Genomic DNA, 57,435 nt, shown 5'->3' on the forward strand with positions numbered 1-57,435 from the left:
GTCGTCAGCGTTGAAGGTACGCGTTGGCTTGAAGTCTTTGGTGGTTTGCCACTTCACGCCTTTACGCAGATGGAAGGTATAAGTTTTACCATCTTCGCTAACGTCCCATTTTTCAGCCAGGCCAGGCTGCAGCTCGGTGGTACCGGTTTTGAACTCAACCAGACGGTTGTAGATCGGCACGGAGCTGGCATCGTAAGTGGTACCCGATGTGAAGAGCTGCGGGTTAAAGCCTTCCGGCGAACCTTCTGAACAATATACAAGGGTTTTCGCCTGGACACCCGCGGCAACAGTCATAGCAATCAGGCTAAGACCGACCTTCAGCATCCTGGATTTAGCCAGGGAGTTGATCATGTTTTGCTCCATTGTGATGTGATGTTGTGTGCGTCGCCCGACCTCTGAATTTTTTTATGCGGTTCGGGCAGCATGCGAGTGGTTTTTTTGTCATCCGATAGCCAATGGCTCCTCAGAATCGCCCTACTCTGCATGTTATTGACGCATCAATTTGTCAACAGTTGCAAAGAACGTCAATACAAGGTGGGGTTATTTACACAGAGTGTGAGTAAGTGCAAGCAACGATAAAAAACAGGGTTATTGCGCTGAGCCAAAATTTAAAAAGGTGATAAAGCGCGCAATGCCGCGTGATTATCTGGCTATGTAGTCAAATGACAGTGATTATCACCGCTAAAAAACACACAAAAGTTATTGGTAAATGTCGAATATCTGAACGATTCTCCGTGCGTTATGACGTTCAGGCAGCGAAATATGCTGGTGTATTGGCATAAGAAATCAGCAAAAAGCAAGAATCGGTCATAAGAAGAATGTGTCGCGAATTAAGCGTGCAGGGTTGATTGCGTGAGGGGTCAAGTTGGTAAAGTGGGAATAATGGCGGGTAGTGACGGTTATTTGAATGGGAAGGGCAATAGTAGGTTTTATTGCTTTTGGTTATCTGCGCTGCTCAGAGAAGGCGGCTCGATCGCAAAGACGGCGTAAATACATCCCTGTAGCCTCGACCGCCGCATCCCTGCGGCGAACGCTTTGCTCCCCGAGCCGCCTTCCCATCGCTCATCAGCAATGATTCCGCTGTTTTGAAAAGCTGCACGCACCTAATCTGCATCATGTTTTCTTTTTGCAGCACGCACAGAACCGAATTTTCGCTTCCAAAGGCCCGCACAGAATCAGATGAAGGAGGGAATGCGGGGCCGCGGAGTAAAGCGTTACACGCCAGGGATGGCGTGTGTCGAGCGATCAGGGACGAGACAGCGACTTTACGCAGCGGCCCCGTATTCACTCCTGGCTGCACCGGTTTCGCTTTTGAAACCCCGCACAGAAGCAACAGTTTAACCTCTGGACACACGCACAGAGCCGAATGCCAGCTTCTTAAAGCCTGCTCATAATCAAACGAAGGAGGGAATGCGGGGCCGCGGAGTAAAGCGTTACACGCCAGGGATGGCGTCTGTCGAGCGATCAGGGACGAGACAGCGACTTTACGCAGCGGCCCCGCATTTACTCCTGACTGCACCGGCTCCGCTTTTGAAACCCCGCACAAGAGCGTATTCCACCGTGACTGCACCGGCTCCGCTTTTAAAACCCCGCACAAGAGCGTATTCCACCGTGACTGCACCGACTCCACGATCAACAGACGAAAAAAAACCTGCTTTTTCAAGCAGGTTTCTTCAAATATGGTCGGCGAGAGAGGATTCGAACCTCCGACCCACTGGTCCCAAACCAGTTGCGCTACCAAGCTGCGCTACTCGCCGATGGGGGCGAATATTACTGCTCCCCCATGGGAGCGTCAATCCCTTTTCCGTAAAATCCGCCCGATCGCCTGGAAAGCAAGCAGTGCTGCAAAAAGCCCTGCCGCTCAGTACCTTCCAGAAAACACTTACAGCGTTTTGGCTGGCGTCGCCGCGGGTGCCTGACACCAGTTATTCGCCGCTTTAATCCCGCCATCCGGTGAACTGTAGCCGAGGCAGCCTAAAATGGTATCAAACAACTCAACGTGACGATGGGTTTTGCCTACACGCTGCTGCGCCTGGAGACGCTCAAAGTTACTGCGGTTGGTCGAATCCTCCAGATACTTATCAGAGGCCCACACCATCATCGGCACGCGGAACTGCTCCGGCGGCGCCATCTCACGCGGCGTACCGTGCAAATGCATGTTCTCACTGATCGACTCACCATGATCAGAGGCATAAAACACAATCGCCTTCTTATCACGTAGCTGATCGAGCACGCTATCCAGCATCGTATCGACGTAAAGAATCGAATTGTCATAAGCGTTAATCAACTGCGCTTTACTACAGGTCTCATCCACGCCCATACATTCCGGCTGATATCGTGCAAAGCTGCGCGGATAACGCTGTGAATACAGGTAATGCGAACCTTTAGTGTGCAACACCACCAGATGCTTACCTTTCGGGAAACGTTGCAGTGAAGCCTGTAGTTCCGGCACCAACAGCATGTCATCCACCGCTTTACCCTGATTACGCTTCTCAGAACCGATCTGCTCACGGAACGAGAAGTTGTTCATATCGGCATTATCGTAGAACCACACTTCACTCTGCATGGCGAACAGCTCAGAGGTAAAGCCCAGCTCTTTCATCACTGCAAAAACGTTCTGCTCTTTCAGCGTGCGGCCAGGGTTATCCATGGTGCCGCCTTCGCGCACAAACATACAGCGCAGCGACAGCTTGGTGGCGGTATCACAGGATTCACCACGGAATGCCACCAGATTCTTCTCTTTAGAAAGCTTCGGCGTGGTATCGCGGTCATAGCCCAGCAGACCCATATGATCCCAGCGCGTGGTCTCGCCAATCACAAACACCACATAGGTGTCATCGATGCCCGCTGGCGCAACGTAGGTAAACTTCTTCGCCGGATCCAACAACTCAGCGCCATCCACCTCTTCATCGACTTTCGTCCAGGCAAACAGCCCTAATGCCGCGATCCAGTTGGAAGGGAGATACGAGTGCGCCACCACCCCGCCGTAGCTCGGCAGGTCGATATTGGTGATCTCTTCATTCACTTTTTGCAGTTTGTCGAAATAGCGAATCGGCAACCACACCAGCGCCACACTCAGCAGCATGATCAGCGCAGGCTTGAGACGCTGGCCTGGCGTTTTCAATTGCTCGATTAAAGTCTGGCTGAGGTTATTGCGCCAAATCAGCAGCAGCGGCAAGGCGCTAACCAGCACCATCCACATCACAAAGCGCATGCCGACCACTTCTTTCGAGAGATCCACATCGGTTGTCATCACCGACGCCACGATGCCGTAGCCGATCACCACATTAAAGAAGGCCATGTAATAGGCAGAAGCGACCGAAATCACCACCGTCAGGCTGGCAAGGATACGATAAACCCACTTGCCGCCCAGCGATAACAGACGCATCAGGAAGAACGTCAGCAGGACTGCAGCGGTCACTTCCGCTACCGCTGAGAGCCAGTTAGAGAGCGTGGATTTCGTTAAGAAGCCGTCAAATCGGCGATAAAAAATCGGCAAATTCAATAAGATGCCGAGATAGAGCGCAAGCAATAGCGACAGCTTTTGCTGCGTTAACGTTTTGATATAATTCATTTACTTATTCATTCCTGACCCGGTGTCAATAAACTAACCTTAAATGTGACTATTTAAAGTCAATAGAGTTCGTCCGTGAGAGAGAAAAGCGCAAGCAGCGAGCAGGAACGGGACGAATCTGAACCGGAACGGCAATGAGGGCGCATGCAGCGCAGCAGTAGAACATTTAACCAATGGTAAGACCAGACAATTATTGATCTGACCCCATCAAATGATAAAAGGCTCCAGACGGAGCCTCTTTGTAAGACTGGCAGCAACCTTAGCGGATGATGTTCAGGGTCACATCAATGTTGCCGCGCGTAGCGTTAGAGTATGGGCAAACAATGTGTGCCGCATCTACCAGCTTCTGCGCTTCGGCTGCATCCATCTCTGGCAGGTGAATATTCAGTTTGGCTTCGATACCAAAACCGGTTGGGATCGGGCCGATACCCACTTCACCTTCAATCCACGCATCTTTTGGCATGGTGATTTTGTCGCGACCGGCGACAAATTTCATTGCACCCAGGAAACACGCTGAGTAACCCGCAGCAAACAGCTGCTCTGGGTTAGTCACTTCGCCGCCTGCGCCGCCCATCTCTTTTGGCACGCCCAGTTTCACATCCAGCACGTTGTCAGAAGAAGTAGCACGACCATCACGGCCGCCGGTGGCTTTGGCTTTTGCGGTATAAACAACTTTTTCTAAAGACATGATAACCTCATTATTCGCTATATAATCGCGCACTATGTAAATGCGCGCAGTTTTGACGTTGATATCAGGGATGCCATCAGGATGACATCCGTAATGCTTTATTTGGCGCGGTTAAGATGGCTACGCAAATCATCCAGCTGGTTTTTCAATGCCAACAGCGCATCATCGTCGCAGGCCGTGGCACAGCGCACCGCTTCAGGAATACTTTGCGCACGTTCACGTAGCGCACGACCCTCATCGGTTAGGGTCACTACCACCTGACGTTCATCGCGGCGCGAACGCTGACGACGCAATAAACCCGCGGCTTCCAGGCGCTTCAACAGCGGCGTCAACGTGGCTGAATCAAGGAACAGCTGCTCACCAATCTCTGATACCGTCACATCATCCTGATTCCACAACACCAGCATCACCAGATATTGCGGATAGGTAATTTCCAGCTCAGCCAGCAGCTGGCGATAGACTTTGTGCATCGCGAGATTCGCGGAATACAGTGCGAAGCAGAGATGTTGATCAACCTGGAGTGGCATCTGCTGCACTTTTTTGTCATCTTGATTACTGTTCATGCGATTCAATATAGATAGCGCGCTAGATAATTGCAAGCGACTTTATTCCGGAGAGTGAAAGATGCGTGATTCACTGGAAGAGCAAGCGCGCCGTTATGCCACGCAAGCACATGCTGCTGCGGGTCAGCGTCGCAAATACACCGATGAGCCTTATATCGTGCACCCGGCTGCGGTGGCCGAACTGGTGCGCAGCGTCACCGATGATGAACAGATGATTGCCGCCGCCTGGCTGCATGACACCGTTGAAGATACCCCCAGCACGTTACAGGATATTGAAAGCCACTTCGGTTCGCGTGTTGCGCAGCTGGTCGATATGCTGACTGATAGCACTCAACCCGAGGCGAAAAACCGCGCCGCTCGCAAACTGGCGCACTTCCGCCATACCGCCGAAGCCTGCCCCGATGCGCAAACTATTAAACTAGCAGACATCATCGATAACACTCGCGCTATCGTCCAGTTCGATCCCAATTTTGCCCGCATCTATCTGGTCGAGAAGCAGATTCAGATTCAGCTGCTGAATCAAGGGGATCAACAACTGTGGAAGCAGGCTGAGCGGATTATTGAGCACGGTCTTGAGCAGCTGGCGCAGCCACCACACAGCGTGCCAGAGAGTTGGTTTGTGAAACAGGCGGCGAAATACGGCGGATTGAGCTAAAAAAAACCCGCCGTGCAGGCGGGTCAGAGAACCGATAGTCTTTTTACTCGAGCAACTGCCGCCCCAGATAGGGATTGGCTTGCAGCAGTTTCATCAATTTACGCGCCGTAGCGGATGGGCGCGTGCGTTGCGCCTCCCAACTTTTTACAGATGAAACGCTCACCCCCATCACGCGGGCGAATTCATCCACCTGCATGCCGGTCATTTCGCGTAAACGCTGTGGCTCGGGAACGGATACTGCGTTGAGTGTAATTTCTGATACGGAAGGCTGTGCATCACGTGTCAAAACAATCTGCTCAAGGCTACTCAATAACTCGACCATTGGATCTTTTATTTCCATAGAGAACTCCTTTAAAACTCACTATGAAGCACGTGAAAGTAGAGAGGTAAGCGCCACCAGGCGCTGAAACTCGGCCATATCAGGCTGTATCCCGCAGCGGTCTTTTTAATTTTTTATTAAACCGTTACGGGACACAGCCTGCTGCACACTGCGAAAAGATGTCATAGCAATGCAACAATCAGCCGGGTTACTAATTATGGGTCAGATCCCCGGCTTTGCTGCCTGATTACTGATTATTTTTTATTCTTACTTATGTCACAGAGGAATCAATCACCATAAGCAATTGACCCGCCTGAACTTGCTGCCCGGCCTGCCGATAGAAACTATGGATTTTTCCACTGACTGGCGCCACGATCGGGATTTCCATTTTCATTGATTCGAGAATGCCTACCGTGGCGCCCGCTTCAATCTCACTGCCTTCATCAACCAACCACTGCCACACGCTGCCCGCCACCTGGCTCTCTACCGGACTACACCCTGCAGGCACCGTAATCTCTTCCGAACTCTGTTCTTGCAGCTGGCTGTCGAAGGTGAATTGCCCTTCAGCGCGCCAGCGTGTCAGTTCACTGTCAAAGGCCTGCTGCCGTTGCTGCTGGAAGGCGTCGATCTCCACCGCTTGCTCCACCAGCAACGCCTGATAATCTGCGAGGCGGAATTCGTCCTCTTCGCTACGCAGCGGATAGTCACCCCACGGGAAACGCTCGCGAATGGTGAGTAACTCTTCGGCGCTGACCGGATAAAAGCGTATTTGATCGAAGAAGCGCAGCAGCCACGGTTGGGTGAACGCCGAGGTTTGTCGATCGCGGTTCCACATCTGCATGGTACGTCCGACAAACTGGTAACCGCCCGGCCCTTCCATGCCGTATACGCACATGTAAGCGCCGCCAATCCCCACCGAGTTCTCTGCCGTCCAGGTGCGCGCCGGATTGTATTTGGTGGTAACAAGACGATGACGCGGATCGAGCGGCGTCGCCACGGGCGCACCGAGATAGACATCGCCCAGCCCCATCACCAGATAGGCGGCACTGAACACGATCTCCTTCACCTCATCAATGCTGGCCAGGCCATTGATGCGGCGGATAAACTCAATATTGCTGGGGCACCAGGGCGCATTAGGGCGTACAGACTGGCTGTAGCGGGTAATGGCTTCGCGACAGGCCGCGTCATCCCAACTGAGCGGTAGCCACACGGTGCGTGAAGGCACGGCAGCTTCGCTTAAGTCACCCAGTGCATAATCAATGTGCAAAATTTGCGCCAACAGCTCACTTCTTACACAGCGTTGCGCATCGTAGTGCACCTGTAGCGAACGGATGCCGGGCGTTAACTCCAGCTGTCCCGGCAGCGGATGGGCTTCCAGCTGTTGCATCAACGCGTGTACGCGGAAACGCAGCGCGATATCCAGCATTAAATCGCCATACTCCACCAGCAGGAATCGGTCACCTGCCGCACGCACGCTGAGCGATGGACGCCCGTTTTCTGCCGCATGATGGTGCAACAGCGGATCAATAAGGGGCAGTGCCGCATTCACTGTAAGCGGTGCTGATTGCAGTTTAATGATCGTTTCGCGTTGCGCCTGTGCCAGTCGATCGGCATCACTCAGATCGATCGGCATGAAGCGTACCCGATCCCCGGCTTTGAGCTGTCCGAGTTTCCACAGATCGGCCTCGATCACCGTGGCCGGGCAGACAAAGCCCCCGAGCGAAGGACCGTCCGGGCCGAGGATCACCGGCATATCACCGGTAAAATCCACCGTGCCAAAGGCATAAGCGTTGTCGTGAATGTTGGAGGGATGCATGCCCGCTTCGCCGCCGTCGCTACGGGCCCAGGTCGGTTTGGGGCCAATCAGACGGATGCCGGTACGACTGGAGTTGTAGTGCACCTGCCACTCGGCGGCAAAGAACTCAGTAATGTCCTGATCGGTAAAGAAGGTTGGCGCACCGTGCGGGCCGTAAATCACCCGCAGTTGCCATTCACCGTTGAGTTCCGGCACCAGCTCGGCAGGTAATTCTGCTGTCGCCAGCACCTGCGGATCGGCGAGGTGCAGCACGTCGCCCGCCCGCAGGGCGCGCCCGGCATGACCACCAAATTTTCCGAGGGTGAAAGTGCTGCGGCTGCCGAGATAATGTGGGGTATTCAAGCCACCCGCCAGCAGCAAATAACTGCGGCATCCTTCACTGACATCGCCCAGCGTCAGGGTTTGCCCGGCCTGCGCCGTGACGATCTGATGCATCGCCAGCGTCTGCTCATCCAACTGCGCGTTAATCGGTGCCCCGGTCAAAACAAAACTGCACGCCTGATTAAAACGCAGCGTCGGGCCGCGCAGGGTGATCTCCAGTCCCGCCGCCTGCGCGTCATTATTCAATAAGCGATTACCCAACTGGAATGCGCGGCTGTCAAATGGGCCAGAGGGCGGCACACCAACGTGCCAGTAACCGACGCGGCCAGGCGCATCCTGAACCGTGGTTAAGGTGCCGCCGCTAAGGATATCCAGCGTCGGCGGTTGCCATTGCACGCCGCCCAAAGTGGCGGTAATGATGCGGCCCTGCTGCACTTCCGGCAGCGAGCAGAGATGGCGCAACCACAGCAGATTGGTTTCGATGCCGTACAGCTCGGTGGCATCCAGCACTTGCGCCATGCTGCGCAATGCCTCTTCACGATTGGCTGCATGCACGATTACCTTCGCTAGCATCGGATCGTAAAACGGTGAGACCTCCATGCCGGTTTCCACGCTGCTGTCGATGCGCAGCGTGGCATCATCAATCTTTGCAGGAAACTGAACGTGACTGAGCAAACCGGCACTGGGCTGGAACTGTTTGGCCGGATCTTCTGCGTACAGACGTACCTGAATCGCATGGCCTTGCGCTTCGGTCGATAAGGTGTGGAGCGGCGGCAACGTTTGCTGCGCCAGCTCCACCATCCAGCGCACCAAATCCACGCCGTACACCATTTCGGTGACGCCGTGCTCCACCTGCAAACGAGTGTTAACTTCAAGGAACCAGAACTGCTGGCTGGCATCATCGTAGACATACTCCACGGTGCCTGCGCTACGGTAGTTGACCGCACGCGCCAGTCGCACCGCAGTCGCTTGTAGCTCGGCGCGCACTGTCGCACTCAATCCCGGTGCGGGCGTCTCTTCCAACACTTTTTGGTTGCGACGCTGAGCAGAGCAGTCACGCTCGCCAAGGGCAATCACATTGCCGGCCCCATCGCCAAAAATTTGCACCTCAATGTGGCGCGCGCGGGCGATAAACTTCTCTAAAAATACGCCATCATCGGCGAAGTTGTTGCCTGCCAAACGCTTCACGCGGGTAAATGCGGCATTGAGCTGCCCGGCATCATCACAGCGCTGCATACCGATGCCACCACCGCCCGCGGTGCTTTTTAGCATCACCGGGTAGCCAATCTGTTCCGCCATCACTCGTGCTTCGTCCAGCGAAGTCAGTAAACCGCTGCCCGGCAGCAGTGGTACCTGATTCTCCTGCGCCAATGCACGCGCACGATGTTTCAAACCAAACGCCGCCATCTGCTCAGCACTCGGGCCGAGGAACTGCACGCCTGCCGTTCCACAGCGCGTGACGAAATCGGGATTTTCACTGAGGAAGCCGTAGCCCGGATGCACAGCCTGCGCCCCGCTCTGCGCGGCAATCGCCAGTAATTTTTGCTGATTGAGGTAGGTGTCTCGCACCTGCCCGTCTCCCAGCGACCAGGCTTCATCGGCCAGACGCACATGCCGCGCGTGGCGATCGGCCTCGGCGTACACCGCAATCGCGCGGATATTCATGGCTTGCAGGGTACGGATAATGCGCACGGCAATCGCGCCACGGTTGGCAATCAATACGCGATCAATCATGAGTGAAATCTCTTATTACGGCAGGTCGTCCTGCGTGGACAGTGACGGCAAAAAACGGGTCGTCCCGTTGCGTCAAAGCATCACCACACGCTGACTAAGATCGGCGTAGGGTTGTAACCGTTACAAGGGTTGTTGAGCTGCGGGCAGTTGGAGATCAGCACCAGGATATTCATCTGCGCCACCATCTCGACATATTTACCGGGGGCAGAAATGCCATCGGCGAAGGTCAAACCCCCGTCGTGCGTCACCGGCACGTTCATAAAGAAGTTGATGTTGTGGGTGATATCGCGACGCGTCAGGCCGAATTCCGGCTTTTCGGCCACCGCCAGCATCCAGCTGTCACGGCAGGAGTGCATATGGCGCTTCTCCAGATCGTAACGCACCGTGTTGCTCTCACAGGAACAGGCGCCGCCCAGCGTATCGTGGCGACCGCAGGTATCAGCGGTTATCGTCAGCATCGGGCGATCGGCGTTGGAGCGCAGCACGCTGCCTGCACTGAGGAACACATTCTTTTGCCCGCGAAGTGTATCGCTCATGCTGTAGCGCTCGGCGGTGTCGTCGGCGTTGAAGAACAGGGTATCGGCAGCCTGATTCCCCTCCAGATCGGTGATTCTCAAGGTCTGGCCCGCTTCGATGCGCTTCAACCAGTAATCACCAGCATTCACCTGCTGCTGGAGTTGCGCTTCGGCGGGATTAAGTAAGCTTTCAGTGATCATCAGATTTCTCCTTGCAGCTGATAGAGCGCGTTGTTGCGCAGGCCGCGCTGGTTTTCGGCACGCGCCAGGCAAATTTCCGGCAGTGGCGCGCGTTGGGCGTCCAGTGTGATCTGCACCGGCTGGCGCGGATACTCGCTGCTGGCGCTAAGCGGATGCGGGCAGGTGTGCAGAATCACCAACGTGTCCATGGCAAAGCGCAGTCGCACCTGAGCGCCTGCTGCGCCCTGTTTTTCCAGTTGCAGCGTGCCGTTATCATCGGCGCGCACCTGCGCAAACAGGTTGAGGCATGAGGCCATATCACGCTGGCCAAGGCCGTATTTCGCCAGCTCAACGAGGAAGCTGTCGTAGCCGTTTTGATGGCGCAGATTGCGTGCCTGCTGATAATCGCTGGCACCGAAACGGGCAGAGGTTTGTTCAGCATTCAGCGTGCCGCAGACGCTCTCATGCCAGCCGAAGCTGTCCTCTTCGATGCCGCAAAAAATGCGTCCCATATCGGAGTAAAGGCAGTGCCCGGCCGTCAGGCGGAAAGTGTGCTGACACTTCAACGTATCGGGCGCGTTGTAGCGTTCCAGTAGATTTTCCGGGTTGTAGAACAGCATGCCGACGTTGGCGCCGCCTGCGATATCGGTCAGCGTCAGCGCCGTACCGCTGCGCATCACCAGCGACCAGTGCGATCCCGCCGGTAACAAGGTTTGATAAGCGTTCATGTGGTGCTCCTTTAAGCCACCTGCGGCTCAGACGACAGCGCAGCGTCAGGCTGTGTGCGATCCAGCGGCAGGTCGTAAGTGATGGTCGCGCCCCAGGCTTCCGGCGCGTGCGGGTCATGACGCAGTTTGTCGAACACCAGCAGGCGCGAGGCCAGGCTGAAGCCCTCTTTCAAATCGTGCGTAATCATAAAAATGGTCAGGTTGTGCTGCTGCCACAGGCGAGTAATCAGCTGGTGCATCTCGTGGCGGATGCCGGGATCGAGCGCCCCAAAGGGTTCGTCGAGCAGCAGGATGCGCGGCTGCTTCATTAACGCCTGCGCCAGCGCCAAACGCTGTTGCATGCCGCCAGAGAGCTGATGCGGGTATTTACTCTGCGCCTGCTCCAGGCCGACCTGCGCCAGCATCGCCTGCGCACGCTGACGGATCGCCTGGCGCTTTTTACCCCACACACGTCCCAGCCAGCGAGCGCTGCTGAACTCTTCCGCCAGCATCACGTTGCCCAGCACTGTCAGATGGGGAAACACCGAGTAGCGCTGAAACACCACGCCGCGATGGGCATCGGGCTCATCGGGTATCGGTTCGCCATCCAGCAGCAGTTGGCCTTTGGTCGGTGATTCGGTGCCGAGTAGCATGTTGAGGAAAGTGGTTTTGCCACAGCCGGATGCCCCAACAATCGCCACAAACTCGCCCTGCTCCACGTTGATGTTGAGGCGCTCCAGCACAACCTGATCGCCGTAATGTTTTTCGAGGTTTTTCAGTTGCAGTAAAGGCATCGCTCGCTCCTGTGTCATTTCGCGTGATACCACGGCCAGCAGCGACGGCTGATCAGCCGCAGCAGCAGGTCGAGGATAAAGGCCAGCAGCGCAATCCATGCCACGTAAGGCAAAATCACATCCATCGCCAGGTAACGGCGCATCAGGAAGATGCGATAACCCAGCCCTTCGGTGGCGGCGATGGCTTCGGCGGCAATCAGGAACAGCCACGCCGACGCCAGCGACAGGCGCACCGCATCCAGCAGGCGCGGCATCATCTGCGGCAGGATCACACGCCACAAAATCTGCGCGCTGTGTCCACCCAAGGTCTGCGCTTTCACCAGCTGCTCACGCGGGATTTTCTCCACCTGCAGCTGCAAATCACGCGCAATCAACGGGGTAATGCCGATCACGATCAGCACCACTTTTGACACTTCACCAAGGCCAAAACAGATAAACAGAATCGGCAGAATCGCCAGCGGTGGCACCAGCGCCACCACTGTCACCAGCGGTGCTAATACCGCCCGCACCACCGGTAACGCGCCAGTGAACAGGCCAATCGCCAGCGCCAGCAGTGCGCTAATCGCCACGCCGCTCAGCAGACGCATCAGGCTGGCGGCGGTGTCGGTCCACAGCAGATACTCACCGGTGCGCGGGCTGGGCTGAAACGCCATGCGACTGATGGCGTCGCCCATCGCGTTAAACCCCGGCAACAGTTTGTCTGCGGCATTCAGGCTGAGACGCGCATCCGACGCGAACAGATAGACCAGCAGCAGCGCCAGCAGCGGCAGGATGCCAAGCAGCAGGCGACCGAGCGGCAGCGGTTGGTAGTTGATCAATTTACGCATCGGCATCGTCTCGCTTAGAGCTGACCAGCGGCGGCCAGCTTGGTGTACTCATCGGTGAAGCGCAGTTTCAGGTTATTGGTATCACCCCAATGACCTGCTGGCGTTTCCACGCCCACCACATCGGCGCTCGGTGCCCCTTCGCCCAGTAAACCGTGCTTGAAGGAGAACTCCGCGACCAGCTGCATGGTGGCTTTCAGCTGTGGGCTATCGACAAAATCGAGGGTGGTTTTGGCATCGCTAAACAGGTGGGTGGCGGCCAGCTGCTGATCGAAGCCCGTCAGATCGGTGCCAGAAGCCTGCGCCATTTGGGTGCGGGCGGCTTTGGCGCTGTCACTCGGACCAGACATGGTTTTCAGGGTTTCGTACCAGGCACCGGTCAGGGCTTTGCCGAGCTGCGGATACTTTTTCAGCGTGGCGGTGTTCACTACCAGCAGATCGAGGATTTCCCCCGGAATCTGCGCGGAGGAGAAGATCAAATGGCTGTCCGGTTGCTTTTCTGCTTCGGCCAGCAGCGGGTTCCAGGTGACGATAGAGTGGACGTCAGCCGTGCCGAACGCCGCCACCAAATCAGCATCGGCGGTGTTCACCACTTTGACATCCTTCTCGCTCATGCCGGATTTCTCCAGCGCACGCGCCAGCAGATAGTGTGAGACCGAGAGTTCGACCAGATTGATGGGCTTGCCTTTCAGCGAGGCAATGTTGCCTTTGCCTTTCAACAGAATGCCGTCATTGCCGTTGGAGTAGTCGCCGACAATCAGCGCGGTGCTGTCCACGCCGCCGGTGGCAGGAATGGTCAGCGCATCCATGTTGGTCATGGTGCAGCCGTCAAAACCACCGGCGGTGTACTGATTCACCGATTCGATGTAGTCATTGACCTGCACAAACTGGATGTCGATGCCGTATTTATCGGCCCATTTTTTGACGATGCCGCTCTGCTGGGCGAAATCCCATGGCATCCAGCCCGCGTAAATGGACCAGCAAATTTTGAAGGAGGGTTTGTCGGCGGCCAGCGTATTGACGCTGAACAGCGCGACGGTGCAAAGCAGCAGCAAGCGAAGGCAGGCTTTGATCATGATGGTTCCTCTGGCGTTAACGGGCGAAAAAAAGCAGGAGGCGGCGAGCAACGATCTCGCTTTCCTCCCGGGCTTTTGTCCCGCCGTGTAACCGTCAGAGGACGGTCGGTCACTCTCGGACCAGCATCTTTCGACCGGAACCCTAGTGACCCATTGCAAATTGTCTGGCGACGTCGGTTGCCCGCTATCGCTCCTGCATCTGCATAAACACATTCAAAAAAAGTGCCAATGTTTCAATCCATTGAAAAATATCATTATTCACGTAATTTCCGGCTCGAACGGCTCGCCTGGTGCACAGTCATGCAGCGTGGGCGCACCAACATGAAGCGTACGTCCCCGCGAGAATATTGATGCACCTCGCAGTTTTAAACGAAGCCCGAAAAAACTTTTACTTACTGTTCAAAGGGTTATTCCTGTCACGCGCCTGTCATCTTTGAACCAATCCAATATTGGTTCACTTCTTGCCTAAGCTGAGAAAGCCGATTGTTCAGCCTTTCATCAGTAAAAGTGCTGGTTAATCCGGGATTACCGATCTTTTTCTGATGCTTAAACAGGCGAACCAATCATGAGTCACACGTCAGATAGCGCCCGCAACTCCAGTTCCGCTCTGGAGCAACTGCGTCAACTGATCCAGCAACAGGAGCAGCAGCCCGATCGCGCGCTGCCCACGGAACGTGAACTGGCGGAGCGCTTTGGCGTGGGACGCCGGGAGATCCGTCGTGCCCTCGATGTGCTGGAAGAGGAGGGACGCATCTGGCGCAAACAGGGCAAAGGCACTTTTGTTGGCCCCGCCGCACCGGTACAGCCGCTAGCGCTGCACGATCTGCCGCAGCAGTCGAACCTGCTGGAAGTGATGGAAGCGCGTTTGCAACTGGAGCCAGGGCTGGCACGCCTGGCTGCCCTACGCGCCAGTAAAGAGCAGATTGCGCTGATGAAGCGCCTGCTGGAGCGCATGAATGGCATTACGGCACCGGAGGATGGCGACCAGCACGAACTGTGGGACAGCGCCTTTCATCGCGCTATCGCGGAAGCCGCCGGTAATCGCTTGATGCTGGGCCTGTTCGACGCCGTGGATGCAGTGCGCCGCGATCCAGGTTGGCAGCATCTGCGCGTACAGGCACGCACCCCCGCTCGCCTCAACAATTACGACGACCATCATCAGCGCCTGGTGAATCACATTGCGCAACGCCAGCCGCATGAAGCCGCTGCCGCGATGCGCGAACACTTACTGGCGCTGCAACAGGCGCTGCTCGAAGCGCTGTACCGCCATCAAGAGGAGACGCCATGAACGATCACCCGGTGCTTGCCGTTCGCAATCTGCGTGTGCAGTTTCGCGGTTCACCCGTCACGGTATTGGACGATATCTCTCTGACGCTGCATGCAGGTGAAACGCTGGCGCTGGTCGGCGAATCGGGCTGCGGCAAAAGTATCACTTCACTCACCCTGATGGGCCTGCAACCCGCCAGTGCGGAGATTTTACAGGGCGAAATGCAGTTCGATGGGCGTAGCCTGCGCGATCTCAGTACCAACGACTACGCCAGCCTGCGCGGTAATCAGCTGGCGATGATTTTCCAGGAGCCGATGACCTCACTCAATCCGGCCTTCACCCTCGGCGACCAGCTCAGTGAAGCGGTGATGCGCCATCGCCACGTCAATCGCCGCACAGCGATGGAAGCCGCGCTAACCATCCTGCAAAAAGTGCAAATCCCCGCGCCGGAGATGCGGCTCAAAGCCTATCCGCATCAGCTCTCTGGCGGCATGCGCCAGCGCGTGATGATCGCCATGGCATTGATTAATAATCCAAAGCTGCTGATTGCCGATGAGCCAACCACTGCGCTCGACGTCACCATTCAGGCACAGATTCTGGCACTGTTGAATACCCTGAAGCAGGAAACCGGCACTGCGGTATTGATGATCACCCATGACCTGGGCGTAGTCGCGGAAGTCGCGCAGCGTGTGGCAGTGATGTACGCCGGTCAGGTAGTAGAAACCGGCAGTGTGGAAGCGATTTTTAACGATCCCCAGCATCCGTACACCATTGGCTTGATGGGTTCGATTCCCAGCCTGAGCGCGCGCAGCGGCGCGCTGGCCACCATTCCTGGCCAGGTTCCGCTACCGGAAAACATGCCCGCAGGTTGTCGTTTTGCCAACCGTTGCCCCTTTGCCGAACTCCGCTGTCAGCACAACCGCCCAACGCTGCGTGCGCTGGCTACCGATCATCAGGTCGCCTGTTTCCGCGCGCCGCTGGAACAGCATGTCACGCTGGGAGAGATCGCATGAAACCGATTTTAGAGTGCCGCGATTTAAGCAAAACCTTTGCCGGGCCCAACCGCCTGTTTAAGCACAATCGCGGCGTCACCGCAGTCGATCGCGTGTCGTTGCAGGTGATGCCGGGCGAAACGCTGGCGATTGTTGGCGAATCTGGATCGGGTAAATCAACCCTCGGCCGTTTGCTGCTACGCCTGCTGGCGGCCAGTGCCGGAGACGTGTTTTATCAGGGCGAAAGCATTACCGATGCCAGCGGCGCACGCCTGAATCAACTGCGCCGCGAACTGCAAATCATCTTTCAGGACCCCTTTGCCTCATTGAATCCGCGCATGACGGTGCAACAGATTGTCGGCGAGCCGCTGTGGCTGCACGAAAAACTGAGCCGGGAAGCACGCCACGATCGCGTGGCGGAGCTGCTGCGCACCGTGGGTTTACCGGCAGCCTGGGCCGAGCGTTATCCGCATGAGTTTTCCGGCGGTCAACGTCAGCGTATTGGTATTGCTCGTGCCCTCGCCTCTCAACCCAAACTGCTGCTGGGCGATGAACCGGTTTCCGCCCTGGACGTTTCCGTGCAGGCGCAGGTGGTGAACTTACTGGAGAGCCTGAAACAGCAATTTGGCCTGACGATGATCATCGTGGCGCACGGTCTGGCGGTGATTCGCCATATGAGCGACCGCGTGGCGGTGATGTACCTCGGTCAGATCGTGGAAGTCGCCACGGTCGATGAGATTTTTGACGCACCGCTGCACCCCTACACCCAGGCGTTGATCGCTTCTGCGCCGCAGATGCAGCCAGGGGCCAACCGCCAGATTCCGATGCTGCAGGGCGATCTGCCCAATCCTGCCAATCCGCCCACCGGCTGTCGTTTTCACACCCGCTGCCCTTGGGCGACAGCGGATTGTCGCCAGTTTGAACCGATCAACCAGGTGCTGAGCGGTGGCCGCCAGATTGCCTGTCATCGCTGGCAGGAGATTAACCGCGATCGCAGCGTCATCGTGATAGCACCGCCTTCTGCCGCCTTTTTACGTCGCCGCGCGCTGTTTGAGCAGGCGGTCAAGCAACAAGCCTAACCCTCTGGAGATTCGCCTGTGAAGAAAGCTCGTATACCCTTACTCACGGCCTTAAGCGGCCTGCTCTTGCTCGGTGCCAGTGCACACAGTCAGGCGGAAAGCGTGATTCGTATCGGGCTGGGTGCCGATCCGGACATGCTCGATCCGCATCTGGCGCGCACCTATTACGGTCGCTTTGTGTTTGCCGCCATGTGCGACCGCTTGGTGGATGTGGATGAGAACCTGAAAGTGGTGCCCGGCCTGGCAACGGATTGGGCATGGAGTGATGACGGCAAAACCCTGACCATGAACCTGCGCGATGGCGTGACCTTCCAGGATGGTGAGAAGTTTGATGCCAACGCGGTGAAATTTAATATCGAGCGTGCGCTGACGCTGCCGGGCTCGCTGCGTAAAAGCGAAATCTCCTCTGTCGAAAGCGTGGAAGTGAGCGGTCCGATGCAGGTGAAGTTGCATCTGAAAACGCCGGATGCCGCGCTGCTCAGCCAGCTCACCGACCGCGCCGGCGCGATGCTGGCCCCGGAAGCGGCCAAAAAACCGGATTTCGCCACCCACCCGGTCTGCTCCGGTCCGTATCAGTTTGCCAGCCGCGTGCAGCAGGACCGTATCGTGCTGACGCGCTTTGAAAACTACTGGAATAAAAGCGCTTACCACTTCGATAAAGTGATTTTCCTGCCGATCCCGGATGCCTCAGTACGTCTTGCCAACCTGCGCGCAGGCGATCTCGACCTGACAGAGGGCGTGGCGGCCAGCGATGTGAAAACCGTGGAGGGCGACAGCAAGCTGGCACTGGCCAAAGTCACCGGCCTCGGCTATCAGGGCATCACCTTCAACATCAATAACGGCAAGGTTGACGCTAACAGTCCGCTGAAAGATCCGCGCGTACGTGAGGCCTTCTCGCTGGCGATTGATCGCGACGCGCTGAATCAGGTGGCGTTTGAAGGCTTATATACCCCATCCAATCAGGCGTTCTCACCGGTCAGTGCCTATCACGTCAACACACCCATCCGCACACGAGATGTGGAAAAAGCCAAAGCGCTGCTGAAGGCGGCGGGCGTGACCACGCCGCTCAATCTGACGCTGTTGGTGACCAATAACCCAACGGCACAGCAGGTCGGCCAGGTGATTCAGGCGATGGTCGGTGAAGCGGGGATTAACCTCAACTTGCAGATGAGTGAGTTCGCCAGCTTGCTGGATCGTCAGCAGCGCGGCGATTACCAGCTCAGCTTATCTGGCTGGTCAGGCCGTCCCGATCCCGATGGCAGCATCTATTCGTTTATTAACAGTAAAGGCACGCTCAACGACGGTCGCTATAGCAATGCCCAGGTTGATGAGTGGCTGAACGCCGCACGCCTCACCAACGATCAGGCGCAGCGTCAGGCGCTGTACACCAAGGTGGTGAACCAACTGCAAACCGATATGCCGATTGCCTATCTCTACTTCGAGCCGCGCATTTTTGGCATGACGAAAAAACTGCAGGGCTTTAAAGCCTGGCCTGATGGTCTGGTGCGCCTCGCGGGTGTGAGCATGGCGCAGTAAACCGCTGAGGAGCGATGATGCTGGAACTGATTGTTAAACGCTTATTGCTGGCGATCCCCACGCTGCTGCTGGTGAGCATCATGGTGTTTGCGCTGCAAAAGCTGCTGCCGGGCGATCCGGTGCTGGCGATGGCGGGTGAGGAGCGCGATCCGGCGGTCATCGCGCAGCTGCGGGCTGAATATCATCTGGATGATCCGATCTCCACGCAGTATTTCGCGTGGATCGGCAATGCGCTGAAGGGTGATTTGGGCATGTCACTGCGCACCAAAGAGCCGGTGACCTCGCTGATCGCCAGCAAACTGCCGGTGACGCTGGAGCTGTCGCTGCTGGCGATGATTATTGCGCTGGGCACGGGTATCAGCATGGGCATTATCGCGGCGGTGCGCAAAGATACGTGGGTCGATCACACCACCAACTTTGTCGCACTGTCCGGCATATCGGTGCCGCACTTTTGGTTGGGCATTCTGCTGATCCTGCTGTTTTCCGTGCATCTGCAATGGCTGCCGGCATCGGGCTTTGTGCCCATCAGTGAAGATGTGGTGCAGAACCTGAAAACCCTGCTGCTGCCTGCGTTGGTGCTGGGTACCGGCCTGGCCGCCACGCTGATGCGCCATACAAGGGCGTCAATGATCGGTGTGCTCAAGGCCGATTACATCCGCACCGCGCGCGCCAAAGGTTTGCTGGCGCCGAAAGTGGTGCTGAAGCACGCCTTCCGTAACGCACTGATGCCGATCGTCACGCTCACGACCTTGCTGTTTGGTGAACTGCTGGGCGGCGCGGTGTTAACCGAGCAGGTTTTCACCCTACCCGGCTTCGGCAAGATGATTGTCGATGCGGTGTTTAACCGTGATTACGCGGTGGTTCAGGGCGTGGTGCTGGTAGTGGCGATCGGCTTTCTGCTGCTGAACCTGCTGGCGGATGTGCTCTATCTGTTAATCAACCCGAAAATGCGAGGCTAACCATGAGCGAGGTGTTAACAGCAGGCGCAGTGCCTGCGGTCGCAAAGCCCAACCGCCGGGTGCTGAAGAAATTTCTGCGCAATAAGAGTGCGCTGATCGGCGCGGTGATCGTGCTGCTGTTTGTTGCCGTGGCGCTGCTGGCGCCCTGGCTGGCTCCAGCCGATCCGATCAAGGCGAATTTCCTTGCCGTGCGCAAAGCCCCTTCCGCGCTGTTCTGGTTGGGCACCGATGAGCTGGGCCGCGATATTCTGTCGCGTTTGATTTGGGGCGCCCGCACCTCACTGCTGGCGGGCTGTATTTCGGTGATGATTGCCATTTTGATTGGCGTGCCGCTGGGCTTGATCGCCGGTTACTGGCAGGGTTGGTGCGATGGCATTATCTCGCGCTTTATCGAAGCGCTGCTCGCTTGCCCGTTTCTGATCCTCGCTATCGCCTTGGGGGCGTTTCTTGGCCCGAGCTTATCCAATGCGATGATTGCTATTGGGTTATCCGCCATGCCGATTTTCGCCCGGCTAACGCGCGGCCAGGTGATTGCTATCCGCCATGAAGAGTATATCGAGGGTGCCCGCGCCATTGGTTTGCCGGACCGCTGGATCATCCTGCGTTATGTGCTGCCCAACGTGCTGTCACCGATTCTGGTGCAGGCCACGCTGGCGATCGCCTCCGCGATCATCACCGAAGCCAGCTTGTCATTTCTCGGCCTAGGCCAGCAGCCGCCGTCACCTTCATGGGGCGCGATGCTGAATACCGCCAAAGGCTATCTGGAGCAGGCGCCATGGATGTCAATTTTCCCTGGGCTGGCGGTTTTTCTCACTGTGCAGGGCTTCAATCTACTGGGTGACGGACTGCGCGATGCGCTTGATCCACGCAATGACTCACATTAAGGAACCGTTATGAGCGATTTGGATTTCAACGTTAGTTATGCCTCGCACCGCGCCCCGATGATGGGCCGCAATGCGGTCGCGACGTCTCAACCGCTGGCGGCACAGGCGGGGATGCGCATGCTGCAACAGGGCGGTAATGCGGTAGATGCGGCGATTGCTACTGCGATGGCGCTCACCGTACTGGAACCGACCGGCAACGGCATTGGCAGCGATGCGTTTGCCATCATCTGGGATGGGAAAGAGTTGCACGGTTTGAATGCCTCGGGCCGGTCTCCTGCCAGCTGGAATGCAGAGCGCTTTGCCGGGCAGAGCGCCATGCCGGAGATCGGTTGGGAAGCCGTCACCGTGCCGGGTGCGGTCTCCGCCTGGATCACGCTGGCCGAGCGCTTTGCCACGCTGCCGCTGACCACGCTGGCACAACCGGCCATCGAATACGCCCGTGACGGCTTCCCGGTTTCGCCGCTGATCGCCCATCTATGGCAGCGCGGCTACAACAAACTGAAATCTCAACCGGGCTTTATCGATTGTTTTGCGCCGGACGGCCACCCACCGCGTGCCGGTGAACTGTTCCGTAACCCGGCGCAGGCCGCCACACTGCAGAAAATCGCCGAAACCAATGGAGAAGCCTTCTATCGGGGTGAGCTGGCCGAGAAAATGGTGGCGTTTGCCGAGCAGCACGGCGCGGCACTGAGCATGGCCGATCTCAACAACCACCGCGCCAACTGGGTAGATCTGTTATCGCGTCCGTTTGCCGACGGCTCGGTGCAGGAGCTGCCGCCCAACGGTCAGGGCATCGCCACCCTAATCGCACTGGGTATTCTGGAGCAGTGGGACATCGGTAGCTACACGCCGGATTCCGTACCCTGGCTACATCTGTCGTTCGAAGCGATGAAGCTGGCGCTGGTCGATCTGGATCGTTATGTCACCGATTACGACCATCTGGAATTCCCGGCAGAGCTGCTGCTGAGTGACAGTTACCTCAAACAGCGCGCCCAGCTGATTAATCCCGATCAAGCCGGTGATTTTACCTTCGGCTCCCCGCAGCAGAGCGGCACCGTTTATCTCTCCACCGCCGATGCCAGCGGCATGATGGTCTCCTTTATTCAGTCCAACTACATGGGCTTTGGTTCGGGCGTGGTGGTGCCGGGCACCGGTATCAGCTTGCAGAATCGCGGCTGCGGCTTCTCGCTCGATCCGCAGCATCCGAACGTGGTGGCCGGCAGCAAACGTCCGTTCCACACCATCATTCCGGCGTTTGCGCTGGATGCGGCAGGTCAGCCATTAATGTCGTTTGGCGTGATGGGCGGCCCAATGCAGGCACAGGGACATCTGCAGCTGGCGCTGCGCATCATGCAGCACAAGCAGAATCCGCAAGCGGCAATCGATGCACCGCGTTGGCGCGTGGAGCAAGGCCGCGCGGTGGTGGTGGAACCGGGTATCGACCGTAATGTGCTGGCGAAGCTGCGCGAGATGGGCCACCAGATAACGGTGGAAGACCCGCTGCAGAGCTACAACTTTGGCGGTGCGCAGGCGATTGTGCGCGATCCGCAGGGCTTCTATATTGCCGCCACTGAAAGTCGCAAGGATGGACAAGCGCTGGTGTTTTAAATCAAAACCTAAGTGGGCGCACCAGAGTGCGCCTTTTCCCACCCTTTGCCGCCTCTCAACCCGTTGTACACGCCAGTCCATTGCACTATCCTTTAGGACCATTCCCACCGAATCGAATTTAGCCATAACAGGAGTTCAACATGGCGTCAGGATTATCCCGCATCTGGATGCGTACCGGCATGCTTATGGTCAGTGCACTGGTTGTAATGCAACTTACCGCCTGTGGCGACAAAGAAGGCGATCAGCGTAAAGCTTTCTCCGACTTTTTACAGAACACCGCAATGCGTAGCGGCGAGCATCTGCCAAGCCTGAGCGAAAACCAGAAGCAGACTTTTGGCAACTACGCGGGCGATTACGCCATTCTGTACGGCTTCTCTCAGCAGGCCAATCAGGCGGTTGAGCAAGGCATGCGCCCTGTGGTCGATGAACTGGCCGCGATTCGCGTGCCACAAGACTACCTGACCCGTCGCGACAGTCTGCGTCAGGCCAGCGGCAATTTGAGTGTGTTGTCGCAGCAGATTCAGAGCGCCAAAATGCAGGCCGACAGCAGTAAAGCCACATTGAAGCAGCCAGATGACCTGAAGAAAGTGTATGACAGCGTGTACGCCAAAGTGGTGACACAGCCAGCGGGTACTTTAATTCCGCTGCTGCCTCAGCTGCAGGCGTTGAGCCAGGCGGCGGTGCAAACCGGCGATTATCTGCAGTCGCAGGGCACGCGCGTGACCTTTAACGATGGCGGCGTCCAGTTCCCGACGCAGGATCAGGCCACGCAGTACAATACCCTGATGAGCAACCTTTCCAGCAATGCACAAGCCCTGACTCAGGCGCAAAATGCCGTGCAGGGTGGTTTGTAACTTCGCTTTTTAGGCACTCAGAGGCGACCAAAAGGTCGCCCCTTTCCTGACAAACTCTTCAGTTCATCTTTCAGATATTTCGTCACTTCCTTACACCTCACTTATCTGCATCGCTATTGTGTGATCTGGCGCATTTTCGACCAAAAATAGTTTGTGATCTTAATCACACTTATGAAACAAACCATACGGCCATAAAGGTGACTTAAGTCACATTTATCTCGTTGTTTTGTTTAAAATTTCGCCTTCGTACTTTTCTTACACCCTATTTATGTGATCTTCATCACCTTATAGCACCCTGACCACCCCAATTTTGCGTGATCTGAATCACACTTAACCCGGATGCTACGCAGCGTAATAAACTAGTGCTAGAGTCCGCGTGCATACAGTGATGCCACGGCCCGCGCCGGAACGGCTCAATAAAAGTCTTAACAAAAACAACCGCGCTCTTATTGCAGCGCGTCTCAATAAGGGGTGGGTTTATGTCCTCATCAGCGAAGGTCAAGGTTCAGAGCTTTGGTCGTTTTCTGAGTAACATGGTGATGCCAAATATCGGTGCGTTTATCGCCTGGGGTATCATTACAGCACTGTTCATCCCAACCGGATGGATTCCAAACGAAACGCTGGCGAAACTCGTCGGCCCCATGATCACTTACCTGCTGCCATTGTTGATCGGCTTCACCGGTGGACGCCTGGTAGGCGGCGATCGCGGCGGTGTGGTCGGTGCAATCACCACCATGGGCGTGATCGTTGGTGCAGATATGCCAATGTTCCTCGGCGCGATGATTGCCGGTCCGCTGGGTGGTTGGGCGATCAAAACCTTTGACCGTATGGTTGATGGCAAGATCAAAAGCGGCTTCGAGATGCTGGTTAACAACTTCTCAGCCGGTATCATCGGTATGCTGCTGGCGCTGCTGGCGTTTATCGGCATCGGTCCACTGGTTGAAGGTCTGTCGCACATCCTCGCGGCGGGCGTAAACCTGATGGTGCAGAACAACCTGCTGCCACTGACCTCTATCTTTGTTGAACCGGCGAAAATCCTGTTCCTCAATAACGCCATCAACCACGGTATCTTCTCTCCACTGGGTATCCAGCAGGCGAGCGAAGCCGGTAAATCTATCTTCTTCCTGATTGAAGCGAACCCAGGCCCAGGTATGGGTGTGCTGGTTGCCTACATGATTTTTGGTCGCGGTAGCGCCAAACAGTCTGCAGGCGGTGCGGCAATCATCCACTTCCTTGGTGGTATCCACGAAATTTACTTCCCGTACGTGCTGATGGCGCCACGCCTGCTGCTGGCGGTGATCCTCGGTGGTATGACAGGCGTGTTCACCCTGACCGTACTGAACGGCGGTCTGGTCTCTCCAGCGTCTCCGGGTTCAATCCTCGCGGTACTGGCGATGACGCCTAAAGGCGCATACTTCGCCAACATCGCAGCGATCATCGCGGCGTTTGCGGTCTCCTTCGTGGTCTCTTCTATCCTGCTGAAAACCAGCAAAGTGAAAGAAGATGACGATATCGAAGCTGCCACTCAGCGTATGCGTGATATGAAAGCGCAGTCGAAAGGCCAGGCCGTTGCCGGTTCTCCGGTCATCGCCGATGCCAACAGCGTTGATGTCAGCCACGTGCGTAAAATCATCGTGGCCTGTGACGCCGGTATGGGTTCCAGCGCCATGGGTGCAGGTGTGCTGCGTAAGAAAGTGCAGGATGCCGGCCTGAGCAATATCTCAGTGACCAACAGCGCGATTAACTCACTGCCGGGCGATGTGGATCTGGTCATTACCCACCGCGATCTTACCGAGCGTGCGATGCGTCAGGCACCACAGGCTCAACATATTTCACTGAACAACTTCCTCGATAGCGCGCTGTACAGCAATCTGACTGAACGTCTGATCGCCGCTAACCGCAGCGAAGCGCATCGTGAAACCGTGCAGACCACGCTGGCGGACAGCTACGATGACGGCAGCTCGAACCTTTTCAAACTGGGCGCGGACAACGTGTTCCTCGGCTTGAGCGCCAGCAACAAAGAGCAGGCGATTCGTTTTGCCGGTGAGCAGCTGGTGAAAGGCGGTTATGTTCAGCCAGAATACGTTGAAGCGATGCTGGAACGTGAAAAGCTGACCCCGACTTATCTCGGTGAGTCTATCGCTGTGCCACACGGCACCGTGGAAGCCAAAGACCGCGTGCTGAAAACCGGCGTAGTGTTCTGCCAGTACCCAGCGGGCGTGCTGTTTGGTGAAGAAGCCGATGACGTGGCGCGCCTGGTGATTGGTATTGCAGCTCGCAATAACGAACACATTCAGGTGATCACCAGCCTGACCAACGCGCTGGATGATGACAGCGTGATTGAGAAGCTGGCAAACACCACCAGCGTGCAGGATGTGCTGGATCTGTTGTCGCCAAAAGCGTAACAGCGCGTTTTAACTTCCCTGGGGCGGGCAAGCCCGTCCCACTTATACGGGGCGGATTTGCCCGCCCTTTCGTCATTTGATATGGGTCAAATTTATGAAAGCGTTACATTTTGGAGCAGGTAACATCGGTCGCGGTTTTATCGGTAAGTTGCTGGCTGATGCCGGTATCGAACTGGTGTTCGCGGATGTGAATCAGGTGGTTCTGGATGCCCTTAACGCCCGTCATGAGTATCCGGTTCATGTGGTTGGCGAGCAGGCAAAAGTCGAAATCGTTACTGGCGTTAGCGCAGTGAACAGCACCAGCGACGACATCGTCACGCTGATTGCTGAGGTTGATATCGTTACCACGGCGGTTGGTCCGCAAATTCTGGAACGCATCGCAGGTGGTGTGGCGAAGGGTCTGGCCAAACGCAGTGACAACGGTAATGTCCGTCCGCTGAATATTATCGCCTGTGAAAACATGGTACGCGGCACCAGCCAGTTGAAGCAGCACGTGCTGAAGGCACTGCCAGAGCAGTATCACGCGTGGGTTGAAGAGCATGTGGGCTTCGTGGACTCCGCCGTTGACCGCATCGTGCCGCCTTCTGAAGCCGGCAGCAGCGATCCGCTGGAAGTCACCGTTGAAACCTTCAGTGAGTGGATTGTCGATAAAACCCAGTTCAAAGGTGAATTGCCGAACATTCCCGGCATGGAACTCACCGACAATCTGATGGCGTTTGTAGAGCGCAAACTTTTCACACTGAACACTGGCCATGCCATCACCGCTTACCTCGGCCAGTTAGCCGGTCACGCCACCATCCGTGATGCGATTCTGGATGAGAAAGTGCGTGCCGTAGTGCAGGGTGCGATGCAGGAGAGCGGCGCAGTATTGATCAAGCGTTATGGCTTTGATGCAGACAAGCACGCTGCCTACATCCAGAAAATCCTCACTCGCTTTGAAAATCCGTATCTGAAAGATGATGTGGAACGCGTTGGCCGCCAGCCGCTGCGCAAACTCAGCGCGGGCGATCGCCTGATCAAGCCAACGCTCGGCACGCTTGAGTACAACCTGCCGCACGCGAATCTGGTGCAGGGCATTGCCGCCGCGATGCACTACCGCAGCGAAGCCGATCCTCAAGCGCAAGAGTTGGCCACATTACTGGCAGAGAAAGGTCCGCAGGCCACGCTGGCCGAGATCTCTGGGCTGGAAGCCAATAGCGAAGTGGTCACCTCAGTGGTGAGTGCTTACAACGCTATGGCATAATGCGCGCCTTTTAATAGCTCACTCGGGCGCGGTGCCAACCGTGCCCGTCGGCGGTAGTGGAACGATGCAGGCAATAATGGAAGAGAAGCAAGCTTTTGAAAACCGGGTGCTTGAGCGCCTGAACGCCGGTCGATCGGTGAGAAGCTTCCTGATCGCCGCCGTTGAGCTATTGGCTGAAGCGGTCAACCTGCTGGTATTGCAGGTTTTCCGCAAAGACGATTATGCCGTGAAATATGCGGTTGAACCGCTGCTGCTGGGTGATGGCCCACTGGGCGAATTGTCGGTGCGCCTGAAACTGATTTACGGTTTGGGCGTGATTAATCGTCATGAGTATGAAGATTGTGAGCTGTTGCTGGCGCTGCGTGAAGAACTCAACCACGACACCAGTGATTACCGCTTCACTGACGATGAGATTTTAGGGCCGTTTGGCGAGCTGCACTGTGTGGTGGCGTGGCCGCCTCAACCTGACTTCACCCGAGACGACGAGGCATTACGCAGCATGCTACAGCAACGCTATCTGCAGATGGTGCGCTCTACCATGGTGTTATCGCTCACCGAGCTGATATCGCGCATCTCGCATAAGCAGGCATTTAAGAAGCCTGCCGTTTAAGCGTGCATGGTGTGAGAAATCCGCTCCGCTGCAAAATCGCCCCGTTTTGATGTATCCTTTGCCTGTTTTCCTTAACGAGTTTCCCCTGATGAAAGAACAAGAAAAAGCCGAGATCAAACTGCTCAGTGATCAACTGGACGCATTGAATCGCAAAGAACCCCAGCTGCTGGAATCTGGCGATGCCGAAAAACTTGGCGAGCTGCTGCGTGAAAAAGAGAAGCTGGTGCTGGAAATTGAGCGCCTGCGTGGCGTGCGTGAAGAAAAGCTCAGCAAAGAAGCACAACAGCTGCAGAAGCTGGGCTTCAGCCGTGAGATCACCAAGAAAGAGCAAGCCAACATGGGCGCATTCAAGAAAAGCGTGCGCGGCCTGGTGGTGGTGCATCCAATGACCGCACTCGGACGTGAGATGGGGCTGAAGGTGATGACCGGCTACGCAAAGCAGCCGTTCTGATACCCGATTACGCGGCGTGTGACACGTCGCGTTCTACGTTCTCTTCCTGCACAGGTTCAATTCCTGCTGCCTGCAGCACCTGGGTGTTCAACACATCCAGCAATGCATAGCGACGGCGATACTCCGCACGTTTCTTACTGGCGATCTCTTCCAGCGCTTTCCTTTCCATGTGCAGCGGCAATGTAAACAGTTCATCGGCCCGGGCTTCTCCGCCCAGTGACAGCCAGAACTCGCTGTAGCTGGCAAAGAATTTGTCGCCCTTACTGTGACGATAGCGCAGGCTGCGGAAAACATGCGTGGTATCCCCCACCGCAGTTATCGCTTGCACGCCACACTGCTGCGCCAGAATAAATACGGCTTCCATTAATAAACGTTTTGGGAATACGCCATGTGCGGCTTTGGTCGCATCACGGATCACGTCATTCGTAATGTGCTTACGCGGACCCTGTAAGCCACCGATTAATAGTGTGCGCTTACCCTGCTCCTGAATAATTGAAAAAGAGAGCGAGGCAATATTCATAGTTTGATAATGCAGTGTCAGGGTTATTTCACCTTCGCGGTCGAAATGTCCTGGGCAGCAATGAATGACAAATGCTTCGTCACTTTTTCCCTGCATAGCGGCAATCTGCTGCGACGTCGGGCTTAAAAGCAGCTGGCGCAGTTTGACGTTATCCAATTGATCTATCGTGACATAATGGTCAAGCAATGCCTGAGCACGCTGCGCCACGCTCAAGTCCGCGCGCAGGTAGGGACGATGCGGTTTGGCCGGCAGTAAGCCCTGCATCTTCAACAGTTGTGGCAGAAACGGCAGTTTCGCTAACTCGTTGAGGTAATTAAATGTGGTAACGGGAAAGATTAAAGACCTTAAAGCAAATTTAAAGCGGAACATACTGCTATTCCATAACTTATCAGGTCTGACTTTCCCGCTAATTAACGGCAAAAACAGAGATGCCGACGAATCTTTACTCGCCACAGGGGTAGTGATAGTAGACATAATTATTTTTCTTTCTTGTGATCAACTGCGGCTACTGTATGCCCCAAATTATCAACGACAGGTTAATAACGACCGTAACGGTATTGTCAGCAGGGGTAATATCGATGTGGTTTAAGAAGTGTTTAGATTTCGTAAAGAAAAAACCGGTGAAACAGGTTCACCGGTTGAGTGCGTTAGTTAGTGCCTGAACTTACTTAGCAGCAGCGAAACGTGCAGCCGCTTCGTCCCAGTTCACCACGTTCCAGAACGCTTTGATGTAGTCAGGACGTTTGTTCTGATACTTCAGGTAGTAAGCGTGTTCCCACACATCCAGACCAATGATTGGCTCACCGGATGCGCCAGAAATCGCTTCGCCCATCAGTGGGCTATCCTGGTTTGCGGTTGAAACCACAGCCAGCTTGTCGCCCTTTTTCACCAGCCACGCCCAGCCTGAACCGAAACGGGTAGTAGCGGCTTTCTCGAACTCAGCCTGGAATGCTTCAACGCTGCCGAAATCTTTTTCGATAGCGGCTTTCAGTTCGCCTTGCAGGCTGGTGCCCAGTTTCAGGCCTTTCCAGAAGAAGCTGTGGTTAGCGTGGCCGCCCGCGTTGTTACGCAGTGGACCTTTTTTGTCTGCTGGCAGCTGATCCAGTTTAGCGATCAGTTCTTCAACCGGCAGATTAGCGAATTCGGTACCTTCCAGCGCTGCATTCGCGTTGTTAACGTAAGCCTGGTGGTGTTTAGAGTGATGGATTTCCATCGTCTGCTTGTCGAAGTGTGGTTCCAGTGCGTCATACGCGTAAGGCAGGGATGGCAGTGAATAACTCATGTTCTTCCTCTCCATTTAGTGTTTTGCAGCATCACCTTAGCAGGGTGCCGCGTAAGCAGTCGGATCATTATAGTTAAAATCATGATCGGTAAAAGGGTTATCAATGCCTTAGTAATGATAAGGATTTGATGAATCTGGGAAAAGCACCGCACGCAGAGTGACATCTTATGTGTGCTGGGCGGCAGGCTTACATCTTGTGCGTGCTAGCACGCAGCTTAAGCTGTACCGGCAGTTCGTTGATGACGGGTGGCTCATCGCCCTTCAATGCGGAGAGTAAACGCTTGCCCGCCATGCGTCCCATTTCTTCATAGGGCAGTACAACGCTGGTCAGCGGCGGTGAGCATACCGCCGCTAGTGGGCCGCCACCGATGCTGGCAATCGCCAGCTGGCTTGGAATCGAGATGCCAGCGGCGTGGCAAGCCATGATCGCACCACAGGCCACTTCGTCACTGGTACAGATCAGCACATCCAGTTCCGGCCAGGTGAGACGGATCTCCGCCAGCAGGCTATGTCCGGCAGCAAAGGTGGGCATTTTGGGCGAGGTCACCACGCGGTGCGGCGCCTGATTCGATGCCAGCATGCCACTATGCCAGCCATTCAGCAGTTGGCGGAAAATCGTGGTGTTGGTTTGCGTGCACAGCAAGCCGAGATGGCGATAACCGCGTTCCACCAAACTCTGCACCAGTTGGCGAATCGCTTTGGCGTAATCGACGCCGATGCTAATCCCCGCTGATTCCTGATGCACCCCGCCGATATCCATCACCGGCAGGCCCGAGTTACTCAGCATCCGATGGGCTTCGGCAGCATTATCAAAATTGAAATGCACCATGGCGGCCGGATTGTAAGAAAGCAGCATCTCAATCAACTCGCTCTCTTCCGCCGCCGAGTGATTGGCTTCCGCCAGCATCATGTTGTAACCCTGCGGACGCAGTATCTCCTGCAGCGCTTCCGACACAATCGCGCTGCCCGGCGTGGCGAACGAAGGCACCACCATGGTGATCAGCTTCGACGATGCAGACGCCAGATTGCGCGCCTGGATATTCGGCACGTAGGCCAGCTCGGTGACGGCCGCATCAATTTTGGCGCGGATTTCAGGTGAGACTTTCTCCGGCATGCGCAACGCACGTGATGCCGTCATGGTGCTCACGCCGACCAAACGGGCAACATCGGCCAGTGTGCTTTTGCCGGTACCGCGCCGTTTTTTCTCTGCCATGCCTTCTCCTATCTCTACCCGTCATCATTCAAGCTGTGGCTGCGTTGGCTGCATGTGCTCACCTTAATCACCTACTGGCAAGCCCTCAGGGATTTACCCCTTTGCCGCCTTCCCCTGGCTCGAATCAGTTAGGGTAGCGCTCGCAAATTATTTCCGCACGCAGCTTAAAACCAAATGCGTCAACGTGCCACGTTAATAACCACAGATTCGGGCACGCCTCACCTGCTGAGGATTTTCAGATTCTCCGAGCATGTCAGGTGCTTGCAACGATGACAAATGGCCTGCACAAAAATGTTAGCGATAACACAGTTTTTAACAACATCCGTGTTAGCGCTAACTTTTGCGACAAACATCACAGAAAAGCGGTGAGAAAATCACCTAAAGTGCACTCCATCGACGAATAACCAGGAATTACTGATGCTCACTCAATGGCTGACACCACAACATATCCGCATCGTAGATCAGGTCAACGACTGGCAGGACGCGGTGCGTTTATCCGCTGAACCATTGCTGGCTGAAGGCGCGATAACGCCCGCCTATCTTGATGCTATCTTCACGTCGCACGCTGAGCTTGGGCCGTATTACGTACTGGCACCGGGCCTGGCAATGCCACATGCCCGTCCAGAACAGGGTGCGCGTAAGAATGGCTTGTCGTTACTGCATGTGAAGAACGGTGTGAGCTTTAAAGCGGATGAAAACGATCCGGTTAACGTCATCATCATGCTGTGTGCATTCTCAGGCGACGATCATATCCAGATGATCACTGCGCTTGCAGAGGTATTCAGCGACGAATCCCGCCTGCAGCAATTGCTGTCGGCTGCGACCTTGCCAGCGATTGAAGCTGTCATTTCAAATTAATCACCAGAGAATCCTATTATGAAAAAAGTATTGATCGTGTGTGGCAATGGTTTAGGTAGCAGCTTCATTGTGGAAATGAACGTAAAAAAAATCATCACCGAATTAGGCAAGGAAGCGGAAGTGAGTCATACCGATTTAACCACCGCAAAATCTGAGCAGGCTGATTTAATTATTAGCGCCAAAGACATTGCCGATCAATTATCGGGTCATAGCGCGCAGGTGTTTGGTCTGACGAATATATTAGATAATGCCAAAATTAAAGAGATTCTGGCGGAAAATCTGTAATAGCCCGATTTTACTCACATGGAGTAATTATGCTGCAATTCATCATCAAGGATGTTCTTGGAACACCCGCAATACTTGTCGGCCTCTTTTCCCTGATTGGTTTATTACTGCAAAAGAAACCGGTGTCGGATGTTATTTCCGGCACGCTGAAAACCATCATGGGTTTTGTGATTCTTATCGCCGGGGCCAACCTCATTGCGGCGACACTGACCATTTTCAGCCAGCTGTTTGAGCACTCATTCAATATTCAGGGTGTGGTGCCGAATACCGATGCGATGGCAGCGCTGGCGCAGAAAAGCTACGGTACCGAAACCGCGATGATCATGGTGTTCGGTATGCTGGTGAACATTCTGCTGGCGCGTATCACCCCGCTGAAGTACATCTTCCTGACCGGCCACCACACGCTGTATATGTCGGCGATGCTGGCGGTAATTCTGTCAGTCGGGGGCATACATGGCTTCTGGCTGGTGCTGATCGGTTCACTGATTCTTGGCACCATGATGGTGGTGTGCCCGGCCATTCTGCAGCCGTTCACGCGTAAAATCACCAACTCGGACGATTTGGCCCTTGGTCACTTCGGCTCAACCGGTTATCTGCTGTCCGCGCTGGTCGGTAAAGCGGTGGGCAAAGGTAGTCCATCAACCGAAGAGCTGAAGGTCCCGAAAACCCTTAACTTCCTGCGTGACTCCTCGGTGGCGATCTCGCTGACCATGATGATTCTGTTTATCGCGCTGGTGTTAGTAGCGGGTAAAGAGTTTACCGAAAGCCAGGTGAGTGGTGGTCAGAACTTCATCGTGTTCGCCATTATTCAGTCCATCACCTTTGCGGCGGGCGTCTATATCATCCTCGCCGGTGTGCGTATGGTCATTGCCGAGATCGTGCCAGCATTTAAAGGCATCGCGGATAAGTTAGTGCCGAACGCCAAACCGGCGCTGGACTGCCCAACCGTATTCCCGTTCGCACCGAATGCGGTGATCATCGGCTTCCTGTGCAGCTTCTCTGCCGGGTTGATCAGCATGTTCCTGTGCCCGCTGTTTGGTCTGAGCGTGATTGTTCCTGGCCTGGTGCCCCACTTCTTCTGCGGTGCCACTGCTGGCGTGTACGGCAATATCACCGGCGGACGTCGCGGCGCGGTGGTCGGCTCCTTTGTACAAGGGCTGCTGATCTCCTTCCTGCCCGCGATTCTGCTGCCGCTAATGGGCGACCTGGGCTTTGCCTCGACCACCTTCGGCGATGCGGACTTCGGCATTGTCGGCATCGTGCTCGGCCACATTATTTCGTTCTTCCATTGATGTCATAAAACAGCGCCTGCGGGCGCTGTTTATGTAATGAGGAAATAATCCATGAACGCTCAATTTTCACCGTCATTAATGTGTATGGATCTCACACGCTTTCGTGAACAGATCGAAGCGATGAATAGCACAGCGGCTTTTTATCATGTCGATATTATGGACGGCAGCTACGTAAAAAACATTACGTTATCACCGTTCTTTATTGAGAACCTACGTAAAATCACCGATGTGCCAATTGATGTGCATTTAATGGTCAATCATCCGGAAGATATTATTCCGATGTGCATTGAAGCGGGGGCGGATATTATTAGCTTCCATCCAGAAACCGCGAATAACAAAATATTCCGCCTGCTCACTGAGATTAAAGAGGCTGGACGTCGTTGCGGCGTGGTATTAAACCCAGCAACACCTGCCGAGAGCATTCGCGAATATGCACATCTGCTGGATAAGGTTACGGTGATGTCGGTGGACCCAGGCTTTGCGGGGCAGAAATTTATTCCGGAAACGCTGAACAAGATTCGCCAGCTGATTGCCATGCGCGAAGAGCACGGTTATCACTATCTGACCGAGATTGATGGTTCCTGCAATGCCCGCACCTTTAAGCAGATTGCCGCTTCTGGTGTGGATGTGTTTATCGTTGGCACTTCAGGTTTGTTCAATCTGGATGATGATGTGGCCCAGGCGTGGCAGAAGATGGAAAGCATTTTTGCCGAGGAAACGGCAGCCGCGTAATCCTTTCCAGATGCGCATCAATGCACACCCTACGAGAAATCTTCCGGGTCGCCAGTAATGGCGACCCGCTTCATCTTCCTGATACTGCTTTGGGGCAACCTTAGCCTTTTAGCGACCCAGCTCGGTCAGCGACTTATCCAGCGCACCCACCAGCCAATCAATATCAGACTCCTGGAACGCCAACGGCGGACGCAGTTTCAGCACGTTGCCATACGGCCCGGCCACTGATGTCAGCACGCGGTGATCGCGCAACTTCTCAGTGAGATCCAGCGCCAGCGCTTTATCCGGCGTTTTGCTGGTGCGATCCTGTACCAGTTCGAAGCCGATAAACAGCCCCGCACCGCGCACATCGCCAATGCTTTCATGGCGATCCATCAGCTTCTGCAACTCGGTTAACAGCCTGGCACCCACCACGCGGCTGTGCTCCTGCAAGCCCTCTTCTTTAATTACCGTCAACACCGCCTGCGCCGCCGCCATCGCCACCGGGTTACCGCCAAAGGTGTTGAAGTAAGGGATATCGTCGCTAAACGCTGCCAGCACATCACTCTTCGCCAGCAGGCCGGAAACCGGAATGCCGTTGCCCATGGGTTTGCCAGTGGTCACCACATCCGGCACCACGCCGTGACGCGCAAAGCCCCAGAACGCATCGCCGGTACGGCCAAAACCAGGCTGCACTTCATCAGCGATGAAGATACCGCCGTTGGCGTGCACCACATCTACCGCTTTCTGCAGGAAACCGCGTGGATTCGGCAAAACACCGTCTGAAGAGAAGATTGAATCTGCGAGGAAGCCAGCAAACTTGATGCCGTGCGCTTTCATGTCATCAATTTGTTTCTGGATTTCGTTGGCAAACCATTCGCCGAGATCCGGTGCATTGACGCGATAAGCATCGGGCGGTGAAACCAAACGCGTAGTGGCGGCCAACGGCTGACCGCTGCCCAGTGCCGGAGAGACGCCGGACGTCAGATCGCTGGTGCCGTGATAGGCCTCCTGCGACACAATAATCCCGGTACCGCCGCTATAGGCACGCGCGACGCGGATTGCCAAATCGTTAGCCTCTGAGCCGGTGCACATATACATGGCACGATCGATAGCATCGGGCGTGGTTGCCAGCAACTCTTCGGTGTAATCAAGAATACGTTCGTGCAAATAACGGGTATGGGTATTCAGCATCTTCATCTGCTGGTTTACCGCTTCAACCACGGCCGGATGGCAGTGACCAATGCTGGCCACGTTGTTGTACACGTCGAGATATTTGTTGCCTGCGGCATCCCACAAGTATTGCCCTTCACCGCGCACCAGATGCACCGGCTTACGATAAAACAGGCGATATGACTCGCCCAACACTTTGCTGCGCTTGTCTGTTAGCTGGCGGGTTGCCGCATCCAGACCGTCGGCGTGCTCAGCACGAAAACTGTTGGTGTCCATGATGGTGGAACGTGTAGCCATGGTAACTCCCGTTGCGAAGGTGAAGGGGTGCATGATGTGTGACCGTTGTCACTATCATGCCTGCTTTAACAACAAATGCAACCAAATACACAAATACAACCAAATACACATGACGCCGTGATGACACTCAGGTAAGCTTAGGCCCAGATTATTACGCTACAGGGAAAAGTCATGCTGCAGGAAACCCGCTTACATCGCATTCGAGCCCTGCTGACCACGCAGCATCAGGTCAGCACCGAGCGCATTATTAATGAGCTGGGCATTTCGCGGGAAACAGCGCGGCGTGACATTATTGAGCTGGAAGCGCAGGGCTTAGCGCGACGGGTACACGGCGGTTTAGTGGCGGTAGATAGCCAACCGGAACCACCGCTGCAAGTGCGGCGTAGTGCTCAAGCCAAAGAGAAACGTGCGATTGCCGTGGCGGCGGCGCAGCATTTGCAGCCGGGGCAGACGTTGTTTCTCGATGCCGGTACCACCACCACCATGCTGGCGGAACAGCTGCGCAGCATGTCCGGCTTGACCATCATCACCAACAGCTTGCAGGCCGCGCTGGCGCTGAGCGCCGCCGAAGAGCATGAAACGCTGAACAATCAGGTGATTTTGCTCGGTGGGATGATGATGGCGGGCGCGCAGCAGACGCGTGGAGAAATCACGGTCGGCGAGATTTACCGCTATCGCGCCGACGTCGCGCTGCTGTCACCGGTCGGTATTGATGCGAAAAATGGTGCCAGTAGTTTCCATCCGCATGAAGCGGCGATCGCCCGCGCCATGGTGCAGCAGGCTACGCGCACCCTGTTACTGGCCGATCACAGCAAGCTGGGGGTGATGAGCCGCACGGTGTACGCGCCGATTAATGAAGTGGATTTGCTGATTTGCGACAACGGCCTAGCCAAAGCAGGGGCATTAACCGCGCTCCAGCAGGCGCTACCGCAAGTGCAGGTGGTTTAACGGCTGAGAAAATAGCGATAGGCGAATTCGTTGAGTTCAGCGCGATTGCCCATCGCATGCCAGATACGCAGTTGACGTAAGCGCTCTTTCTTACGCATGGGCAAGTTTAAACCGTAAGTTTCCAGCGTTATCGCGGCAGCATACTGATTTTCAGCAGAACGATCAGGCGCGACAGCAACTTCTCCATTATCGAAATTACAGATGAAGTAGTCGTCAAAATTGTAGTTGGATAAATCGGGCTTAATTAATGCTTCATGATACTTTTCACGCTTCTGGCTTTGGCACATATCACAGCAGGGAAATAAATTTCCCCAGTCAAATGCCGATTCAGGGAACTGACTTTTAGGCTTGAAATGCTCCAGCGTTTCACGGCTTTCACTGCCAATAAATCCATCACAAAATGCACAATGATGCTGCGTCATCTCTAACAAGGCCTTGCGCACTGCTTGATAACAAGCCTCGGAAAACCAGCGAAATCGAGCTGCGGGATTTTGACTGCGCGCAATAATATACCGCGCAGTCCAACCCTGTTGGTGCTCTTCCAGACAGCAGGGCCACGATCCGCGTTGTAATTTGAACATTCCATGTTCCTCTTATTTGCTTAAACGACGTGCGATCTGCCGCAACTCCATTTCAATAATCATTTCTAACTCTTCACCGCGAGCGCGCAGCCTGTCCGCTAATGACATCAGTGCGGTATCATCTTTGGGATTTAGCAAATAATCATTACGTACGAGCTTAAATGACGTGAGTAATTTTTCAGTTTCAATATCAAAGCGCTCACCCACATCAAACACCTCTTCCAGAATGAGCTGAATGCTTTTTCCTGCCCCTGATGCGGTGGGCACGATCTCTTCAGGCACTGAAGCATCACGAAGAATATGGCGCTGAGGATCCGGCAGCCGATACACCCAGGCATCTTCTAGTGAGCCGACAACAAACGGAGAATGGGTAGAGACAAACACTTGTGCATTCGGCAATAGCTTTTGTATCGCAGGTAATATCCGGCGCTGCCATTTTGGATGTAGATGAATATCGACTTCATCAAGGAAGAGGATAATCGGTTGGGAGAAAATCTCTCGTTTCTGATTAAAGGGAATATCTTCCAGTCGTAGAGCCAGGTCTGCTACCCAGTGAATGATGGATTTCAATCCTTCCGGTAACGAATCAAACGAAATCTCGCAGCCATCCAGCAGGAATGCCACCGCTAAAGGATGACGCTGCAGTTTAAATTCGATGGAAACTTCGCAAATTTCAAAAATAAAGTCGGCGATCTTGTGCAGTGCAAATTGGTAACGTTTTACTTCTTCAGTTGAGTTATCCAGCTTTGATAAAGCAGCCTTGGTGATGTTATTGGCAATCCATTGTGCCAACAACGATGCCCTACAGGTATTTTCAAATGACAATGCTTTATCAAACGGTGAATCGTTAATATCAACGATAGCATTGACTCTGAACTGCCCCTGGACGCTTCGACTGCCGGAATAGGCAAAGGCAGCATAGGGAAACTGGACTTGATTGATCCTGGCGAATTTATCGTAATGGCGTGAATAGCGTTCAGTCAACGTACTAAAATTTTCATCACCATAATATCTCAACCCGCCAGCGCCTGAGATTAAGGCGTATTCACCTTTTTGTTCGCCCTGCTCTTCCAGAGAGTAAAACCCGTTGCCTGAAGCGAAGTTAAAGCCCACGTAGCTACTGTCACTCACAAACCTATTTTTTATTAATGGATCGACAGTTTGAGAGTCAAATATTGCCGCTAACGCATATAACACTGTGCTTTTGCCACATCCATTGGGGCCGGTAAAAATATGGATCTCAGCTTTACCGACATCACGCTGTGCGCTTTCAGCAGGTGGAAAATCAAAATGAGTATTTTCAAAAACACCGATGCCTTTCAGGGTCAGGCTTTCAATACGATGAGGCTGTCGCATTGCATCACATCCTTGTGGTGAATTCTGTTTCGTTAAACCAGGCGCTGCGGATGGCTGTACACCGTGGCGCGTCCCGGCTTACTAAACCCTATCAGCGTTAAATTACAACGCTCGGCGACCTCAACTGCGAGCTGGGTCGCAGCGGATACCGCAAATAAAATCTCCACGCCGCACATCGCGGATTTCTGCACCATCTCATAGCTGGCACGGCTGGAGACCAGCACCGCGCCCTGCTGCCACGGCTGCTGGCTGCGATGCCCTAGCAGTTTATCCAGCGCCACGTGGCGCCCGACATCCTCACAACCACCGAGCAATTCACCCTGCGGTGACATCCATGCCGCCGCATGCGTGCATCCGGTGAGATTGCCGATAGGTTGGTAATCTCGCAGTTGCCCCAGTCCGATATCAAGGTTCGCCAGATCGAAAGTTTGGGTAAAAGGCAGCGGCTGCAGCGGTTTACCAATCTGGTCGAGTTGTTCCACGCCACACACGCCGCAGCCGGTTCTGCCCGCCATGGCACGGCGCTGCTCTTTAAGCGCCATAAAGCGGCGGCTGGAGAGTTCGATCTGCACTTCGATGCCGTTGCAGCCGGGCACCACATCCATGCCGAAGATCTCATCGTGCTTATCAATGATGCCTTCCGAGAGCGAGAAACCGAGCGCAAACGCCTCGAGATCGTTGGGCGTGGCCATCATCACCACATGCGAAATGCCGTTATACACCAGCGCGATCGGCACCTCTTGCGCCAGCCAGTCGGTTTCCGCCGTGCTGATATCACGCCGCTGGCGCACCTGCGCCTGCACTGCGCCTGAGATCTCACTCACACTCTGATGACTTTCCTGTGCTTTAACTTTCACTTTGCTCGCCTCGGACAACAACCTCATTAAAGCAGTGGTATTATTTCGCTGCTATTCTCACACTGTTAGTTGGGTCATTGTGAACCGCGGCCCAACGCATCGCAAAACTAAAAATGTGAAGTAATGTCGACTCAAGGATTAACCATGAACGTCAGCCGAAGAAAATTCTTCAAGATTTGTGCTGGCGGTATGGCAGGGACATCGGCAGCACTGCTCGGCTTTACGCCGGATGTGGCGCTGGCGGAAACACGACAGTACAAGCTGCTGCGTGCCCGCGAAACCCGTAACACCTGCACCTACTGCTCAGTGGGCTGTGGCTTATTAATGTACAGCCTCGGTGACGGCGCGAAAAACGCCAAAGAGACCATTTTCCACATTGAAGGGGATCCGGACCATCCGGTGAGTCGTGGTGCATTGTGCCCGAAAGGCGCGGGTCTGCTCGACTTTATTCACAGCGAAAGCCGCTTAAAATACCCTGAGTATCGCGCGCCAGGCTCCGATAAATGGCAGCGCATTAGCTGGGACGATGCCTTTGATCGCATCGCTAAACTGCTGAAAACTGACCGTGATGCCAACTTTATCGCGCAAAATGCTGCAGGCGTGACCGTTAATCGCTGGCTGAGCACCGGCATGTTATGTGCTTCAGCCTCCAGCAATGAAACCGGCTACTTAACCCAGAAATTTACCCGATCGCTCGGCATGCTAGCGGTCGACAACCAGGCACGCGTTTGACACGGACCAACGGTAGCAAGTCTTGCTCCAACATTTGGTCGCGGTGCGATGACCAACCACTGGGTCGACATCCGTAATGCCAATCTGATCGTTGTGATGGGTGGCAACGCCGCTGAAGCGCATCCTGTGGGATTCCGCTGGGCGATGGAAGCCAAGATTCACAACAAAGCGAAATTGATTGTTATCGATCCACGCTTCACGCGTACGGCATCGGTGGCAGACTTTTACACGCCAATTCGTTCCGGCACCGACATCGCCTTCCTGTCGGGCGTGCTGCTGTGGCTGATGCAAAATGACAAAATCCAGCATGAATATGTGCAGGCGTACACTAACGCCAGCCTGATCGTGCGCGAGGATTATCATTTCGACGATGGCCTGTTCAGCGGCTACGACGAAGAGAATCGCAAATACGACAAAACCAGCTGGAACTACGAGCTGGGCGAGGACGGCTTTGCCAAACGCGATGACAGCCTGCAGCATCCGCGCTGTGTGTGGAACCTGCTGAAGCAACACGTTAGCCGCTACACGCCAGAGATGGTGTCACGCATCTGTGGCACGCCAAAAGAGGACTTCCTGCACGTCTGCGAGCTGATTGGTGAAACCAGCGCACGCGATCGCACCACCTCGTTCCTGTATGCTCTCGGCTGGACGCAGCACTCGGTCGGTGCGCAGAACATCCGCACCATGGCGATGATCCAACTGCTGCTTGGCAACATGGGCATGGCGGGCGGCGGTGTGAATGCATTGCGTGGTCACTCTAATATCCAGGGGCTGACCGACCTCGGACTGCTGTCACAGAGCCTGACCGGCTATATGACACTGCCGTCAGAGAAACAGACCGATCTGCCAACCTACCTCGCTGCTAACACCCCGAAAGCCACCCTGCCCGGGCAGGTGAACTACTGGAGCAACTACCCGAAATTCTTTGTCAGCATGATGAAAGCCTTCTTTGGCGACAAAGCGCAGGCCGAGAACAGCTGGGGCTTCGACTGGTTACCGAAGTGGGACAAAGGTTACGACGTGCTGCAGTACTTCGAGATGATGTCGCAAGGCAAAGTGAATGGCTATCTGTGCCAGGGCTTTAACCCGGTGGCGTCGTTCCCGAACAAACGCAAAGTGATCGCCTCGCTGTCGAAGCTCAAATTCCTGGTGACCATTGACCCACTCAACACCGAGACCTCGACCTTCTGGCAGAACCACGGCGAGTTCAACGATGTTGATCCGGCGAAGATTCAGACCGAAGTGTTCCGACTGCCCTCCACCTGCTTCGCGGAAGAGAACGGTTCGATCGTCAATTCCGGACGCTGGCTGCAGTGGCACTTCAAAGGTCAGGATGCGCCGGGCGAAGCGCTGAATGACGGTGAAATCCTCTCTGGCATCTATAGCCGTCTGCGCAAAATGTACGCCAGTGAAGGCGGTGCCTTGCCCGAGCAGGTGCTGAACATGACCTGGAACTACCAGACGCCAGACAATCCGGCATCCGAAGAAGTGGCAATGGAGAGCAACGGCAAAGCGCTGGCAGATGTTTTTGATGACAAAGGCACGCTGCTGGTGAAAAAAGGCCAGCAGCTCAGCAGTTTTGCGCAGTTGAAAGATGATGGCAGCACCAGCAGCGGCTGCTGGATTTTCGCCGGAAGCTGGACGCCGGACGGCAACCAGATGGCGCGGCGTGATAACACCGATCCGAGTGGTTTGGGCAACACGCTGAACTGGAGTTGGGCGTGGCCGCTCAATCGCCGCATCCTCTACAACCGCGCATCGGCCGACCCGCAAGGGAATCCGTGGGATCCGAAACGGCAGATCCTCAAGTGGGATGGCAGTAAATGGGGCGGGATGGATATTCCGGACTACAGCACCGCCGCACCGGGCAGCAATGTCGGACCGTTTATCATGCAGCCTGAAGGGATGGGCCGCCTGTTCGCGCTCGATAAAATGGCTGAAGGGCCGTTCCCTGAACATTACGAGCCGTTTGAAACCCCGCTCGGCACTAACCCACTGCACCCGAACGTGATTTCGAATCCGGCAGCACGCGTGTTCAAAGACGATCTGGCGTCGATGGGTAAAGCCGAGCAGTTCCCGTATGTCGGCACCACCTATCGCCTCACCGAGCATTTCCACTACTGGACCAAGCATGCGTTGCTGAATGCCATCGCGCAGCCGGAACAGTTCGTGGAGATTGGCGAGAAGCTGGCCAACAAGCTGGGCATCGTGCAGGGCGATACGGTGAAAGTCAGCTCCAATCGCGGCTACATCAAAGCCAAAGCGGTGGTCACCAAACGCCTGCGTCCGCTCGATGTGGATGGCAGAACCGTCGATACCATCGGCATTCCGATTCACTGGGGTTATCAAGGCATTGCGAAGAAAGGCTTTATCGCCAATACCCTGACGCCGTTTGTCGGTGATGCCAACACGCAAACGCCGGAGTTTAAGGCGTTTCTGGTCAATGTAGAGAAGGTGTAGGAGAACGTAGATGGCTTATCAATCGCAAGACATTATCCGCCGCTCCGCCACCAATGGTTTCACGCCTGCCCCGCAGGCGCGTAATCATCAGCAGGAGGTGGCGAAGCTGATCGACGTCACCACCTGTATTGGCTGCAAAGCCTGCCAGGTGGCGTGTTCAGAGTGGAACGACATCCGCGATGAAGTCGGGCATAACGTGGGGGTGTATGACAACCCAGCGGATTTAACTGCCAAATCCTGGACGGTGATGCGCTTCTCAGAAGTGGAAGAACACGGCAAGTTAGAGTGGCTTATTCGCAAGGATGGCTGCATGCACTGCGCCGATCCCGGCTGCCTGAAAGCTTGTCCTTCTGAAGGCGCGATTATTCAGTATGCCAACGGCATCGTCGATTTTCAGTCGGAACAATGCATTGGCTGCGGCTACTGCATTGCCGGTTGTCCGTTTGACGTGCCACGTCTGAATAAAGACGACAACCGCGTGTATAAGTGCACACTGTGCGTCGATCGTGTCAATGTTGGTCAGGAACCGGCCTGTGTGAAAACCTGTCCGACGGGCGCGATTCATTTCGGCAGTAAAACCGATATGCAGGCGCTGGCGGGCGAACGCGTGGCGGAGCTGAATACCCGCGGATATGCCAATGCCGGCTTGTACGATCCGGAAGGTGTCGGCGGCACGCATGTCATGTACGTGCTGCATCATGCAGACAAACCGCAGCTCTATCACGGCTTACCGGAGAATCCGAGCATCAGTCCGGCGGTGACCTTCTGGAAAGGGATCTGGAAGCCGCTGGCGGCCATCGGTTTCGCCGCCACTTTCGCTGCCTCGGTATTCCACTACGTCGGCGTCGGGCCGAACCGGGTGGAAGAGGATGAGGACCCGCACGAAAAAGAGGAGCGCGAATGATGAAAAAGCGCGATCGTCTGGTGCGTTACAGCGCACCGGAACGCATCAATCACTGGATTGTGGCGTTCTGTTTTGTTCTGGCGGCCCTGAGCGGGCTGGGTTTCTTCTTCCCCTCGTTTAACTGGCTGATGCACGTGCTGGGTACGCCACAACTGGCGCGTATCCTGCATCCGTTTGTCGGCGTGGTGATGTTTGCTGCTTTTCTCATCATGTTTTTGCGCTACTGGAAACAGAATCTGATTAATCGCGAAGACCTGATCTGGGCGAAAAACATCAATAAGATCGTACGCAATGAAGAGGTGGGTGATACCGGCAAATACAACTTCGGGCAGAAGTGTGTGTTCTGGGCTGCTATCATCAGCTTAGTCTTGCTGCTGGCGAGCGGAGTGATTATCTGGCGCCCTTACTTCGCTGGTGCCTTTACGATTCCGCTGATTCGCGCCGCTTTGGTGGTGCATTCGGTTTCAGCTGTGGCATTAATCGTGGTAATCATGGTGCACATCTACGCGGCCCTGTGGGTCAAAGGCACCATTACTGCCATGGTTGAGGGCTGGGTGCCGGCCGCGTGGGCGAAGAAACATCATCCACGCTGGTATCGTGAGCAGCGCCAACGCCAAACACAACAGGAAAAACGTCCCTGATGAGTATTCGCATTATCCCGCAGGACCAGCTGGAGAAAGGCGAAAAAAACACGGCGGAACAGGTTCCGCCGCTGCTTTTTCCTAGGCTGAAAAATCTGTATAGCCGCCGTGCGGCGCGTTTACGTGAGCTGGCCGCGAAGAATCCGCTGGGCGATTATCTGCGCTTTGCCGCGGTGATCGCGCAAGCGCAGGACATCGTGCTGTACGATCATCCGCTGCAACTCGATTTGCGCCAGCGTTTGGCTGAAAGCGCCGAACAGGGCAAGCCACCGCTTGATATCCACACTTATCCCCGCGATGCCCACTGGCAGCGTCTGCTGCATTCGCTAATTGCCGAGTTAAAACCCGAGATGAGCGGCCAGGCATTGGCGGTGCTCGAGAACCTGGAAAAAGCCTCCTCTTCCGAGCTGGAAGGCCTGGCCAGCGCACTTCTGGAGGGCGATTTTGCACAGGTCAGCAGCGATAAATCCCCGTTTATCTGGGCAGCGCTTTCCATCTATTGGGCGCAGATGGCGGCGCTGATCCCCGGTAAAGCCCGCGCAGAATACGGTGAGCATCGTCAATTCTGCCCGGTGTGCGCCAGCGTGCCGGTCACCAGCGTGGTGCATATGGATGTGGGCCAGCAGGGGCTGCGTTATTTACACTGTAATCTGTGTGAAAGTGAATGGTATGTGGTGCGCAGTAAGTGCTCCAACTGCGAGCAAACGCGCGATTTGCACTACTGGTCACTCGACAGCGAAAAAGCCGCGGTGAAAGCCGAAAGCTGTGGCGACTGTGGCACCTATTTGAAGATGCTGTATCAGGAGAAGGATCCAGCGGTAGAACCGGTGGCCGATGATTTGGCTTCGCTGGTGCTGGATGCGCGCATGGAGCAAGAAGGCTTTGCCCGTAGCAGCCTGAATCCGTTTATGTTTCCAGGGGATTAATACGCTGAATTCCCGGTGCGCATGAATGCACACCCTACGGTTCGTAGAGTCGCTATTTATGTTGACCACAAACTAGCAATGGTAGGGGCGCCATTTATGGCGACCGTGATCTGAGCCGCACACAACCATCATTCAACATGGAGGCGTTCAATGAAACTGATTGGCAGCTACACCAGCCCTTTTGTACGCAAAATCTCGGTGATCCTGTTGGAAAAAGGCCTGGTGTTCGAATTTGTTAACCAGTCGCCATGGGTGGAAGACAGTCACGTGCCGCACTATAACCCCTTGGGTAAAGTGCCGGCGCTGGTCGATGATAACCATCTCACCTGGTTTGACTCCTCGATTATCGCCCAGGTGATCGAACTGCGCGGTGACACCCCTGCTCTGTTGCCGGATGATGCCCTGCTCTCTCTGCAAGTGCGCCAGCTGGAAAAGCTCGCCGATGGCATTAACGATGCCGCCGTAATGATTGTCCGCGAGCAAATGCGCCCCGGCGATCAGCAATCCGAAGAAGTGCTGCTGCGCAATCGCGAGAAAATTCTGCGCGGGTTGGATGCACTGGAAACGGCGGCGGCACAGGGCGAGTTGATGAACAACGGCACGCTCAATCTGGCCGATATCGCGACTGGCTGCATGATTGGCTATCTCAATTTCCGCCGTGTGCTGCCCAACTGGTGCGTGAATCGCCCGGCGTTGATCAAACTGGCCGATACGTTGTTTGCACGGGAGAGTTTTGCCCGCACCGTTCCGCCTTCCAGCTAAGTCAGAAAATGAAAACTCTCTACTCGCAACTGCCTGCTATCGACAGCCTGCTGCGCGATCCCGCTTTGCAGCCGCTGCTGCTGCAGTTGGGCACCGCGTTTACCACCCGTCAGTTGCGCGCTATGCAGCAAGAGGCCCGCACGCATATCCAACAACATCAAACTCTACCTGGTTGGCACCTTAACTGGCCGGAAGAAGCGCAGCGCCGCGCGCAACAGCAGCAACAGAGCGCGCTGCGTCCGGTGTTCAATCTCACCGGCACCGTGCTGCACACCAATCTGGGCCGTGCCCAGCTAAGCGATAGCGCAATTGAGGCAGTCACGGCCTGCCTGCGCCAGCCGGTGACGCTGGAATATGCGCTGGATGATGCGTCACGCGGTCATCGCGATCGTGCGGTGAGTGCGCTGCTGTGTGAACTGACGGGGGCAGAAGCGGCCTGTATCGTGAACAACAATGCCGCCGCCGTGCTGTTGATGCTGGCCGCACTCGCACCGGGTCGCGAAGTGATTGTTTCACGCGGTGAGCTGGTGGAGATCGGCGGCGCATTCCGTATTCCCGACGTGATGCGCCAGGCGGGCTGCCAGCTGGTTGAAGTCGGCACCACCAATCGCACCCATCTGAAAGACTACCGAGCGGCTATCAGCGACAACACCGGCTTGCTGATGAAGGTGCACACCAGCAACTACCAGATTCAGGGCTTCACCCATACGGTCGCGGAAGCCGAACTGGTGGCGTTGGCGGCGGAGCATCAGCTGCCCGTCATTACCGATCTCGGCAGCGGTTCGCTTATCGACATGACATCCTTTGATTTGCCCGCCGAGCCGATGCCGCAACAGCTGATTGCCGCTGGCGTGGATCTGGTGAGTTTTTCCGGCGATAAATTGCTGGGTGGTCCGCAAGCGGGGATTATCGTCGGCAAACAGGCACTTATCGACCGGCTACAACAGCATCCGCTTAAGCGTGCCTTGCGTGTCGATAAGATGACGCTGGCCGCGCTGGAAGCCACCTTGCAGCTTTATCGCCAACCGGAAACCCTGCGTGAAGCGCTGCCAACGTTGCGGCTGTTGACGCGATCGTCACACGAAATTTTGCAGCAGGCCGAACGGCTGATGCCCGCGCTGGATCAGGCGTATGGCACTGAATTTTCCCTTAATATCGCCGCCTGTTCGTCGCAAATCGGTAGCGGATCGCTACCGGTTGAGCGCTTACCCAGTTTCGCCATCACGTTCAGTCCTCGTGATCCTCACCGCAGCTCACTGGATGCACTGGCGCAACGCTGGCGCACGCTGGCGCATCCGGTGATTGGCCGCATTCAGGAAGGAAAACTGTGGCTGGATTTACGCTGCCTCGAAGATGAAGCGGCGTTGATACGGACCTTAACCGCATGATTATCGCCACCGCTGGACATGTCGATCACGGCAAAACCGCACTGCTGCAGGCGTTAACCGGTGTGGATGCCGATCGCCTGCCCGAAGAGAAACGGCGCGGCATGACCATCGATCTCGGCTATGCCTACTGGCCGCAACCGGATGGCCGCGTTGTGGGCTTTATCGATGTGCCGGGACACGAGAAATTTCTCGCCAATATGCTGGCGGGTATCGGCGGTATTCATCATGCGCTGCTGGTGGTAGCCTGCGACGACGGCGTGATGCCGCAAACGCGTGAACATCTGCAACTGCTGAGTCTGGCTGGACAACCGCCACTCAGCGTGGCCTTGACTAAAGCGGATCGCGTCGACACGCTGCGTATCGCTGAAGTGCAGCATCAGGTGGCGGAGTTGACGCAGCAACTGGGCTGGTCGGCGACGCTGCAGTTTGTCACCAGCAGTTCCACCCAGCAGGGTATCGACGCACTACGTCAGCACCTGAGTGAGCTACGCGCGCCGGATATCGACACGGGTCGTCGCTTCCGCCTCGCAATTGACCGTGCATTTACCCTTAAAGGCAGCGGTTTAGTCGTCACCGGCACCGCCCTTTCAGGTGAAGTCAGCGTGGGCGATTCTCTGTGGCTCAGCAGTCTTAATCTGCCGGTACGCGTGCGTTCACTGCATGCGCAGAACCAGTCAGTGACGCACGCGCAAGCTGGGGAACGCATCGCGTTGAATATCGTCGGCGATGTGGAGAAAGCCCAGATCGCGCGCGGTGACTGGCTTCTGGCGCAACCGCAACCCTCGGGCACCCAGCGACTCATCGTGGCACTGCGTTTGCTGCAGCCGTTAAAGCATCCCTCGCAGCCGGTACACATTCACCATGCCGCCAGCCATGTGACTGGGCGACTGAATCTGATTGCAGGTGAAATGGCGGAACTGGTGCTCAGCGAGCCGTTATGGCTGGCGGAAAACGATCGGCTGATCATCCGCGACAGCAATGCACAGCAGACACTCGGCGGCGGATGTGTGCTGCTGCTTAACAGTAAAAAACGCGGCAAGCGCCATCCTGATTATCTCGGCTGGCTGCAACAGCTGGCGGCGGCAGAAACCGATGAAGCCAGCCTGCAGGCGCATCTGGTACAGCAACCGGTCGATGTAGCCGAGCTGAGCTGGGCACGCCAGCTGAGTGACGATGCACTCAACAACTTACTGGACAAGGTTGCGCCCGTGCGGCTCGGCAGCGCCTTGATGGCCGCTGAGCAGGCTGTAGCCTGGCAGCAGCGTCTGCTGGAGGCACTCACCGCGTTTCATCAGCAGCATCCCGAAGTGCCGGGCATCGGACGCGATCGCTTGCGCCGCGTGGCTCTACCGCATCAGCCGCCGGAACAGGTGATCACGCTGATTGATCAATTGCTGTCGCAGGGCCATTTGCAGCATCAGCACGGTTGGCTACATATACCGGATTTCAAACCGCGCTTTAATCCGCAGGAAGAAGCGTTATGGCAGCAGGTCGGCCCGCTCTTCGACGACCAGCCGCTGTGGGTGCGCGATATCGCGCTGGCGACTCAGCAAGATGAAGAAGCGGTTCGTAGCCTGCTGCTGACTGCCGCGCGCTTAGGCCACATCACGGCGATCGTGCGCGATCGCTACTATCGCAGCGACCAGATCCAGATCTTCGCCGATCTGATTCGCCAGCGTGACGCCAACGGTGGCAGCACCAGCGCCGCCGATTTCCGCAACCAGCTCGGCACCGGGCGTAAAATCGCGGTACAGATTCTCGAATTCTTTGACCGCAGTGGCTTCACCCGTCGTCGCGGCAACGATCACCTGCTGCGCGACGCCCGCCTGTTCGATACTTCCGCTTAATCCTTCGCGTTGCTTCTCAGTTCTGTCTGTAACTGCGCTGCAACGCCGATTCCGCGTTGCTCAAAAATGTGCCAGGATGTAAGAATATTTCTTACATTGGGACACGATGATGGCACGTACCATGACAATCGATTTAGGTGATGAACTGCGCGAGTTTGTTGAATCTCTGGTGGAGTCCGGTGATTACCGTACTCAAAGCGAGGTAGTGCGCGACTCGCTGCGTTTACTGCGTGAGAAGCAGGCGGCGTCGAAGCTTGAGGCACTGAAAGAATTGGTAAGACAAGGGTTCGAAAGCGGTCCGGGTAGAGAGTGGGACCATGAAGATTTTCTGAGACGAGCAAAAGCCAGGGTGGGCATGTATGAAAAGGAAGATCACGATAAAGCCGGAAGCTGATGCCGATCTGATGAAAATCTGGATTTACGGATACTGGAATTTTGGGGAACAGCTCGCAGACGCTTACAACCTTAAATTTTCCCAGCTCTTCGATAAAATTGCCCGATTCGACCTGGGGCGAAAACGACCGGATTTAGGTCATCAAATCTATTCACTTCCCTTCGGTCAGCACATTGTGATTTACCGTGCTGAGGTTAATGAAATTTTCATAGGCCGCATCTTGCACCACTCCCAGGAAGTCAGCGCCGAATTTTAAAAACAAAAAGGGACGATCGCTCGTCCCTTCGGTTCACTTCAAAACATCGCTTACTGCAGCAGTGAAATATCCGCCACCTGCAGGAACAGCGCGCGCAGTTGCGCCAGCAGCGTCAGGCGGTTAATCCGCACTTCCGCTTCATCGGCGTTAACCATCACGTTGTCGAAGAAGTTATCGACCGCTTCACGCAGCTGTGCCAGCTCCACCAGCGCATCCTGATAGCGGCCTTCTGCGAAGTACGGCTGCAGCTTGTCACCGAGCGCGGTCACGAAAGTCGCCAGCTGGATCTCGGCGTTCTCTTTCAGCAGCGATGCCTGCACGCTGTCGTTGAGGGTTTCGGTGGCTTTCGCCAGGATGTTAGACACACGCTTGTTGGCCGCAGCCAGCGACGATGCCGCTTCCAGAGTACGGAAGTGGGATACCGCCTTCATACGCGCATCGAAATCCGCCGGACGGGTTGGACGACGTGCCAGCACCGCCTGAATGGTGTCGACGCTGTGGCCTTCTTCCTGATACCAGGTACGGAAGCGACCCAGCATGAAGTCGATCACCTCATCCACGACCTTGCCGTTACTCAGCTTGCTGCCATACAAACGCACCGCTTCTTCAGTCAGGGTTTGCAGGTCGAGTGGCAAGTTCTTCTCAACGATAATACGCAGCACGCCCAACGCAGCACGGCGCAGTGCGAACGGGTCTTTATCGCCTTTCGGATGCTGACCAATGCCGAAGATGCCCGCAAGGGTATCCATCTTGTCAGCGATGGCGACAGCGCAAGCCACGAGGTTGGATGGCAGCGCATCACCGGCAAAGCGCGGCTGATATTGCTCGTTCAGCGCCACGGCCACATCTTCCGCTTCGCCGTCATGACGCGCATAGTGCATGCCCATCACACCCTGCGTATCGGTGAACTCGAAGACCATGTTAGTCATCAGGTCACACTTCGACAGCAGACCCGCGCGGGTGGCGTGGTTCACATCGGCACCAATCTGAGCCGCAATCCAGCCGGCCAGCGCCTGAATGCGGTCGGTTTTGTCTCGCAGCGTACCAAGCTCTTTCTGGAACAGCACAGTCTCCAGACGCGGCAGGTTATCTTCCAAACGCTTTTTACGGTCAGTGTTGAAGAAGAACTCGGCATCGGCCAGACGCGGACGCACCACCTTCTCGTTACCGGAGATGATTTGCTGCGGATCTTTCGATTCGATGTTGGTCACGAAGATGAAGTGCGGCAGCAGTTTGCCGTCAGCGGAGTACACCGGGAAGTACTTCTGGTCACCCTTCATGGTGTAAACCAGCGCTTCAGAAGGCACCGCAAGGAACTTCTCTTCAAATTTCGCCGTCAGCACCACTGGCCATTCCACCAGCGAGGCCACTTCTTCCAGCAGGCTGTCGCTCAGATCGGCGATGCCGCCCAATTGCTGAGCTGCCGCTTCCGCATCTGCTTTGATTTTGGCTTTACGCGTGGCGAAATCAGCCACCACTTTGCCGCGCTCCAACAGCAGCTGTGGATACTGATCGGCGTTGTCGAGGGTGAACTCTGGCTCGCCCATAAAGCGGTGACCACGAATCACACGATCGGACTGAATACCGAGAATCGTCGCCGGAATCAGCTCATCGCCCAGCAGTAGCGTCACGGTATGCACCGGACGCACAAACTGCACGTCGCTTGCGCCCCAGCGCATCAGTTTTGGAATCGGCAGCTTGCTCAGGGCGGTCACCACCATCGCGGGCAGGAGTGCCTGGGCGCTTTCGCCTTTCACTGACGCGCGGTGTACCAGCCATTCGCCTTTATCAGTGCTCAGACGCTCAGCCTGATCCACCGTGATGCCGTTGCCACGCGCCCAACCTTCGGCTGCTTTGGTGGCATTGCCATCAGCATCAAACGCGGCAGCAATCGCCGGGCCGCGTTTTTCGACTTCACGATCGGCCTGCGCCGTCGCCAGCTGGGCCACTTTCAGCGCCAGGCGGCGTGGAGCGGCAAACCAGCTCACTTCACCGTGCGCCAAACCGGCGCCATCCAGCTCAGCGGTAAAGTGCGCAGCAAAGGCTTCTGCCAGGCTGCGCAGGGCTTTCGGAGGCAACTCTTCGGTGCCAATTTCCACCAGGAAAGTTTTATCGGTCATGGCTGCCTCTTACTTGTTTTTATTGCACATTGGGAAACCAAGCGCCTCACGGGACGCATAATAGGCTTCAGCAACGGCTTTCGTCAGGGTACGAATACGCAGGATATAGCGCTGACGCTCGGTCACCGAGATCGCCTTGCGTGCATCCAGCAGGTTAAAGCTGTGTGCCGCCTTCAAAATGCGCTCATAGGCCGGCAGCGGCAGTGGTTTTTCCAGCGCCAGCAGCTGCTGGGCTTCTTTCTCGTACTGCTCGAAGCAGGAGAACAGGAAGTCCACATCCGCGTATTCAAAGTTGTAGGTCGACTGCTCCACTTCGTTCTGATGGAACACTTCACCGTAGGTGGTTTGGCCAAATGGACCATCGCTCCACACCAGATCGTAAACGCTGTCGACGCCCTGGATGTACATCGCCAGACGCTCCAGACCGTAAGTGATCTCACCGGTAACCGGCTTGCACTCCATACCGCCCACCTGCTGGAAGTAGGTGAACTGCGTCACTTCCATGCCGTTGAGCCACACTTCCCAGCCCAGTCCCCAGGCACCCAGCGTTGGGTTTTCCCAGTTATCTTCCACGAAGCGAATATCGTGCACGGTCGGATCCAGGCCCAGCTCTTGCAGTGAACCCAGATACAGCTCCTGCAGATTGTCCGGGTTAGGTTTGATCATCACCTGGAACTGATAGTAGTGCTGTAAACGGTTCGGGTTTTCACCGTAGCGACCATCGGTAGGACGGCGCGAAGGCTGCACATAGGCGGTCGCCATTGGCTCCGGGCCGATGGCGCGCAGGCAGGTCATCGGGTGTGAAGTGCCAGCGCCCACTTCCATGTCCAGCGGCTGGACGATGGTGCAGCCCTGACGCGCCCAGTAATCCTGCAAGGTCAGGATCAGGCCCTGAAAGGTCTTGGTATCAAACTTTTGCATGTTGAGTACGCGATAAGGGTCGATTAAAAAAGAGTGCGACAGTATACCCTTTGACCGCGGATTGTGCAGCCGGAAATCCTGGCGCGCCGGGAGGTGATTTTGACGCGGTTTAAGCCGTTAAAACCCTGAGATAAGAAAATCGTATACGATTCAATCAGGCACGGTCACGCCTTTCACCTGAATTAAATTAATCCTTAATTTTCATCTAAATATCCACAACATAATCAAATCCTATTACGTGACCCACATCACCTTTTCGACCTGATGGTCAAAAATCGCGCATTGACACTTGTATAATCGTATACGAAATTGCGGTGAAACAGTTTTGCTTGGAATTTCACCATGAAGACCGCGATTGCTTATCCAGGAATGAATGCCAGTGACCGCCCAATGGGTCCGGCTCCGCTTTCCGCCGCCGTACTACACGAACCGATGTTATTTATCTCTGGACAGGTGGCGATTGACCCCTACAGCGGGGAAATCAAGGGCAACGACATCGCCAGCCAGACGCGCCAGGTATTGAAAAACGTCGGCGATTTGTTGAGCGAAGCGCAGATGACTTTCGACAACGTGGTGCGCGTAACGATCTATCTCACCGACCTCAGTACTTTCAGTGAGATGAACGCCGCCTACAGCGAGTTCTTCCAGTTCCCCTTCCCGGCGCGCGCCACCGTCGGTATTCAACTCAACCATCCTGACCTGCTGGTCGAGATGGAAGTGACGGCGATGCGCTGATGCATATTCATATCGAAAACGACGCCAGCGCCCCGCAGGCATTACATCTGACCATGCAGCACCTGCAACAGCAGTTGGATGCCCATCCACAGCTGCGCGGTCACTTTACTCTGAGCGAAAACAGCAACTCTGCGCATATCGCAGATTTCCTCGCCACCAGCGACATTCTGTGGAGCGGCCGCAAGCTGGCGCTCAATACCTTCAGCGCACCCCGCCTCGGCTGGGTGCAGGTGATGTCCGCTGGCGTTGAGCAGTGGCTGGCGCATCTGCCACAGGGCGTGACGCTCACCAACGCCTCCGGCGTGCACGGCGATAAAGGCGCCGAGTTCATTCTGATGGCCGCGCTGATGTTCAACTTTGGCATTCCCGGTTTTCTGCAGGATCAGGCTCAGCGCTTGTGGCGTCCGACGTTCGGTGGCTGCGCACGCGGCAAAACCGTAATGCTACTCGGCGTCGGCGGTATTGGTGCGGCGGCGGCCAATCTGCTGACCGCACAGGGTTATCGCGTGATTGGCGTGACGCGCAGCGGCCAGTGCGATGCCGATGTGGCGCGTTGTATCCGCATTGATGCCATCGACGAAGTGTTACCGCAGGTGGATGTGCTGGTCTCGACGCTGCCGCTGACGCCACAGACAGAAATGCTGTTTGACCGTCGCCGTCTCGACCTGCTGCCTGCCCGTGCGGGCATCGTGATTGTCGGTCGTGCCGCGGTATTCGACTACACCGCAATGCGCGAAAAACTGTGCGCCGGTGAGTTGGCCGGCGCGGTGCTGGATGTCTATCCGCAGGAGCCGCTACCGGTGGACGATGCGTTGTGGAGCACGCCAGGCGTAGTGATGACGCCGCACTGCAGCCTGGACGATCACAGTGCCTATCTTGAGGGCTGTCTTGAAGTATTTATCGACAACCTGGTGCGTTTCCGCAGCGGCCATCCGCTGCGCAACCAGGTTGATGTCGCAAGAGGTTATTGAAGTCGCAGTACTTATAAAAGCCGTAAAGACGTTCATAAAACACAAGGTCATCGCTTACACATTCACCAGCACCAGGGGAACCTTATTATGAAATTTGCACGCATCGCACTCCTTATCTCTGGCATCACCGGCACCTTACTGGCTGGGCTCTCCAGCGCCCATGCCGCCAGCACCGATCCGATTACGCCAACGGCCAGCGACTTCGCGGCCATGGCGCAGTGCAAAGCACTGCAAACCAAATATCCGTCGCTGAAAGGCAAGGATTTGGTGGTCGGTCTCGGCGGTTACACCAAAGGCTTTGAAGCGCCGTCGGAAAAAGACCCGAGCATTATTGAAGGTCTCGACCCTTCGTTGTTTGAGCGTATCAGCAGCTGCCTCGGTGCGAAACACAGCTATCAAACGGGCTCCTTCAACGTGCTGCTGACCTCGATCACCAGCGGGCGTGCGGATATCGGCCCGATGCTGTACGTCACCGATGAGCGCCTGAAGCAGATCGCTTTTGTCGCTTCCATGCAGGTGCAGGATGGTTCGATTCTGGCGAAGGGTAATCCGAAGAAGATCACTACCGTGGATGACCTGTGTGGCAAAACCGTGGCCGCCGCAGCGGGCTCTTACGAAGCCAATAAGCTGGTGCCTGAGCAGAGCGCCAAATGCACCGCCGCCGGTAAGCCAGAGGTCAGCATGTTGATGGTGCAAAACACCGACAACAGCATTCAGGCAGTTAAAAGCGGTCGCGCCGATATCTACCTGACTGAAGCCGGTTCCGCCATCGCTATCGCCAAAGCCGATAAAACGCTGGAAAGCGGTTTCACCGTTGACCTGCCAATTATGGTTGGCTTCCCGATTGCCAAAGACAACGCCACTTTGCGTGGCGCGGTGATGGATGCAATGAAGGTGATTCAGGAAAGCGGTGCACAGAAGAAATTGCTCGATTACTGGGGTCAGGGCAGCGCGGCTGAACGCCCGGTTGTTGCACGTGGTTAATGCATAAACTCAGTCAGATCAATTGGGTTGCAGCCTTCGGGCAACCCAAACGATCGCATTGAGGGAGATAACGCCTTGGATGATTTTCTGAAGTACCTGACCTTCCCTTATCTGTGGGAAGGTGCCGTCATCGCTGTTCAACTGCTGGTTGGCGCATTAGCGGGCGGCATCCTGATCGGTTTTTTCCTGGCGTTGGCCAGCACCTCAAAGCACTGGTTTATTCGCGTGCCGGTGAAAACGTACATCTATTTGCTGCGCGGCACGCCGGTGCTGCTGCAGCTGATTCTGCTCTACAACGTGCTGCCTGAATTCGGCCTGCGTTTCAGCCCGTTCACCAGCGCACTGCTGGCGTTGATGATTAACGAAACCGCCTTCTGCGCCGAGATCATTCGCGGCGGCATTATGGCCACCGATCGCGATCAGAGCATGGCAGCGCAGGCCTTTGGCTATTCGCGCACCAAAGAGATGATTCACGTAGTGATCCCGCAAGCGCTGCGCGCCATTCTGCCGACTATGGGCAATGAAACCGTCGGCCTGCTGAAATCCACCTCGCTGGCTTCTGTGGTGGGTGTGAATGAGTTGACGATGCGCGGCCAGGCCATCGTGTCGCAGAACTTCCTGTTTATTCCAGTACTGGTCGCTTCGGGCGGTATTTACCTGATTCTCTCTACGCTGCTGGCGGGCGGCCAGTGGTGGCTGGAGAAGTTCTATAACCTTGATGAGCGCGCGCGCCGTGCCCGTGCCCGGTTGGCAAAACTGCCACCGGAAGCGGACGTGATGGCGATGCAGCTGCCGAAGCGTCGCTGGGATACGCAAACCGCCGCACCCGTGCTCGAAGTAGACAACCTGTGCGTCGAATACGCGGGCAAAGCGGTGTTGAAATCACTGTCGCTGACCGTACGTCGTGGCGAAGTGGTGGTGCTGCTTGGGCGTTCCGGCTCCGGTAAAAGCACCCTATTGAAATCGATTCTGGCGCTGACGCCGCGCAGCAGCGGCACTATTCAGACCGAAGGCCACTTTATGGGTAGCGATGAAAATGGCCGCCCTCTGGCTGCGCGTCATCTGCCGGCTAACCGTGCCAAATCCGGCATCGGTATCGTGTTCCAGCACTTCGCGCTGTTCGATCACCTGACCGCGCTGGAAAACGTGATGAGTATTCTACTGCGTGTACAGGGTGTTCAACCCGAAATCGCCCGCGCTAAAGCAATGCGTGCCCTGAAAATGGTCGGATTGCAGGATTTCGCCGCTTCGCTGCCGCATGAACTGTCCGGTGGGCAGAAACAACGTGTCGGCATCGCCCGAGCCTTAGCCGCAGAACCGCAAATCCTGCTGTTCGATGAGCCGACCTCGGCGCTCGATCCTGAGCTGGTGCGTGAAGTGAACCAGACCATGCGCAGCCTGGCGCAAACCGGCATCACCATGATCATCAGTACCCATGACATTGCTTTCGCGGCAGGCGTGGCCGACCGCGTGGTGTTCCTGCAGAACGGTGCGCTGATTGAAGAAGGGCCGCCGTCGATTTTGCAGAATCCGAAAACGCCTGCCTTCGCCAGCTTCATGGAACATGAAAAAATCACGGAGGCCCAACATGCCAACGCATGATCTTGCTGCTCGTGAACGCCTGGGCGATGCGCTGTTCCGCTATATGCAAGGCCAGCCAGCCGATGCACTCGCTGACGAACCGGACGCTAACCAGCAGGCGCTGCGCCGTTTTCGTCTGCTGCCGCGTGTATTACAGGGCAATGAGTCGATCAGCACCCAGACCACTTTGCTCAATCAAAGCTGGTCAGCGCCGCTGGGCGTTGGCGCCTTTGCCGGTGACCGCATCTTCCATGAAGAGGGATTACTGCCGATTGCCCGCGCCTGTAAACGCCTGCAACTGCCGCTGGTGATCTCTGAAGAGACGGTCACGCCGCTGGAGCAGATTGGCGCAGAGTACGACCGCTGCTGGTTGCAGCTACGCGCCGCAGGTGATGTCGGGCGCATCAAAGATTTGATCGATCAGGCCGCGCAGGCCGGATTCAAAAATATCGTTCTCACCGTGCTGGCACCGGTACATCCGGTGCCGGGCTTACAGCCGGGTGGCTTCTCAATTGGTGAAGCGCTCAAACAACGCGGCTGGCACACCGTTGGCGGCACGCAGCCGGGCGTTGAACCCTTACCGGCGTTTCCGGTGTGGCGCTGGCAGCAGATCGATGAAGTCGCCGCACACTGCGCTGCACGCCAACTGCCGCTATGGCTAAAAGGTATTTTGCATCATGACGATGCGGCCCCGGCCGCACAGCATGGCGTCAGCGGCATCATCGCCTCGAATATTGGCCTGCGCCAAAGTGCGCGCTGGGCCACGCCAGTAGATCAATTAGCTGA

The 57,435-nt window shown here is 55.8% G+C and carries 52 protein-coding genes, 1 tRNA gene and 1 riboswitch (2 of these 54 only partly in view); of the genes, 32 read left to right on the plus strand and 21 right to left on the minus strand.

The window, feature by feature from the left end:
* The 5 genes from dppA to LBW88_RS18625 all read right to left on the minus strand — a co-directional run.
* Positions 1-351, minus strand: partial view of a dipeptide ABC transporter periplasmic-binding protein DppA gene (gene dppA / locus LBW88_RS18605; RefSeq protein WP_224933745.1) — the 5' end (the start) only. It extends 1,260 nt beyond the left edge of the window; 351 of the gene's 1,611 nt are visible here — the first part of the coding sequence; it begins with the start codon at positions 349-351; its stop codon lies off the left edge, out of view.
* A 1,329-nt stretch (positions 352-1,680) separates the two neighbouring features.
* Positions 1,681-1,757 (minus strand) — tRNA-Pro (locus LBW88_RS18610).
* A gap of 125 nt (positions 1,758-1,882) precedes the next feature.
* Entirely contained in the window at positions 1,883-3,574 is a 1,692-nt protein-coding gene (eptB, locus tag LBW88_RS18615) for a kdo(2)-lipid A phosphoethanolamine 7''-transferase (protein WP_224933744.1), read from the minus strand.
* Positions 3,575-3,833: 259 nt separating this feature from the next.
* A complete protein-coding gene (locus tag LBW88_RS18620) occupies positions 3,834-4,262 on the minus strand; it encodes an organic hydroperoxide resistance protein (RefSeq protein ID WP_224933743.1) in 429 nt (142 codons plus the stop codon).
* Between the two features lie 98 nt (positions 4,263-4,360).
* On the minus strand, positions 4,361-4,825 hold the full coding sequence (locus LBW88_RS18625; RefSeq protein WP_224933742.1) for a MarR family winged helix-turn-helix transcriptional regulator: 465 nt from the start codon (positions 4,823-4,825) through the stop codon (positions 4,361-4,363).
* A gap of 61 nt (positions 4,826-4,886) precedes the next feature.
* On the opposite strand from LBW88_RS18625, the gene LBW88_RS18630 reads away from it, so the two are divergent.
* A complete protein-coding gene (locus LBW88_RS18630; protein ID WP_224933741.1) occupies positions 4,887-5,480 on the plus strand; it encodes an HD domain-containing protein in 594 nt (197 codons plus the stop codon).
* Between the two features lie 43 nt (positions 5,481-5,523).
* Here LBW88_RS18630 and LBW88_RS18635 read toward each other — a convergent pair whose 3' ends face one another.
* The 7 genes from LBW88_RS18635 to LBW88_RS18665 form a co-directional block, all read right to left on the minus strand.
* Positions 5,524-5,820: an HTH-type transcriptional regulator gene (locus LBW88_RS18635; protein ID WP_034827767.1), complete on the minus strand. Its 297-nt coding sequence runs from the start codon at positions 5,818-5,820 to the stop codon at positions 5,524-5,526.
* A gap of 250 nt (positions 5,821-6,070) precedes the next feature.
* On the minus strand, positions 6,071-9,670 hold the full coding sequence (gene uca / locus LBW88_RS18640; RefSeq protein ID WP_224933740.1) for an urea carboxylase: 3,600 nt from the start codon (positions 9,668-9,670) through the stop codon (positions 6,071-6,073).
* An 80-nt stretch (positions 9,671-9,750) separates the two neighbouring features.
* Positions 9,751-10,386: an urea amidolyase associated protein UAAP2 gene (locus LBW88_RS18645; RefSeq protein ID WP_224933739.1), complete on the minus strand. Its 636-nt coding sequence runs from the start codon at positions 10,384-10,386 to the stop codon at positions 9,751-9,753.
* A complete protein-coding gene (locus LBW88_RS18650) occupies positions 10,386-11,093 on the minus strand; it encodes an urea amidolyase associated protein UAAP1 (RefSeq protein ID WP_224933738.1) in 708 nt (235 codons plus the stop codon). Before LBW88_RS18650 ends, LBW88_RS18645 begins: the two co-directional genes overlap by 1 nt.
* A gap of 11 nt (positions 11,094-11,104) precedes the next feature.
* On the minus strand, positions 11,105-11,866 hold the full coding sequence (locus tag LBW88_RS18655) for an ABC transporter ATP-binding protein (protein WP_224933737.1): 762 nt from the start codon (positions 11,864-11,866) through the stop codon (positions 11,105-11,107).
* Between the two features lie 14 nt (positions 11,867-11,880).
* Positions 11,881-12,693 carry an ABC transporter permease gene (locus LBW88_RS18660; RefSeq protein ID WP_224933736.1) on the minus strand — a complete coding sequence of 271 codons (813 nt, stop codon included), beginning with the start codon at positions 12,691-12,693 and terminating at the stop codon, positions 11,881-11,883.
* 14 nt (positions 12,694-12,707) lie between these two features.
* Positions 12,708-13,766, minus strand: coding sequence for a putative urea ABC transporter substrate-binding protein (locus LBW88_RS18665; protein ID WP_224933735.1), 1,059 nt, complete (start codon positions 13,764-13,766; stop codon positions 12,708-12,710).
* A gap of 62 nt (positions 13,767-13,828) precedes the next feature.
* A riboswitch (guanidine-I (ykkC/yxkD leader) is annotated at positions 13,829-13,923 on the minus strand.
* Between the two features lie 408 nt (positions 13,924-14,331).
* Here LBW88_RS18665 and LBW88_RS18670 point away from each other — a divergent pair.
* From LBW88_RS18670 to LBW88_RS18725, 12 genes are all read left to right on the plus strand, one after another.
* Positions 14,332-15,054, plus strand: coding sequence for a FadR/GntR family transcriptional regulator (locus LBW88_RS18670; protein ID WP_224933734.1), 723 nt, complete (start codon positions 14,332-14,334; stop codon positions 15,052-15,054).
* Positions 15,051-16,046, plus strand: a complete 996-nt coding sequence (locus LBW88_RS18675; protein ID WP_224933733.1) for an ABC transporter ATP-binding protein — start codon at positions 15,051-15,053, stop codon at positions 16,044-16,046. Before LBW88_RS18670 ends, LBW88_RS18675 begins: the two co-directional genes overlap by 4 nt.
* A complete protein-coding gene (locus LBW88_RS18680) occupies positions 16,043-17,104 on the plus strand; it encodes an ABC transporter ATP-binding protein (protein WP_224933732.1) in 1,062 nt (353 codons plus the stop codon). Before LBW88_RS18675 ends, LBW88_RS18680 begins: the two co-directional genes overlap by 4 nt.
* Before the next feature lie 18 nt (positions 17,105-17,122).
* Positions 17,123-18,640, plus strand: coding sequence for an ABC transporter substrate-binding protein (locus LBW88_RS18685; RefSeq protein WP_224933731.1), 1,518 nt, complete (start codon positions 17,123-17,125; stop codon positions 18,638-18,640).
* Positions 18,641-18,657: 17 nt separating this feature from the next.
* A complete protein-coding gene (locus tag LBW88_RS18690; RefSeq protein ID WP_224933730.1) occupies positions 18,658-19,599 on the plus strand; it encodes an ABC transporter permease in 942 nt (313 codons plus the stop codon).
* 2 nt (positions 19,600-19,601) lie between these two features.
* Entirely contained in the window at positions 19,602-20,483 is an 882-nt protein-coding gene (locus tag LBW88_RS18695; RefSeq protein ID WP_224933729.1) for an ABC transporter permease, read from the plus strand.
* A 9-nt stretch (positions 20,484-20,492) separates the two neighbouring features.
* Entirely contained in the window at positions 20,493-22,091 is a 1,599-nt protein-coding gene (locus LBW88_RS18700; protein WP_224933728.1) for a gamma-glutamyltransferase family protein, read from the plus strand.
* A 140-nt stretch (positions 22,092-22,231) separates the two neighbouring features.
* Entirely contained in the window at positions 22,232-22,945 is a 714-nt protein-coding gene (locus tag LBW88_RS18705; protein WP_224933727.1) for a DUF3053 domain-containing protein, read from the plus strand.
* A gap of 479 nt (positions 22,946-23,424) precedes the next feature.
* Entirely contained in the window at positions 23,425-25,350 is a 1,926-nt protein-coding gene (locus LBW88_RS18710; RefSeq protein ID WP_224933726.1) for a PTS mannitol transporter subunit IICBA, read from the plus strand.
* Positions 25,351-25,444: 94 nt separating this feature from the next.
* Positions 25,445-26,593, plus strand: a complete 1,149-nt coding sequence (mtlD, locus tag LBW88_RS18715) for a mannitol-1-phosphate 5-dehydrogenase (protein ID WP_224933725.1) — start codon at positions 25,445-25,447, stop codon at positions 26,591-26,593.
* Between the two features lie 64 nt (positions 26,594-26,657).
* Positions 26,658-27,203 (plus strand): MltR family transcriptional regulator, encoded by a 546-nt coding sequence (gene mtlR / locus LBW88_RS18720; protein WP_205960941.1) that lies wholly within the window; start codon positions 26,658-26,660, stop codon positions 27,201-27,203.
* An 88-nt stretch (positions 27,204-27,291) separates the two neighbouring features.
* Positions 27,292-27,654 (plus strand): YibL family ribosome-associated protein, encoded by a 363-nt coding sequence (locus LBW88_RS18725; RefSeq protein WP_224933724.1) that lies wholly within the window; start codon positions 27,292-27,294, stop codon positions 27,652-27,654.
* A gap of 7 nt (positions 27,655-27,661) precedes the next feature.
* On the opposite strand, the gene LBW88_RS18730 is transcribed toward LBW88_RS18725, so the two are convergent.
* The 3 genes from LBW88_RS18730 to LBW88_RS18740 all read right to left on the minus strand — a co-directional run bounded on the left by LBW88_RS18730 (position 27,662) and on the right by LBW88_RS18740 (position 30,669).
* Positions 27,662-28,648, minus strand: a complete 987-nt coding sequence (locus LBW88_RS18730; protein ID WP_224933723.1) for a VirK/YbjX family protein — start codon at positions 28,646-28,648, stop codon at positions 27,662-27,664.
* A gap of 190 nt (positions 28,649-28,838) precedes the next feature.
* The gene (sodA, locus tag LBW88_RS18735; RefSeq protein WP_034827730.1) at positions 28,839-29,456 is read right to left on the minus strand and encodes a superoxide dismutase [Mn]; all 618 of its coding nucleotides are present in this window, start codon (positions 29,454-29,456) and stop codon (positions 28,839-28,841) included.
* Positions 29,457-29,643: 187 nt separating this feature from the next.
* Positions 29,644-30,669 (minus strand): LacI family DNA-binding transcriptional regulator, encoded by a 1,026-nt coding sequence (locus tag LBW88_RS18740; protein ID WP_224933722.1) that lies wholly within the window; start codon positions 30,667-30,669, stop codon positions 29,644-29,646.
* 417 nt (positions 30,670-31,086) lie between these two features.
* Here LBW88_RS18740 and LBW88_RS18745 point away from each other — a divergent pair, with 417 nt between their 5' ends.
* From LBW88_RS18745 to alsE, 4 genes are read left to right on the plus strand one after another with little or no spacing between them, the layout of a single operon-like run.
* Positions 31,087-31,527: a PTS sugar transporter subunit IIA gene (locus tag LBW88_RS18745; protein WP_224933721.1), complete on the plus strand. Its 441-nt coding sequence runs from the start codon at positions 31,087-31,089 to the stop codon at positions 31,525-31,527.
* 18 nt (positions 31,528-31,545) lie between these two features.
* The gene (locus LBW88_RS18750; RefSeq protein WP_224933720.1) at positions 31,546-31,812 is read left to right on the plus strand and encodes a PTS sugar transporter subunit IIB; all 267 of its coding nucleotides are present in this window, start codon (positions 31,546-31,548) and stop codon (positions 31,810-31,812) included.
* Positions 31,813-31,841: 29 nt separating this feature from the next.
* Entirely contained in the window at positions 31,842-33,104 is a 1,263-nt protein-coding gene (locus tag LBW88_RS18755) for a PTS ascorbate transporter subunit IIC (protein WP_224933719.1), read from the plus strand.
* Positions 33,105-33,155: 51 nt separating this feature from the next.
* On the plus strand, positions 33,156-33,836 hold the full coding sequence (gene alsE, locus LBW88_RS18760; RefSeq protein WP_224933718.1) for a D-allulose 6-phosphate 3-epimerase: 681 nt from the start codon (positions 33,156-33,158) through the stop codon (positions 33,834-33,836).
* Positions 33,837-33,944: 108 nt separating this feature from the next.
* Here alsE and LBW88_RS18765 read toward each other — a convergent pair whose 3' ends face one another.
* Positions 33,945-35,285, minus strand: a complete 1,341-nt coding sequence (locus tag LBW88_RS18765; protein ID WP_224933717.1) for an aspartate aminotransferase family protein — start codon at positions 35,283-35,285, stop codon at positions 33,945-33,947.
* A gap of 171 nt (positions 35,286-35,456) precedes the next feature.
* Between LBW88_RS18765 and LBW88_RS18770 the strand changes: the two genes are divergently transcribed.
* The gene (locus LBW88_RS18770; protein WP_224933716.1) at positions 35,457-36,233 is read left to right on the plus strand and encodes a DeoR/GlpR family DNA-binding transcription regulator; all 777 of its coding nucleotides are present in this window, start codon (positions 35,457-35,459) and stop codon (positions 36,231-36,233) included.
* On the opposite strand, the gene LBW88_RS18775 is transcribed toward LBW88_RS18770, so the two are convergent.
* From LBW88_RS18775 to fdhD, 3 genes are read right to left on the minus strand one after another with little or no spacing between them, the layout of a single operon-like run.
* Complete coding sequence (locus tag LBW88_RS18775; protein ID WP_224933715.1) at positions 36,230-36,814, minus strand: hypothetical protein; 585 nt, start codon at positions 36,812-36,814, stop codon at positions 36,230-36,232. The two genes, LBW88_RS18770 and LBW88_RS18775, sit on opposite strands and share 4 nt — an antisense overlap.
* Positions 36,815-36,826: 12 nt before the next feature.
* A complete protein-coding gene (locus tag LBW88_RS18780) occupies positions 36,827-38,170 on the minus strand; it encodes an AAA family ATPase (protein ID WP_224933714.1) in 1,344 nt (447 codons plus the stop codon).
* Between the two features lie 32 nt (positions 38,171-38,202).
* Positions 38,203-39,054: a formate dehydrogenase accessory sulfurtransferase FdhD gene (gene fdhD / locus LBW88_RS18785; protein ID WP_224933713.1), complete on the minus strand. Its 852-nt coding sequence runs from the start codon at positions 39,052-39,054 to the stop codon at positions 38,203-38,205.
* Positions 39,055-39,171: 117 nt separating this feature from the next.
* Between fdhD and fdnG the strand changes: the two genes are divergently transcribed.
* The 9 genes from fdnG to LBW88_RS18830 all read left to right on the plus strand — a co-directional run bounded on the left by fdnG (position 39,172) and on the right by LBW88_RS18830 (position 49,337).
* Positions 39,172-42,219 carry a formate dehydrogenase-N subunit alpha gene (fdnG, locus tag LBW88_RS18790; RefSeq protein WP_224933712.1) on the plus strand — a complete coding sequence of 1,016 codons (3,048 nt, stop codon included), beginning with the start codon at positions 39,172-39,174 and terminating at the stop codon, positions 42,217-42,219.
* A gap of 10 nt (positions 42,220-42,229) precedes the next feature.
* Positions 42,230-43,123: a formate dehydrogenase subunit beta gene (gene fdxH / locus LBW88_RS18795; RefSeq protein WP_224933711.1), complete on the plus strand. Its 894-nt coding sequence runs from the start codon at positions 42,230-42,232 to the stop codon at positions 43,121-43,123.
* On the plus strand, positions 43,123-43,764 hold the full coding sequence (gene fdoI, locus LBW88_RS18800) for a formate dehydrogenase cytochrome b556 subunit (RefSeq protein WP_224933710.1): 642 nt from the start codon (positions 43,123-43,125) through the stop codon (positions 43,762-43,764). Before fdxH ends, fdoI begins: the two co-directional genes overlap by 1 nt.
* On the plus strand, positions 43,764-44,690 hold the full coding sequence (fdhE, locus tag LBW88_RS18805) for a formate dehydrogenase accessory protein FdhE (protein ID WP_200574090.1): 927 nt from the start codon (positions 43,764-43,766) through the stop codon (positions 44,688-44,690). Before fdoI ends, fdhE begins: the two co-directional genes overlap by 1 nt.
* 150 nt (positions 44,691-44,840) lie before the next feature.
* A complete protein-coding gene (locus LBW88_RS18810; protein ID WP_224933709.1) occupies positions 44,841-45,452 on the plus strand; it encodes a glutathione S-transferase in 612 nt (203 codons plus the stop codon).
* Positions 45,453-45,460: 8 nt separating this feature from the next.
* Positions 45,461-46,840 carry an L-seryl-tRNA(Sec) selenium transferase gene (gene selA / locus LBW88_RS18815; protein ID WP_224933708.1) on the plus strand — a complete coding sequence of 460 codons (1,380 nt, stop codon included), beginning with the start codon at positions 45,461-45,463 and terminating at the stop codon, positions 46,838-46,840.
* Positions 46,837-48,687 (plus strand): selenocysteine-specific translation elongation factor, encoded by a 1,851-nt coding sequence (gene selB / locus LBW88_RS18820; protein WP_224933707.1) that lies wholly within the window; start codon positions 46,837-46,839, stop codon positions 48,685-48,687. Before selA ends, selB begins: the two co-directional genes overlap by 4 nt.
* 109 nt (positions 48,688-48,796) lie before the next feature.
* Positions 48,797-49,081 carry a type II toxin-antitoxin system ParD family antitoxin gene (locus LBW88_RS18825; RefSeq protein ID WP_224933706.1) on the plus strand — a complete coding sequence of 95 codons (285 nt, stop codon included), beginning with the start codon at positions 48,797-48,799 and terminating at the stop codon, positions 49,079-49,081.
* Positions 49,047-49,337 (plus strand): type II toxin-antitoxin system RelE/ParE family toxin, encoded by a 291-nt coding sequence (locus LBW88_RS18830; RefSeq protein WP_224933705.1) that lies wholly within the window; start codon positions 49,047-49,049, stop codon positions 49,335-49,337. Before LBW88_RS18825 ends, LBW88_RS18830 begins: the two co-directional genes overlap by 35 nt.
* Before the next feature lie 50 nt (positions 49,338-49,387).
* Here LBW88_RS18830 and glyS read toward each other — a convergent pair whose 3' ends face one another.
* A complete protein-coding gene (gene glyS, locus LBW88_RS18835; protein WP_224933704.1) occupies positions 49,388-51,457 on the minus strand; it encodes a glycine--tRNA ligase subunit beta in 2,070 nt (689 codons plus the stop codon).
* Between the two features lie 9 nt (positions 51,458-51,466).
* Positions 51,467-52,378 (minus strand): glycine--tRNA ligase subunit alpha, encoded by a 912-nt coding sequence (glyQ, locus tag LBW88_RS18840; RefSeq protein WP_034827699.1) that lies wholly within the window; start codon positions 52,376-52,378, stop codon positions 51,467-51,469.
* A 342-nt stretch (positions 52,379-52,720) separates the two neighbouring features.
* On the opposite strand from glyQ, the gene LBW88_RS18845 reads away from it, so the two are divergent.
* From LBW88_RS18845 to LBW88_RS18865, 5 genes are all read left to right on the plus strand, one after another.
* Entirely contained in the window at positions 52,721-53,113 is a 393-nt protein-coding gene (locus tag LBW88_RS18845; protein WP_038643895.1) for a RidA family protein, read from the plus strand.
* On the plus strand, positions 53,113-54,084 hold the full coding sequence (locus tag LBW88_RS18850; protein WP_224933703.1) for a D-2-hydroxyacid dehydrogenase: 972 nt from the start codon (positions 53,113-53,115) through the stop codon (positions 54,082-54,084). The genes LBW88_RS18845 and LBW88_RS18850 overlap by 1 nt, the downstream gene beginning before the upstream one ends.
* Before the next feature lie 87 nt (positions 54,085-54,171).
* Positions 54,172-55,068, plus strand: a complete 897-nt coding sequence (locus tag LBW88_RS18855; RefSeq protein ID WP_224933702.1) for a transporter substrate-binding domain-containing protein — start codon at positions 54,172-54,174, stop codon at positions 55,066-55,068.
* Between the two features lie 75 nt (positions 55,069-55,143).
* Positions 55,144-56,670, plus strand: a complete 1,527-nt coding sequence (locus LBW88_RS18860; protein ID WP_224933701.1) for an amino acid ABC transporter permease/ATP-binding protein — start codon at positions 55,144-55,146, stop codon at positions 56,668-56,670.
* Positions 56,657-57,435, plus strand: partial view of an alpha-hydroxy acid oxidase gene (locus LBW88_RS18865; protein ID WP_224933700.1) — the 5' portion only. 262 nt of this gene lie beyond the right edge of the window; the window shows 779 of its 1,041 coding nt (coding positions 1-779); it begins with the start codon at positions 56,657-56,659; its stop codon lies beyond the right edge, outside the window. The genes LBW88_RS18860 and LBW88_RS18865 overlap by 14 nt, the downstream gene beginning before the upstream one ends.

Origin of the sequence: Pantoea sp. alder81 (assembly GCF_020179835.1) — a bacterium.
GTDB lineage: Bacteria > Pseudomonadota > Gammaproteobacteria > Enterobacterales > Enterobacteriaceae > Pantoea.

Coding starts and splice junctions, on each gene's coding strand:
- selB (WP_224933707.1), top strand. CDS start 46,837: ATGATTATCGCCACCGCTGGACATGTCGATCACGGCAAAACCGCACTG.
- LBW88_RS18690 (WP_224933730.1), top strand. CDS start 18,658: ATGCTGGAACTGATTGTTAAACGCTTATTGCTGGCGATCCCCACGCTG.
- LBW88_RS18670 (WP_224933734.1), top strand. CDS start 14,332: ATGAGTCACACGTCAGATAGCGCCCGCAACTCCAGTTCCGCTCTGGAG.
- uca (WP_224933740.1), bottom strand. CDS start 9,670: ATGATTGATCGCGTATTGATTGCCAACCGTGGCGCGATTGCCGTGCGC.
- LBW88_RS18625 (WP_224933742.1), bottom strand. CDS start 4,825: ATGAACAGTAATCAAGATGACAAAAAAGTGCAGCAGATGCCACTCCAG.
- LBW88_RS18655 (WP_224933737.1), bottom strand. CDS start 11,866: ATGCCTTTACTGCAACTGAAAAACCTCGAAAAACATTACGGCGATCAG.
- selA (WP_224933708.1), top strand. CDS start 45,461: ATGAAAACTCTCTACTCGCAACTGCCTGCTATCGACAGCCTGCTGCGC.
- mtlD (WP_224933725.1), top strand. CDS start 25,445: ATGAAAGCGTTACATTTTGGAGCAGGTAACATCGGTCGCGGTTTTATC.
- LBW88_RS18660 (WP_224933736.1), bottom strand. CDS start 12,693: ATGCGTAAATTGATCAACTACCAACCGCTGCCGCTCGGTCGCCTGCTG.
- LBW88_RS18620 (WP_224933743.1), bottom strand. CDS start 4,262: ATGTCTTTAGAAAAAGTTGTTTATACCGCAAAAGCCAAAGCCACCGGC.
- LBW88_RS18775 (WP_224933715.1), bottom strand. CDS start 36,814: ATGTTCAAATTACAACGCGGATCGTGGCCCTGCTGTCTGGAAGAGCAC.
- LBW88_RS18695 (WP_224933729.1), top strand. CDS start 19,602: ATGAGCGAGGTGTTAACAGCAGGCGCAGTGCCTGCGGTCGCAAAGCCC.
- glyS (WP_224933704.1), bottom strand. CDS start 51,457: ATGACCGATAAAACTTTCCTGGTGGAAATTGGCACCGAAGAGTTGCCT.
- alsE (WP_224933718.1), top strand. CDS start 33,156: ATGAACGCTCAATTTTCACCGTCATTAATGTGTATGGATCTCACACGC.
- LBW88_RS18700 (WP_224933728.1), top strand. CDS start 20,493: ATGAGCGATTTGGATTTCAACGTTAGTTATGCCTCGCACCGCGCCCCG.
- LBW88_RS18730 (WP_224933723.1), bottom strand. CDS start 28,648: ATGTCTACTATCACTACCCCTGTGGCGAGTAAAGATTCGTCGGCATCT.
- LBW88_RS18845 (WP_038643895.1), top strand. CDS start 52,721: ATGAAGACCGCGATTGCTTATCCAGGAATGAATGCCAGTGACCGCCCA.
- LBW88_RS18745 (WP_224933721.1), top strand. CDS start 31,087: ATGCTCACTCAATGGCTGACACCACAACATATCCGCATCGTAGATCAG.
- LBW88_RS18675 (WP_224933733.1), top strand. CDS start 15,051: ATGAACGATCACCCGGTGCTTGCCGTTCGCAATCTGCGTGTGCAGTTT.
- LBW88_RS18645 (WP_224933739.1), bottom strand. CDS start 10,386: ATGATCACTGAAAGCTTACTTAATCCCGCCGAAGCGCAACTCCAGCAG.
- LBW88_RS18740 (WP_224933722.1), bottom strand. CDS start 30,669: ATGGCAGAGAAAAAACGGCGCGGTACCGGCAAAAGCACACTGGCCGAT.
- LBW88_RS18850 (WP_224933703.1), top strand. CDS start 53,113: ATGCATATTCATATCGAAAACGACGCCAGCGCCCCGCAGGCATTACAT.
- fdhE (WP_200574090.1), top strand. CDS start 43,764: ATGAGTATTCGCATTATCCCGCAGGACCAGCTGGAGAAAGGCGAAAAA.
- LBW88_RS18725 (WP_224933724.1), top strand. CDS start 27,292: ATGAAAGAACAAGAAAAAGCCGAGATCAAACTGCTCAGTGATCAACTG.
- LBW88_RS18635 (WP_034827767.1), bottom strand. CDS start 5,820: ATGGAAATAAAAGATCCAATGGTCGAGTTATTGAGTAGCCTTGAGCAG.
- LBW88_RS18770 (WP_224933716.1), top strand. CDS start 35,457: ATGCTGCAGGAAACCCGCTTACATCGCATTCGAGCCCTGCTGACCACG.
- fdxH (WP_224933711.1), top strand. CDS start 42,230: ATGGCTTATCAATCGCAAGACATTATCCGCCGCTCCGCCACCAATGGT.
- LBW88_RS18765 (WP_224933717.1), bottom strand. CDS start 35,285: ATGGCTACACGTTCCACCATCATGGACACCAACAGTTTTCGTGCTGAG.
- fdoI (WP_224933710.1), top strand. CDS start 43,123: ATGAAAAAGCGCGATCGTCTGGTGCGTTACAGCGCACCGGAACGCATC.
- LBW88_RS18665 (WP_224933735.1), bottom strand. CDS start 13,766: ATGATCAAAGCCTGCCTTCGCTTGCTGCTGCTTTGCACCGTCGCGCTG.
- glyQ (WP_034827699.1), bottom strand. CDS start 52,378: ATGCAAAAGTTTGATACCAAGACCTTTCAGGGCCTGATCCTGACCTTG.
- LBW88_RS18630 (WP_224933741.1), top strand. CDS start 4,887: ATGCGTGATTCACTGGAAGAGCAAGCGCGCCGTTATGCCACGCAAGCA.
- LBW88_RS18705 (WP_224933727.1), top strand. CDS start 22,232: ATGGCGTCAGGATTATCCCGCATCTGGATGCGTACCGGCATGCTTATG.
- LBW88_RS18680 (WP_224933732.1), top strand. CDS start 16,043: ATGAAACCGATTTTAGAGTGCCGCGATTTAAGCAAAACCTTTGCCGGG.
- eptB (WP_224933744.1), bottom strand. CDS start 3,574: ATGAATTATATCAAAACGTTAACGCAGCAAAAGCTGTCGCTATTGCTT.
- mtlR (WP_205960941.1), top strand. CDS start 26,658: ATGCAGGCAATAATGGAAGAGAAGCAAGCTTTTGAAAACCGGGTGCTT.
- LBW88_RS18855 (WP_224933702.1), top strand. CDS start 54,172: ATGAAATTTGCACGCATCGCACTCCTTATCTCTGGCATCACCGGCACC.
- LBW88_RS18750 (WP_224933720.1), top strand. CDS start 31,546: ATGAAAAAAGTATTGATCGTGTGTGGCAATGGTTTAGGTAGCAGCTTC.
- LBW88_RS18810 (WP_224933709.1), top strand. CDS start 44,841: ATGAAACTGATTGGCAGCTACACCAGCCCTTTTGTACGCAAAATCTCG.
- LBW88_RS18825 (WP_224933706.1), top strand. CDS start 48,797: ATGGCACGTACCATGACAATCGATTTAGGTGATGAACTGCGCGAGTTT.
- fdhD (WP_224933713.1), bottom strand. CDS start 39,054: ATGAGGTTGTTGTCCGAGGCGAGCAAAGTGAAAGTTAAAGCACAGGAA.
- sodA (WP_034827730.1), bottom strand. CDS start 29,456: ATGAGTTATTCACTGCCATCCCTGCCTTACGCGTATGACGCACTGGAA.
- LBW88_RS18830 (WP_224933705.1), top strand. CDS start 49,047: ATGAAAAGGAAGATCACGATAAAGCCGGAAGCTGATGCCGATCTGATG.
- LBW88_RS18755 (WP_224933719.1), top strand. CDS start 31,842: ATGCTGCAATTCATCATCAAGGATGTTCTTGGAACACCCGCAATACTT.
- LBW88_RS18780 (WP_224933714.1), bottom strand. CDS start 38,170: ATGCGACAGCCTCATCGTATTGAAAGCCTGACCCTGAAAGGCATCGGT.
- LBW88_RS18650 (WP_224933738.1), bottom strand. CDS start 11,093: ATGAACGCTTATCAAACCTTGTTACCGGCGGGATCGCACTGGTCGCTG.
- LBW88_RS18710 (WP_224933726.1), top strand. CDS start 23,425: ATGTCCTCATCAGCGAAGGTCAAGGTTCAGAGCTTTGGTCGTTTTCTG.